Annotated in this window: 54 protein-coding genes and 1 riboswitch (1 of these 55 running past the window's edge); of the genes, 22 read left to right on the forward strand and 32 right to left on the reverse strand. The window is 74.8% G+C overall.

What is annotated here, in order from left to right; genetic code table 11:
* The 11 genes from ACI79I_RS08010 to ACI79I_RS08060 all read right to left on the reverse strand — a co-directional run.
* Positions 1–1,113, reverse strand: a 1,113-nt coding sequence (locus ACI79I_RS08010) for a HAMP domain-containing protein (protein WP_456991784.1), incomplete at its 3' end; no start/stop codon positions are given.
* 273 nt (positions 1,114–1,386) lie between these two features.
* Entirely contained in the window at positions 1,387–1,656 is a 270-nt protein-coding gene (locus ACI79I_RS08015; RefSeq protein WP_456991785.1) for a methyl-accepting chemotaxis protein, read from the reverse strand.
* 338 nt (positions 1,657–1,994) lie between these two features.
* Positions 1,995–3,635 carry a methyl-accepting chemotaxis protein gene (locus ACI79I_RS08020; protein WP_456991786.1) on the reverse strand — a complete coding sequence of 547 codons (1,641 nt, stop codon included), beginning with the start codon at positions 3,633–3,635 and terminating at the stop codon, positions 1,995–1,997.
* Positions 3,636–3,719: 84 nt separating this feature from the next.
* Positions 3,720–4,307 (reverse strand): methyl-accepting chemotaxis protein, encoded by a 588-nt coding sequence (locus ACI79I_RS08025; RefSeq protein ID WP_456991787.1) that lies wholly within the window; start codon positions 4,305–4,307, stop codon positions 3,720–3,722.
* A gap of 265 nt (positions 4,308–4,572) precedes the next feature.
* A complete protein-coding gene (locus ACI79I_RS08030) occupies positions 4,573–6,192 on the reverse strand; it encodes a methyl-accepting chemotaxis protein (protein WP_456991788.1) in 1,620 nt (539 codons plus the stop codon).
* A gap of 309 nt (positions 6,193–6,501) precedes the next feature.
* Entirely contained in the window at positions 6,502–7,245 is a 744-nt protein-coding gene (otsB, locus tag ACI79I_RS08035; protein WP_456991789.1) for a trehalose-phosphatase, read from the reverse strand.
* The gene (locus tag ACI79I_RS08040) at positions 7,242–8,657 is read right to left on the reverse strand and encodes an alpha,alpha-trehalose-phosphate synthase (UDP-forming) (RefSeq protein ID WP_456991790.1); all 1,416 of its coding nucleotides are present in this window, start codon (positions 8,655–8,657) and stop codon (positions 7,242–7,244) included. The genes otsB and ACI79I_RS08040 overlap by 4 nt, the downstream gene beginning before the upstream one ends.
* A gap of 48 nt (positions 8,658–8,705) precedes the next feature.
* On the reverse strand, positions 8,706–9,062 hold the full coding sequence (locus ACI79I_RS08045; RefSeq protein ID WP_456991791.1) for a fluoride efflux transporter FluC: 357 nt from the start codon (positions 9,060–9,062) through the stop codon (positions 8,706–8,708).
* Positions 9,059–9,481 carry a fluoride efflux transporter CrcB gene (gene crcB, locus ACI79I_RS08050; RefSeq protein WP_456991792.1) on the reverse strand — a complete coding sequence of 141 codons (423 nt, stop codon included), beginning with the start codon at positions 9,479–9,481 and terminating at the stop codon, positions 9,059–9,061. The genes ACI79I_RS08045 and crcB overlap by 4 nt, the downstream gene beginning before the upstream one ends.
* Before the next feature lie 55 nt (positions 9,482–9,536).
* Positions 9,537–11,294: an N-acetylglutaminylglutamine synthetase gene (ngg, locus tag ACI79I_RS08055; RefSeq protein WP_456991793.1), complete on the reverse strand. Its 1,758-nt coding sequence runs from the start codon at positions 11,292–11,294 to the stop codon at positions 9,537–9,539.
* A 10-nt stretch (positions 11,295–11,304) separates the two neighbouring features.
* Complete coding sequence (locus ACI79I_RS08060; protein WP_456991794.1) at positions 11,305–13,086, reverse strand: N-acetylglutaminylglutamine amidotransferase; 1,782 nt, start codon at positions 13,084–13,086, stop codon at positions 11,305–11,307.
* Positions 13,087–13,168: 82 nt separating this feature from the next.
* Here ACI79I_RS08060 and ACI79I_RS08065 point away from each other — a divergent pair, with 82 nt between their 5' ends.
* Positions 13,169–13,492 (forward strand): hypothetical protein, encoded by a 324-nt coding sequence (locus ACI79I_RS08065; RefSeq protein WP_456991795.1) that lies wholly within the window; start codon positions 13,169–13,171, stop codon positions 13,490–13,492.
* A gap of 10 nt (positions 13,493–13,502) precedes the next feature.
* Here the strand turns inward: ACI79I_RS08065 and ACI79I_RS08070 are convergent, their stop codons facing one another.
* The 4 genes from ACI79I_RS08070 to ACI79I_RS08085 all read right to left on the reverse strand — a co-directional run bounded on the left by ACI79I_RS08070 (position 13,503) and on the right by ACI79I_RS08085 (position 17,334).
* Entirely contained in the window at positions 13,503–14,261 is a 759-nt protein-coding gene (locus tag ACI79I_RS08070) for an iron ABC transporter ATP-binding protein (RefSeq protein ID WP_456991796.1), read from the reverse strand.
* Positions 14,258–15,274 (reverse strand): iron chelate uptake ABC transporter family permease subunit, encoded by a 1,017-nt coding sequence (locus ACI79I_RS08075; RefSeq protein ID WP_456991797.1) that lies wholly within the window; start codon positions 15,272–15,274, stop codon positions 14,258–14,260. Before ACI79I_RS08075 ends, ACI79I_RS08070 begins: the two co-directional genes overlap by 4 nt.
* A complete protein-coding gene (locus ACI79I_RS08080; protein ID WP_456991798.1) occupies positions 15,264–16,241 on the reverse strand; it encodes an ABC transporter permease in 978 nt (325 codons plus the stop codon). The genes ACI79I_RS08075 and ACI79I_RS08080 overlap by 11 nt, the downstream gene beginning before the upstream one ends.
* A gap of 79 nt (positions 16,242–16,320) precedes the next feature.
* A complete protein-coding gene (locus ACI79I_RS08085; RefSeq protein WP_456991800.1) occupies positions 16,321–17,334 on the reverse strand; it encodes a siderophore ABC transporter substrate-binding protein in 1,014 nt (337 codons plus the stop codon).
* Positions 17,335–17,457: 123 nt separating this feature from the next.
* On the opposite strand from ACI79I_RS08085, the gene ACI79I_RS08090 reads away from it, so the two are divergent.
* Complete coding sequence (locus ACI79I_RS08090) at positions 17,458–18,450, forward strand: aldo/keto reductase (protein ID WP_456991801.1); 993 nt, start codon at positions 17,458–17,460, stop codon at positions 18,448–18,450.
* On the opposite strand, the gene ACI79I_RS08095 is transcribed toward ACI79I_RS08090, so the two are convergent.
* Positions 18,420–19,283 carry a PaaX family transcriptional regulator gene (locus ACI79I_RS08095; protein WP_456991802.1) on the reverse strand — a complete coding sequence of 288 codons (864 nt, stop codon included), beginning with the start codon at positions 19,281–19,283 and terminating at the stop codon, positions 18,420–18,422. The genes ACI79I_RS08090 and ACI79I_RS08095 overlap by 31 nt on opposite strands.
* Before the next feature lie 135 nt (positions 19,284–19,418).
* Between ACI79I_RS08095 and ACI79I_RS08100 the strand changes: the two genes are divergently transcribed.
* Positions 19,419–19,784, forward strand: a complete 366-nt coding sequence (locus ACI79I_RS08100) for a hypothetical protein (RefSeq protein WP_456944785.1) — start codon at positions 19,419–19,421, stop codon at positions 19,782–19,784.
* Positions 19,777–20,226: a hypothetical protein gene (locus ACI79I_RS08105; protein ID WP_456991803.1), complete on the forward strand. Its 450-nt coding sequence runs from the start codon at positions 19,777–19,779 to the stop codon at positions 20,224–20,226. The genes ACI79I_RS08100 and ACI79I_RS08105 overlap by 8 nt, the downstream gene beginning before the upstream one ends.
* A 22-nt stretch (positions 20,227–20,248) precedes the next feature.
* On the opposite strand, the gene ACI79I_RS08110 is transcribed toward ACI79I_RS08105, so the two are convergent.
* On the reverse strand, positions 20,249–20,977 hold the full coding sequence (locus ACI79I_RS08110) for a hypothetical protein (protein ID WP_456991804.1): 729 nt from the start codon (positions 20,975–20,977) through the stop codon (positions 20,249–20,251).
* Between the two features lie 146 nt (positions 20,978–21,123).
* Here ACI79I_RS08110 and ACI79I_RS08115 point away from each other — a divergent pair, with 146 nt between their 5' ends.
* Positions 21,124–23,424: a SpoIIE family protein phosphatase gene (locus tag ACI79I_RS08115; protein ID WP_456991805.1), complete on the forward strand. Its 2,301-nt coding sequence runs from the start codon at positions 21,124–21,126 to the stop codon at positions 23,422–23,424.
* A gap of 33 nt (positions 23,425–23,457) precedes the next feature.
* Here the strand turns inward: ACI79I_RS08115 and ACI79I_RS08120 are convergent, their stop codons facing one another.
* Together ACI79I_RS08120 and ACI79I_RS08125 are read right to left on the reverse strand one after the other, a co-directional pair.
* A complete protein-coding gene (locus ACI79I_RS08120) occupies positions 23,458–23,979 on the reverse strand; it encodes a flavin reductase family protein (RefSeq protein WP_456991806.1) in 522 nt (173 codons plus the stop codon).
* A 64-nt stretch (positions 23,980–24,043) separates the two neighbouring features.
* Complete coding sequence (locus tag ACI79I_RS08125; protein ID WP_456991807.1) at positions 24,044–24,982, reverse strand: hydroxymethylglutaryl-CoA lyase; 939 nt, start codon at positions 24,980–24,982, stop codon at positions 24,044–24,046.
* 151 nt (positions 24,983–25,133) lie between these two features.
* On the opposite strand from ACI79I_RS08125, the gene ACI79I_RS08130 reads away from it, so the two are divergent.
* Positions 25,134–26,018, forward strand: a complete 885-nt coding sequence (locus ACI79I_RS08130) for a diguanylate cyclase domain-containing protein (protein WP_456991808.1) — start codon at positions 25,134–25,136, stop codon at positions 26,016–26,018.
* 28 nt (positions 26,019–26,046) lie between these two features.
* Here ACI79I_RS08130 and ACI79I_RS08135 read toward each other — a convergent pair whose 3' ends face one another.
* Positions 26,047–27,132, reverse strand: a complete 1,086-nt coding sequence (locus tag ACI79I_RS08135) for a M20 family metallopeptidase (protein WP_456991809.1) — start codon at positions 27,130–27,132, stop codon at positions 26,047–26,049.
* A gap of 115 nt (positions 27,133–27,247) precedes the next feature.
* Between ACI79I_RS08135 and ACI79I_RS08140 the strand changes: the two genes are divergently transcribed.
* Both ACI79I_RS08140 and ACI79I_RS08145 read left to right on the forward strand, forming a co-directional pair.
* A complete protein-coding gene (locus tag ACI79I_RS08140) occupies positions 27,248–27,592 on the forward strand; it encodes a PadR family transcriptional regulator (protein WP_456991810.1) in 345 nt (114 codons plus the stop codon).
* A gap of 10 nt (positions 27,593–27,602) precedes the next feature.
* The gene (locus tag ACI79I_RS08145) at positions 27,603–28,172 is read left to right on the forward strand and encodes an HAAS signaling domain-containing protein (RefSeq protein ID WP_456991811.1); all 570 of its coding nucleotides are present in this window, start codon (positions 27,603–27,605) and stop codon (positions 28,170–28,172) included.
* Between the two features lie 91 nt (positions 28,173–28,263).
* Here the strand turns inward: ACI79I_RS08145 and pgm are convergent, their stop codons facing one another.
* Complete coding sequence (pgm, locus tag ACI79I_RS08150) at positions 28,264–29,898, reverse strand: phosphoglucomutase (alpha-D-glucose-1,6-bisphosphate-dependent) (protein WP_456991812.1); 1,635 nt, start codon at positions 29,896–29,898, stop codon at positions 28,264–28,266.
* A 404-nt stretch (positions 29,899–30,302) separates the two neighbouring features.
* Positions 30,303–31,148: an alpha/beta fold hydrolase gene (locus ACI79I_RS08155; RefSeq protein ID WP_456991813.1), complete on the reverse strand. Its 846-nt coding sequence runs from the start codon at positions 31,146–31,148 to the stop codon at positions 30,303–30,305.
* A gap of 141 nt (positions 31,149–31,289) precedes the next feature.
* On the opposite strand from ACI79I_RS08155, the gene ACI79I_RS08160 reads away from it, so the two are divergent.
* From ACI79I_RS08160 to ACI79I_RS08195, 8 genes are all read left to right on the forward strand, one after another.
* Positions 31,290–33,059, forward strand: coding sequence for a helicase (locus ACI79I_RS08160; protein ID WP_456991814.1), 1,770 nt, complete (start codon positions 31,290–31,292; stop codon positions 33,057–33,059).
* A 136-nt stretch (positions 33,060–33,195) separates the two neighbouring features.
* A complete protein-coding gene (locus ACI79I_RS08165; protein WP_456991815.1) occupies positions 33,196–35,919 on the forward strand; it encodes an ATP-binding protein in 2,724 nt (907 codons plus the stop codon).
* 1 nt (position 35,920) lies between these two features.
* Positions 35,921–36,253, forward strand: coding sequence for a response regulator transcription factor (locus ACI79I_RS08170; protein ID WP_456991816.1), 333 nt, complete (start codon positions 35,921–35,923; stop codon positions 36,251–36,253).
* A gap of 10 nt (positions 36,254–36,263) precedes the next feature.
* Positions 36,264–37,628 carry a phenylacetate--CoA ligase family protein gene (locus ACI79I_RS08175; protein WP_456991817.1) on the forward strand — a complete coding sequence of 455 codons (1,365 nt, stop codon included), beginning with the start codon at positions 36,264–36,266 and terminating at the stop codon, positions 37,626–37,628.
* Positions 37,629–37,666: 38 nt separating this feature from the next.
* Positions 37,667–37,760: riboswitch (TPP riboswitch) on the forward strand.
* Position 37,761: 1 nt separating this feature from the next.
* The gene (gene thiM, locus ACI79I_RS08180) at positions 37,762–38,550 is read left to right on the forward strand and encodes a hydroxyethylthiazole kinase (protein WP_456991995.1); all 789 of its coding nucleotides are present in this window, start codon (positions 37,762–37,764) and stop codon (positions 38,548–38,550) included.
* Entirely contained in the window at positions 38,547–39,215 is a 669-nt protein-coding gene (gene thiE, locus ACI79I_RS08185) for a thiamine phosphate synthase (protein ID WP_456991818.1), read from the forward strand. Before thiM ends, thiE begins: the two co-directional genes overlap by 4 nt.
* Positions 39,212–40,030 (forward strand): bifunctional hydroxymethylpyrimidine kinase/phosphomethylpyrimidine kinase, encoded by an 819-nt coding sequence (thiD, locus tag ACI79I_RS08190; protein WP_456991819.1) that lies wholly within the window; start codon positions 39,212–39,214, stop codon positions 40,028–40,030. Before thiE ends, thiD begins: the two co-directional genes overlap by 4 nt.
* Positions 40,027–40,755, forward strand: a complete 729-nt coding sequence (locus ACI79I_RS08195; RefSeq protein WP_456991820.1) for a TenA family protein — start codon at positions 40,027–40,029, stop codon at positions 40,753–40,755. The genes thiD and ACI79I_RS08195 overlap by 4 nt, the downstream gene beginning before the upstream one ends.
* A 7-nt stretch (positions 40,756–40,762) precedes the next feature.
* Here the strand turns inward: ACI79I_RS08195 and ACI79I_RS08200 are convergent, their stop codons facing one another.
* Positions 40,763–41,416, reverse strand: a complete 654-nt coding sequence (locus ACI79I_RS08200) for a flotillin domain-containing protein (protein WP_456991821.1) — start codon at positions 41,414–41,416, stop codon at positions 40,763–40,765.
* Positions 41,417–41,518: 102 nt separating this feature from the next.
* Here ACI79I_RS08200 and ACI79I_RS08205 point away from each other — a divergent pair, with 102 nt between their 5' ends.
* A complete protein-coding gene (locus ACI79I_RS08205; protein WP_456991822.1) occupies positions 41,519–42,889 on the forward strand; it encodes a DNA polymerase IV in 1,371 nt (456 codons plus the stop codon).
* On the opposite strand, the gene ACI79I_RS08210 is transcribed toward ACI79I_RS08205, so the two are convergent.
* Positions 42,855–43,085, reverse strand: coding sequence for a hypothetical protein (locus tag ACI79I_RS08210; RefSeq protein ID WP_456991823.1), 231 nt, complete (start codon positions 43,083–43,085; stop codon positions 42,855–42,857). The two genes, ACI79I_RS08205 and ACI79I_RS08210, sit on opposite strands and share 35 nt — an antisense overlap.
* Positions 43,086–43,240: 155 nt before the next feature.
* Between ACI79I_RS08210 and ACI79I_RS08215 the strand changes: the two genes are divergently transcribed.
* On the forward strand, positions 43,241–43,843 hold the full coding sequence (locus ACI79I_RS08215; RefSeq protein WP_456991824.1) for a class I SAM-dependent methyltransferase: 603 nt from the start codon (positions 43,241–43,243) through the stop codon (positions 43,841–43,843).
* Positions 43,844–44,135: 292 nt separating this feature from the next.
* Here the strand turns inward: ACI79I_RS08215 and ACI79I_RS08220 are convergent, their stop codons facing one another.
* Together ACI79I_RS08220 and ACI79I_RS08225 are read right to left on the reverse strand one after the other, a co-directional pair.
* Entirely contained in the window at positions 44,136–45,419 is a 1,284-nt protein-coding gene (locus ACI79I_RS08220; protein ID WP_456991825.1) for a CoA transferase, read from the reverse strand.
* Positions 45,420–45,438: 19 nt separating this feature from the next.
* A complete protein-coding gene (locus tag ACI79I_RS08225; RefSeq protein WP_456991826.1) occupies positions 45,439–46,626 on the reverse strand; it encodes a PucR family transcriptional regulator in 1,188 nt (395 codons plus the stop codon).
* Positions 46,627–46,733: 107 nt separating this feature from the next.
* On the opposite strand from ACI79I_RS08225, the gene ACI79I_RS08230 reads away from it, so the two are divergent.
* The 3 genes from ACI79I_RS08230 to ACI79I_RS08240 all read left to right on the forward strand — a co-directional run bounded on the left by ACI79I_RS08230 (position 46,734) and on the right by ACI79I_RS08240 (position 49,743).
* On the forward strand, positions 46,734–47,834 hold the full coding sequence (locus ACI79I_RS08230) for a ferredoxin reductase (RefSeq protein ID WP_456991827.1): 1,101 nt from the start codon (positions 46,734–46,736) through the stop codon (positions 47,832–47,834).
* 32 nt (positions 47,835–47,866) lie between these two features.
* Entirely contained in the window at positions 47,867–49,078 is a 1,212-nt protein-coding gene (locus ACI79I_RS08235; protein ID WP_456991828.1) for a fatty acid desaturase family protein, read from the forward strand.
* 200 nt (positions 49,079–49,278) lie between these two features.
* The gene (locus ACI79I_RS08240) at positions 49,279–49,743 is read left to right on the forward strand and encodes a DUF3237 family protein (protein ID WP_456991829.1); all 465 of its coding nucleotides are present in this window, start codon (positions 49,279–49,281) and stop codon (positions 49,741–49,743) included.
* Positions 49,744–49,832: 89 nt separating this feature from the next.
* On the opposite strand, the gene dnaB is transcribed toward ACI79I_RS08240, so the two are convergent.
* The 5 genes from dnaB to rpsF all read right to left on the reverse strand — a co-directional run bounded on the left by dnaB (position 49,833) and on the right by rpsF (position 54,797).
* Positions 49,833–52,448 (reverse strand): replicative DNA helicase, encoded by a 2,616-nt coding sequence (gene dnaB / locus ACI79I_RS08245; protein ID WP_456991830.1) that lies wholly within the window; start codon positions 52,446–52,448, stop codon positions 49,833–49,835.
* 784 nt (positions 52,449–53,232) lie between these two features.
* Complete coding sequence (gene rplI, locus ACI79I_RS08250; protein ID WP_456991831.1) at positions 53,233–53,688, reverse strand: 50S ribosomal protein L9; 456 nt, start codon at positions 53,686–53,688, stop codon at positions 53,233–53,235.
* Positions 53,689–53,690: 2 nt separating this feature from the next.
* Positions 53,691–53,927: a 30S ribosomal protein S18 gene (gene rpsR, locus ACI79I_RS08255; RefSeq protein ID WP_091377883.1), complete on the reverse strand. Its 237-nt coding sequence runs from the start codon at positions 53,925–53,927 to the stop codon at positions 53,691–53,693.
* 100 nt (positions 53,928–54,027) lie between these two features.
* Positions 54,028–54,507: a single-stranded DNA-binding protein gene (locus tag ACI79I_RS08260; protein WP_456944814.1), complete on the reverse strand. Its 480-nt coding sequence runs from the start codon at positions 54,505–54,507 to the stop codon at positions 54,028–54,030.
* 2 nt (positions 54,508–54,509) lie between these two features.
* Positions 54,510–54,797 (reverse strand): 30S ribosomal protein S6, encoded by a 288-nt coding sequence (gene rpsF, locus ACI79I_RS08265; RefSeq protein WP_456944815.1) that lies wholly within the window; start codon positions 54,795–54,797, stop codon positions 54,510–54,512.
* A gap of 241 nt (positions 54,798–55,038) precedes the next feature.
* On the opposite strand from rpsF, the gene ACI79I_RS08270 reads away from it, so the two are divergent.
* The gene (locus ACI79I_RS08270) at positions 55,039–55,854 is read left to right on the forward strand and encodes a deoxyribonuclease IV (RefSeq protein WP_456991832.1); all 816 of its coding nucleotides are present in this window, start codon (positions 55,039–55,041) and stop codon (positions 55,852–55,854) included.
* 22 nt (positions 55,855–55,876) lie between these two features.
* On the opposite strand, the gene ACI79I_RS08275 is transcribed toward ACI79I_RS08270, so the two are convergent.
* On the reverse strand, positions 55,877–56,897 hold the 3' portion of the coding sequence (locus ACI79I_RS08275) for a glycosyltransferase family 87 protein (protein ID WP_456991833.1). It continues 443 nt past the right edge of the window; 1,021 of the gene's 1,464 nt are visible here — the last part of the coding sequence; its start codon lies beyond the right edge, outside the window; the stop codon is at positions 55,877–55,879.

A 56,897-nucleotide genomic window follows, 5' to 3' on the forward strand; every position in this document is an offset into this window, starting at 1 on the left:
CGAGGACTCCCCCAGCTTGGCCACCGTCGCCGTGGTCGTCTCCGCCGCGGTCACCGCCCGCGCGGCCACGTCGGAGGCCTCCGCGGCGTTCGTGGCGATCTCCCGGATGCTGGCGCCCATCTGCTCGGCGCCGGCGGCCACGGTCTGCACGTTCCGGCTGACCTCCTCCGCCGCCGAGGCCACCACACCCGACTGCGCGGAGGTCTCCTCCGCCGAGGCCGAGATCTGCGCCGACGAGGCGCTCAACTCCTCCGAACTGGCCGCCACCGCGTCCGCCGACGCCGCCACCGACCCCAGCACCCCGCGGAGGTTGCCCTGTGCGACGGTGAGCGCGCCGGCCATCCGGCCCAGCTCGTCCCGGCCGCGCACCTCCGGCGCGACCGTCAGGTCCCCCTCGGCGAGGGCCTCCACCGACCGCTGCACCGACGTGACGGTGGACACGATGCGGCGGACGACGAACACGGTCAGCGCACCGGCGACGGCGACACCCGCGGCCAGGGCGACCCACAGGGTGAGGACGGCGGACGAGGCGATGGCGCTGGCGTCGTCGGTGTCGGCCTGGCCGGCCGCCACCCGCCGCTCCTGCATGGCGTTGTACTCGTCCATCAGCACGTCCGAGGTGTCCTGCAGCGGTCCGGTGATCAGCGCGGCGGCGGCCCGCAGGTCGCCGGCATCCGCGGCCGGGACCAGCTGGCCCTCGGCGATCTCGTAGTAGTCCGTCACGTGGCCGCGGAAGACCTCGAACGCCTCCCGGTTGACGGTCACCTCGGCATAGGCGTCCAGCTGGCCGTCGATCGTCGTCCGCCGCTCGGCCAGGTCGGCTCGCAGCGCGGCGCGGGTCTGCGCGTCAGCCAGCGGGTAGGAGTTGTAGCGGGACCGGTCGCCCTGCCAGGAGCGCTGGATGTTGGACAGGTCCGCCAGGGTGACGACGTTCTCGTTGATCCGGGTCGACGCCGCGTCGAGGGCGTTGATCCGACTGACCGCGAGGACGGTCATGCCGATCGCGACCGCGGCGAGCACGGCCAGGGCCGCACCGATCTTCACGCCGAGGGGGCGGTCGGCGAACCAGCCGCCGGACCGGCGGTCGGCGACGGGCGGTGCGGTGGTGCTCATGTGGCGTCTCCTGGACTGGTGGGTGGTCGACGGGATCGGGTCTCCGTCGACCCGCTCAGTTCTCTTCGGCAACACCCACAGCCATTTCAGGGACCTTGGTCCTGAATTTACTGAGTTCCTGGTCGCACTCTCACAGGTGGACCTCCGGCACCATTCCGAGGAACACGGACACATGTCGACGGCCGCAGTTCGGTGCCGTTCCCGCCATTGTCGACACGGGACGCCGAGAGGCCGCACGGACGTCGTCCGTGCGGCCTCTCGGTGAGCGGTGGGTCAGTAGGTGGAGCGGCCCGCGCTGGTGCGGAGGTCGGCGGCCATCCGGGAGAGCTCGTCCCCGGCCGTGCGGGTCTGGGTGGTCGACTCGGCCGCACCGGAGACGCCGGTGGTGTTCGCGGCGATCTCCCCGGAGCCGGCCGCCGCCTCGTTGACCGAGCGGGACATCTCGTTGGTCGTGGCGGTCTGCTCCTCCACCGCCGAGGCGATGGCGGTCTGCCGGTCGCTGATCTGCGCGACGATCGCGGAGATCTCCCCGATCGCGGTCACCGCAACGGTCGTCGGGTGGAGCTCCTGCCTGGGCGGGTCGAGCGGTGGTGGGCGGCGGGCCTGGCCGCGAGGCACCCGGTCCCACGGACGGACGGAACGGCGGGACACGCGGGACGGGTGGTGCTGCAGAGGGAACCAGGACGACGGACAACTCCGCCCCTGCCATTTCCGGGGTGTCGGGAGGATGGCTCAGAGATGTCGGCCACCGGCCTCCGTCTGTCGACTTGACGCCATTCCGCACGGACGCTCGGCCCATTCGGCGTCGACCCGGCGGCCCATGTGGAGGAACGACGGAGCGCCCGACCGGTGGACCGGTCGGGCGCTCCGCAGGTGGTTGCTCAGTAGGTGAAGCGGGTGACGCTGGTGCGCAGCTCGGCGGCCATCCGGGACAGCTCGTCCACCGCGGTGCGGGTCTGGGTCAGCGCCTGCGTCGTGGCCCCGGCGGCCTCCGAGACCCCGGTGATGTTCTGCGCGATCTCCCCGGCACAGCCGGCGGCCTCGGTCACCGACCGGGACATCTCGTTGGTGGTGGCCGTCTGCTCCTCCACCGCCGAGGCGATGGTGGTCTGCCGATCGGAGATCTGCGCCACGATCGAGGAGATCTCCCCGATCGCGGTCACCGCCGCGGTCGTGTCGCCCTGGATCGCCTCCACCCGGCGGGCGATGTCCTCGGTCGCCTTGGCCGTCTCCTGCGCCAGCTCCTTGACCTCGTTGGCCACCACCGCGAAGCCCTTGCCCGCCTCCCCGGCCCGGGCGGCCTCGATGGTGGCGTTGAGCGCCAGCAGGTTGGTCTGCTCGGCGATCGAGGTGATCACCTTCACCACGTTGCCGATCTCGATCGAGGACTCCCCCAGCTTGGCCACCGTCGCCGTGGTCGTCTCCGCCGCGGTCACCGCCCGCGCGGCCACGTCGGAGGCCTCCGCGGCGTTCGTGGCGATCTCCCGGATGCTGGCGCCCATCTGCTCGGCGCCGGCGGCCACGGTCTGCACGTTCCGGCTGACCTCCTCCGCCGCCGAGGCCACCACACCCGACTGCGCGGAGGTCTCCTCCGCCGAGGCCGAGATCTGCGCCGACGAGGCGCTCAACTCCTCCGAACTGGCCGCCACCGCGTCCGCCGACGCCGCCACCGACCCCAGCACCTCACGCATGGCACCGACGGCCTCGTCCAGCGCCGCGCCGGCGCGGCCGACCTCGTCGCGGGTGCGCAGGCCGGTGGCCCGGGTCAGGTCACCGCGGGCCAGGGCCTCGGCGGAGTCCTGCATGCGCCGCAGGCCGCCCGCGAACGAGCGCGCGATGGCGAAGCCGATGCCCAGCGCGGCCACCAGGCCCACGACCAGGACCGCGAGCAGCGTCGTCCGCGTGCTCTCGTAGGCGTCGGTCGCCGCGACGGCCTCCGCCGACGCGGTGTCGGCCAGGAGGTCGGTGAGCCCCTGCAGGTCCTCGACGATCTCCTGACTCAACGGGACGACCTCGTTCTGACGCAGCGCGTTGAACTCCTCCATGCGGCCCTGCGCGGCCAGCGAGTCCAGCTGGTCGCCGAGCTCGATGTAGTCCTCGATCGCGCTGAGCGAGCTCTCGAGCGCCTCGCTGACCTGCGGGTCGGCCGCGACCACGGTGCGCATCCGGTCCCCGGCGTCCGACAGGTCGGCGCGGGCGTCGTCACGCGCGGCCAGGTACTGCTGCTTCAGCTCGGCGTTGGGGGAGTAGGTGCTGTTGGTCGACTGGAAGCGGCTGTTCAGGAACTGGAAGCGGATCTCCTGCGCCAGCTGCGTACCGATGACGTTCCGCTCGTACATCTCCTGGGTGCGGTCGGCCGCGCTGCCGAGGGCGCCGAGGCCCACGACGCCGACCACGAGGGCGGCGAGGGCGGCGACGGCGACGGCGGCCAGGACCTTGGTGCGGACGCCGAGGTCACCCCACCAGGAGCGGTGGGGGGCCCGCACCGGTGCGGTGCGGGACGGGGTGGAGCGGGTGGTCATGACGGGTCCTCGAGGATCAGGGGAGGGGAGGGAGGGGCCGCCGGGCAGGCGCGGCGGGGGAAGACGCCGCGCCGGCCCGGGTGGTCAGTGGGGGAGGCGGCCGACGGCGGTGCGCAGGTCGGCGGCCATCCGGGGCAGCTCGTCGACCGCGGTGTGCGTCTGCGTCACGGCCTGGGTGGTCGAGCCGACGGCGCTGGAGACGCCGGTGGTGTCCACGGCGGTCCCGCCCGAGCCGGTCGCCGCCTCGTGGACCGACCGGGACATCTCGGCGGTGGTGGGGGTCCGGATCGCCTGCACGCGGCGGGTGGTGTCCTCCGTGGCCTCCGCCGTCTCCGGCGCCGCCTCCTCGACCTCGCTGGCCACGACGACGAAGCCCTTCCCGGCCTCCCCGGCCCGGGCGGCCTCGATGGTGGCGTCGAGCGCCGGCAGGCTCGTCTGCTCGGCGGTGCTGACGACCACCTCCACGGCGTCGCCCATCTCCCGGGAGGTGTCGCCGAGCGTGGCCACGTCGGAGGCCTCGGCCGCGGTGATCCCGATCTCCTTGATCGGGGCCCCGATCTCCTCCGAGCTCGCCGCCACCGCGTCCGCAGGTGCCAGCGTGAGGGTGGGGGGCCGATCGGTGGACCCACGACCGCTGCGCCGGTGCGCGGTCGTCGTGAGGGGAACGGCCATGTGGTGCTCCTGGGGTTGTGCGCGGGGACTGTCGATGCGCCCCGAGGCCATTCCACGGATTCTCTGGTACCTGCAGGAGTACTGGGGTGCGGCGCCATCGTCAGGCATTCCGCACGGTTGTGTTGCGCATCGACGTGCGTGTCGCGGGGCTCGACCGAGAATTGTCGGTGACCGCCTCCCCCCGGGTTCTTTGTCGACTTGACGTGCGCTGATCGCGACCATTCCGGGGCGGGGGGAGCTCGCGCTCTCCCCGCCCCGGGGACGGTCAGTAGGTGAAGCGGCCCACCGCCGTCCGCAGCCCCGAGGCCATGCGGGAGAGCTCGTCCACCGCCGTCCGGGTCTGGGCGAGGGCCTGCGTGGTCGAGTCCGCGGCGGTGGAGACGCTACCGATGTTCTCGGCGATCTGGCCCGAGCCGCCGGCGGCCTCGGCGACCGACCGGGACATCTCCGCGGTGGTCGCGGTCTGCTCCTCGACGGCCGAGGCGATGGTGGTCTGCCGATCGGAGATCTGGGCCACGACCTGCGAGATCTCCTCGATGGCGGTCACCGCGGCGGTCGTGTCGCCCTGGATCGCCTGCACGCGCTTGGCGATGTCCTCGGTGGCCTTGGCCGTCTCCTGCGCCAGCTCCTTGACCTCGTTGGCCACCACCGCGAAGCCCTTGCCCGCCTCCCCGGCGCGGGCGGCCTCGATGGTGGCGTTGAGCGCCAGCAGGTTGGTCTGCTCGGCGATCGAGGTGATCACCTTCACCACGTTGCCGATCTCGGCCGAGGACTCCCCCAGCTTGGCCACCGTCGCCGTGGTCGTCTCCGCCGCGGTCACCGCCCGCGCGGCCACGTCGGAGGCCTCCGCGGCGTTCGTGGCGATCTCCCGGATGCTGGCGCCCATCTGCTCGGCACCGGCGGCCACCGTCGCCACGCTGCGCGAGACCTCCTCGGCAGCGCCGGCCACCACGCCCGACTGGGCCGAGGTCTCCTCCGCCGAGACGGCGATCTGCGCCGACGACGCCGACAGCTCCTCCGACGACGCCGCGACCGCGTCGGCCGACGAGGCCACCTCGGCCAGCACCGCGCGCAGGCTCTCCTGGGCCGTGTCCAGCGAGGCCGCCATCTGCCCGAGCTCGTCACGGGAGTGCACGCCGGTGCTCCGGCGCAGGTCGCCGGAGGCCATGGCCTCGGCCACCCCCTGCACCGCGCGCACGGTCCGGGTGATCCGGCGGACGACGACCACGGTCAGCGCGCCGGCGAGCGCGGTCGCGACCAGGGCGCTCACGACGAGCGTGGTGACGGCCGAGTCGGCCCGGTCAGCGGCGTCCACGTTCCGGGTGGCGGCCTGCGCGGACTGGGCGACGCCCTCCTCCTCGAGGCCGTCGGCGATGTCGGTGAGCAGCGGGCTGGAGACCTCCCGGTAGATCGCCGCGTAGGCCGCGAGGTCCCCGCGGTCGGCGGCGGGGAACAGCTGGGTCTCGTTCGTGCTGAGGAACTCCTCGCGGGCGCCGAGGTACTTGTCCATCGCCGCCTGGTCGATGACGTAGGGCTGGTACTCGGCGAGCGCCGCGTCGACGTCGGCCTGCTTCTCGTCCATCTCGCCGCGCAGCTCCACGCGCCGCGCCGGGTCGGAGACGGCGTACTCGAGCACGCGGGCCCGGTGCGCGGCGGTCGCCCGCTGGACGGCCGAGAGGGCGTTGAGCGGCTCGAGGTTCTCGGTGTAGATCGTCTCCTGGTGCGTCCGCATCTCGGAGATCCGGAGCACCGCGAGGGCGTTGGTCGCGAGGACGACGACGGCGAGCAGCGCGACGACCGCGCCGATCCGGACACCGACCGGCCGGTCGTCGAACCAGCGGGCACGGCCGCCGGAGGGTGGAGCGGGAATGGTGGGGGAGAACACGGGACCCCTCCTGGGAGGCCGATGGCGAGGAGCGCCGGATGTGCGCCGGGCCATAGTGTGGAGCCATTCCAGGAGTTCGCCCCGACGCCGGATGCAGCGGGTGCGGAATCGTGCAGGATCGTTTTCCGGACCTGCGGTCACCGCCGCCCGGGAAGTCCTTTGTCGACAGGATCGGAACGGTCACCGGCGCGATCCCGGGTGCCTTTCGCTCCGATGGCGCGGAGGAGGCGGGGAGTTGTAGACGACGAGTGGCCGGTCGCCGCCCGCGCGGGCAGCGGCGACCCCAGCCGGTTCCGCGCCACGCCGGGGTCAGGCCAGCAGGTCGGCCAGGTCCTCGAGGAGGCGGACGACGACGTCGAGGCCGGCGACGCGGAAACGGGCCGCGGTCTCCCCCTCCCCGACCTTCACCGAGACGTCGCCCGGAAGCAGGGCGCGGAAGGCGTCCTCGTCGGTGCGGTCGTCCCCGAGGTAGACCGCCGCGGCGGCACCGACCTCGTCGCGCAACCGACGGAGGGCCCGGCCCTTGTCGGCGTCGGTGACGGCGAGCTCGAGCACCTCCTTGCCGGGCTTCTTCGTCAGTGACGGATCTGCTGCGGCATCGGCCTCGGTCAGCAGGGTGGCGGCCGCGGCGCGGTCCGCCACCTGGCGCACGTGCACCGCCACGCTGGCCGGCTTGACCTCCAGTCGGGCCCCGGGGACGGCGGCGACGAGGGGCGCCAGCCGCTCGGCGAGGGCGTCGCGCCGGCCGGCGAGCTCGCCGGTCAGCGGGCCGTCGAACTCCGCACCGTGGCTGCCCACCCAGCGGTAGGGGCCGGTCAGCCCGCTGACCTCCCGCAGGTCGGCGACACCGCGGCCGCTGACCAGGGCGAGGACGACGCCGGGCCGGGCGGCCACGCGGGCCAGTGCCTCGGCGACACCGGGGGAGGGGACCGCCTCCGAGGGGTCGCCCACCAGCGGGGCGAGCACGCCGTCGTAGTCGCTGGCCACCAGCAGCGGCCGCCGTCCGGCGAGCTCGCGGAGTGCGGCGGTCAGGTCCGCGGGGACGGCGGTCACGCCTGGGCGCGCAGCGCGTCGAAGAAGGACGTGGCCCAGTGCTCGAGGTCGTTCTTGGCCAGGTGGCGGCGCATGGCGCGCATCCGCTTGGCCAGCTCGTCGGGCTCCGCGCGCAACGCCCGCACCAGCTGGTTCTTCACGCCGGCGATGTCGTGCGGGTTCACCAGGAACGCCTGCTTGAGCTCGGCCGCCGCGCCGGCGAACTCCGACAGGACCAGCGCTCCGCCCAGGTCGCTGCGGGCGGCGACGTACTCCTTGGCGACCAGGTTCATGCCGTCCCGGTACGGGGTGACCAGCATGACGTCGGCGGCACGGTAGAGGGCGGCCAGCTCCTCGCGGGGCACCGACTGGTTGATGTAGTGCACGGCCGGGCCGCCGAGCGTGCCGAAGACGCCGTTGATGTGCCCGACCTGCTGCTCGATCGTCTCGCGCATGTGCACGTAGTGCTCGACGCGCTCCCGGCTCGGCGTGGCCACCTGGACCATCACCGTCTGCGGGGCTTCCAGCACGCCGTCCTCGAGCAGCTCCTGGAAGGCGTTGAGCCGGACGGCGATGCCCTTGGTGTAGTCCAGCCGGTCGACCCCGAGGATGATCTTGTCGGGGTTGCCGAGCTCGGCCCGGATCTCCTTGGCCCGCTGGACCACCTCGGGGGAGCCGGCGAGCTCGTCGAAGGCGGCGACGTCGATGGAGATGGGGAACGCCCGCGCGGTGACCGTCCGGCCGTCGTACTCGATGGTCTGTCCCCGCGCCGGGAGCTCGTGCAGCCGGCGGGCCAGCTGGACGAAGTTGGCCGCCGCACTGGGCCGCTGGAACCCGACCAGGTCGGCCCCGAGCAGGCCCTCCACGATCGCCGAGCGCCACGGCAGCTGGGTGAACAGCTCGTAGGGCGGGAACGGGATGTGCAGGAAGAAGCCGATGGTCAGGTCCGGCCGCCGCTGCCGCAGCATCGCCGGGACCAGCTGAAGCTGGTAGTCGTGGACCCACACGATCGCGCCCTCGGCGGCGACCTCGGCGGCCCGATCGGCGAAGCGCTTGTTGACCTGCACGTAGGTGTCCCACCACGTGCGGTGGTACTCGGGCTTCTCGACGACGTCGTGGTAGAGCGGCCACAAGGAGGCGTTGGACATGCCCTCGTAGTAGCGGTCGACCTCCTCCTCGGAGAGCTCGACCGGGATCAGCGACATGCCCCCGGACTCGAACGGCTCCGGCGCCTCACCGGCCGACCCCGACCAGCCCACCCAGGCGCCCCCGCGGCCGGCGACGAACGGCTCCAGGGCGGTCACCAGCCCGCCGGGGCTGCGCTGCCAGCGCGTCGTCCCGTCCGCATCGGTCACCTGGTCGACCGGCAGCCGGTTGGCCACCACGACGACCGGGCTGTCCGCCCGCTCGCTGCCTGCCGCTGTGTCCGCCATACCGCCCCCGACCCTACTGACCGCCGTCCCCGGCGGCAGCCGCAACCCTCATCCCCGGGCCAGGGCGTAGGCGCCCGCGGCCGCGCCCAGCCCCAGCACGACGCTGCCGGCCGCGTAGGCCAGCGCCCGGGCCAGGGCCCGCTCCTCGACCAGCCGGACGACGTCGTTGCCGTACGTGGAGAAGGTCGTCAGGGTGCCGCAGAAGCCGGTGCCGACCAGCACGACGACGGCCGGGGGAACCGACCGCAGCCCGAGCAGGACGCCCAGGACCGCGCTGCCGGCGACGTTGACCGCCAGGGTCCCCGCGACACTGCCCCGGCCGCGCCGGCCGACGGCGAGCCGTTCGGCGAGCAGCCGCAGCGGCGCACCCACGAGGGCGCCGGCGGCCACCAGCAACGCGGTCACGCGACCTCCTCCTCGACAGCGACCTCGGCGCTCCTCGGCACCGGCCGCGGGGCCAGGGCCCTGCCGAGCACCACCCCGGTGGCCGCGGTGAGCACCCCGCCGAGGACCGACGCCGCCACGTAGGCCGCCGCGGTGCCCCACGCGCCGACGTCGACCAGCTCGACGGTCTCCACGGCGAAGGTCGAGAACGTCGTGTAGCCGCCGAGGACGCCGGTGCCCAGGAAGGGGCGCAGCCAGGGGTGGTCGGGGTGGACGGCGAACACCGCGCCCAGCAGGACGCCGAGCACCAGGCAGCCGGTGAGGTTGACCAGCAGCGTGGCCCACGGCCAGGTCCCCGGGCGGGAGGGGAGGGCCTCGGTGACCCCCCATCGCGCCAGGGCACCCAGGACACCCCCGAGAGCCGCCATCACGTACGCCACGCGCCCATCCTCACCCCCGACGGCCGCCCGGCGGGGACCTCCCCGGGGTCCTCCCTCAGCGGCGGCGGGTCTCCGGGAACAGCAGGTCCACGAAGCGCTCGACGGTCGGCTGCGGCTCGTGGTTGGCCAGCCCGGGCCGCTCGTTGGCCTCGATGAACACGTGCTCGGCTCCCTCGACGTCGGGCACGAGGAAGTCCAGCCCGGTCACCGGGATGCCGATCGCCCGGCTGGCCCGGACCGCCGCCTGCGCGATCGCGGGGTGCAGCCGGTCGGTGACGTCCTCGATCGTGCCGCCGGTGTGCAGGTTCGCCGTCCGGCGGACCCGGATGCGCTCGCCGGTGGGCGGGACGTCGTCCATCCCGTACCCGGCCTCGGCGACCACCTCGGCGGTCGTGTCGTCGAGCGGGATCCGGGACTCCCCGCCGGTGGCCCGCTCCCGGCGCCGGCTGGTCGCCTCCACCAGCTGCGTCACCGGGCTGCGGCCGTCACCGATCACCTCGGCCGGACGGCGGACGGCGGCGGCCACCACCTCGTGGTCGATCACCACCACCCGCAGGTCGTCGCCCTCGACCAGCTCCTCGACGAGCACGTCGGGGCAGAACTGCAGCGCGACCCCGACCGCGCGCTCCAGCGCCTCGGGGGAGGTCACACCGACGGTGATCCCACGGCCCTGCTCGCCGCGGGCGGGCTTGACGACGACCTCACCGCATTCGTCGAGCAGCCGCCGGGCGTCGTCCAGGGCACCCTCGGCGGCCCGCACGCCGCGGGGCACCCGGACGCCGGCCCGCTCCATGATCCGGCGGGTGACCCGTTTGTCGTCGCAGCGGCTCATGGCGACCGCGGTCGTGAACTCCGACAGGGACTCCCGGGTGAGCACGGTCCGGCCGCCCAGCGACAACCGCATCTCACCCCACTCGGCGTCGGTGACCTCGACCCGCACCCCGCGCCGCAGCGCCTCCTCGGCGATGATCCGCCCGTAGGGGTTGAGGTCCTCCAGGCCCTCGGGGCGGGAGGCGAACAGCGGCGTGTTGATCGGGTTCTTCCGCTTGAGGCAGACGGCGGGGGTCCGCTGGAAGCCGAGCTTGCGGTACAGCGCGATCGCCCCGGCGTTGTCGTGCAGCACCGAGAGGTCCAGGTAGGCCCGCCCGCGGCCGACGTAGCGCTCGGCCAGCACCCGCACCAGCGCCTCCCCGGTGCCCGGCGGCGCGTCCTGGGCGTGCACGGCCAGGCACCACAGGCTCGCCCCGCCCTCGGGGTCGTCGAAGGCGAGCACGTGGTCGACGCCGGTGACCGTGCCGACGATCCGGCCGGTGCGCCGGTCCTCGGCCACCAGGTAGGTGAACGTGCGGGTGCGGTGGTTGGCCCACATCGTCTCCGGGTCGCCGGTGACCATGGCGTTGCGGGCGTAGATGTCGTTGACCGCGTCCATCTCCGCGAGCGCGGTCACCGTCCGGACGAAGACGCCCCGGATCAGCTCGGGCCGCGGCCGGTACCGGTGCAGGTCGAGCCGGTAGGTGTAGCTCGGGTCGATGAACAGCTCGTCGGGGGCCAGCCCGACCAGCACGTGCGGGTCGCGCGGGTAGATGCAGATGTCGCGGCGGCCGCTCTCCTCGGCACGGAGGGCGTCGACGATGCCGCGCATGTCGGCGAAGGTCTGGCCGAAGACCAGCCGCCCCCAGCCCATGTCGAGCACGACGTCGGTGCCCATGCCCTGCCGCTGGTGCTCCGAGGGCTGCTGCCACGAGCGGCTGGTGAACGAGGGGGTGTCGGCGACGGCGGTGCGGCGCCGGTGGCCGGCGATGCGGGGACTCATCCGCGCCCCCTCACACCCCGTGGGTCTGCAGCCAGAGCTCGAGCAGGCCCAGCTGCCACAGCTTGTTGCCCCGCAGCGGCGTCAGCTCGCCGTTCGGGTCGGCCAGCAGCGCGTCGACGTACTCGCGGCGGAACAGGCCCCGCTCGCGGGCCGCCTCGCCGGTGAGCGCGTCGCGCACCAGGTCGAGCACCTTGCCCTGGAGGTGGGTGATCGCCGGGACCGGGAAGTAGCCCTTCGGGCGGTCGATGACCTCCGGCGGGATGATCCGCCGCCCGATCGCCTTGAGCACGCCCTTGCCGCCGTCGGCCAGCTTGAGCTCCGGCGGGCACATCGCGGCCAGCTCGACCAGGTCGTGGTCGAGGAAGGGCACCCGGGCCTCCAGGCCCCAGGCCATGGACATGTTGTCGACCCGCTTGACCGGGTCGTCGACCAGCATGACCTCGCTGTCGAGGCGCAGTGCGGCGTCCACCGCCGTCTGGGCGCCGGACATGGACATGTGCCGCCGGACGAACTCCAGGCTGGGGTCCCCGTCGCAGGTGTAGCGGTCGGCCACCAGCCGCGCCATGTCCGCGGCGTCGCGGTCGAAGAAGGCCGCGGCGTACCGCTCCACGGCCTCCCCACGTCCGACGTCGGCCAGCGGCGGGTACCAGTGGTAGCCGGCGAAGACCTCGTCGGCGCCCTGGCCGGACTGCACGACCCGGATCGACTGGCTGACCCGCTCCGACAGCAGGTCGAAGGCGACGACGTCGTGGCTGACCATCGGCTCGGCCATGGCGCCGATCGCGTGCCCGAGGGCGGCCGCGAGCTCGTCGGAGGCGACCCGGATGCGGTGGTGGTCGGTGGCGAACCGCTCGGCGATGACGTCGGAGTACTGGAACTCGTCGCCCTCGCGGCCCCCGACTGCCTCGAAGCCGATCGAGTACGTGGCCAGCCCGGTCTGCCCCTCCTGCGCGAGCAGGCCGACGATCAGGCTCGAGTCCAGCCCGCCGGAGAGCAGCACGCCGACCGGGATGTCGGCGACCAGCCGCCGCCGGACGGCGACCCGCAGCGCCTCCTCGATCGCGTCCTCCCAGTCCCGGTTCGACCAGGAGGCGTGCTCGGGGCGGCGCTCGTAGGTCGCGTTCCAGTAGCGCTCCTCCCGGGAGGTGCCGTCGGCCTCGACCACGCGCACGGTGGCCGGCGGGAGCTTCCGGACGCCGTTGACGATCGTCCGCGGCGCCGGCACGACGGCGTGCCAGGTCAGGTAGTGGTGCAGGGCCACCGGGTCGATCGAGGTGTCGACGTCCCCGGCCTTCAGCAGCGCCGGCAGCGACGAGGCGAACCGCAGCCGGCCGGGCGTCTCGGCGAGGTAGAGCGGCTTGATGCCCAGCCGGTCGCGGGCGAGCACGACCCGGCCGGTGTCCCGCTCGTGGATGACGAAGACGAACATCCCGTGCAGGTGCGAGACCACGTCGGTGCCCCAGTGGTGGTAGCCCTTGAGGATCACCTCGGTGTCGCTGGTGGAGAAGAAGCGGTACCCGTGCCCCTCCAGCTCGGCGCGCAGCTCCTTGTAGTCGTAGATGCACCCGTTGAAGACCGCGGTGAGGCCGAGCTCGCTGTCCACCATCGGCTGGGAGCCGTGCGGGGACAGGTCGATGACCGACAGCCGGCGGTGCCCGAAGGCCACCCGCCCGTTGCTCCACGAGCCCTGGCCGTCGGGGCCGCGGGGGACGAGGGCGTCGACCATCCGCGCCACGGCGGTGGTGTCGGCCAGGGAGCCGTCGAACCGGATCTCACCGGAGAGGCCGCACATGTCGTTGATCCAACCCCAGGTTCCCGGACCCCGCGACGGGGCCGGGAGAACGTCACACCGCCGCAACACGGGCCGGTTCCACGTGGAACAGACACCGCGGGCACGGCGGCGGGTCCACCGGGCCTGCGGCGGGCTGCTGCAGACTCGGGAGGGTGACCGCCCCCGCGAGGTCTGCGGTGCTGGCCGTCGCTGGGTACGGGGCAGCGGCGGCGGCCTCGCCGGCCACGGCGCGCTGCTCGTGCTCGTCGGCGCGGCCGCGCTGCTCGGCGCGTTCGGGCTCCCGCCGGCCGACAGCCGGGCGCTGCGCTGGCACGTCCTCCTGTGGGACCCGTGGTTCCTCGGCTGGGGCGTGCTCCTGGCCGTCGGGGCGGTGGCGCACCGGCGCCGGGCCCGGGGGAGGGGCTGACCAGCGGCGCTCAGCTGTAGTACAGGGCCACGGGCCGGCCGTCGATCTCCCGGACGTCGACGGTGGTGTCGTAGACCGCCGCGAGCACCTCGGGGCGCATGACGTCGCGGGCGGGGGCGTCCGCGACGACGCTCCCGTCGCGCATGGCCACGATGCGGTCGGCGTAGGTCGCCGCGAAGTTGACGTCGTGCAGCACGGTGACGACCCGCTTGCCCAGCTCGTCGGCCATCCTCCGGACCAGCCGCATGATCTCGGTCATGTGCCGCAGGTCCAGGTTGTTGAGCGGCTCGTCGAGCAGGACGTACTTGGTGTCCTGCGCGAGCACCATCGCGATGAAGGCCCGCTGGCGCTGCCCGCCCGAGAGCTCGTCGAGGAACCGGTTCCGGTACGGGTCCAGGTCGAGGTAGGCGATCGCGCGCTCGATGTGCTCCCGGTCGACCACCGTGAGCCGCCCCCGGGAGTGCGGGAAGCGCCCGAACTCCACGAGGTCGTGCACGGTCAGGCGCGCGGCGACGTGGTTGTCCTGGCGCAGCACCGCGAGGACCTTGGCCAGCTCGGAGGACGGCGTCGTCGCGACGTCCATCCCGTCCACCGTGACCCGGCCGGCATCGGGCCGGACGAGGCGGCTCACCAGCCCGAACAGGGTCGACTTGCCGGCGCCGTTCGGCCCGATGAGCGCCGTCACGCCCTCCGCGCCGAACCCGATCGAGAGGTCGTCGACCACCGCCTGGCCGTTGTAGCGCTTCGTGGCGCCCTCGAGCGCGATCACCGCGCCCCCTTCCGCAGGACGAGGTACAGGAAGAACAGCCCACCGGCGAAGTCGATGACCGTCGAGAGGGTGCCGCCGAAGCCGAACGCCCGCTCGAGGACCAGCTGGCCGCCCAGCAGGCAGACCATGCCGATGAGCACGGCGGTGGGCACCGTCCACACGTGGCGGAAGGAACCCGCGTAGGAGTAGGCCAGGTTCGCGACGATCAGGCCGAAGAACAGGATGGGACCGACCAGCGCCGTCGACGCGGCGATCATCACCGAGACGATCGTGAAGAGGGTCATCACGACCCGCCGGTGGTCGACGCCCAGACCCACGGCCGTCGGCTCGCCCAGCGTGAGCACGTCCAGGGTGCGCAGCAGCGGCACGACCGCGACGCAACCGAGGGCGACGAGCAGCGCGGTGAGCGCCAGCAGCACCTCGTCGGGGCGCGTGAGCGAGGCGAACACCGCGTCGGTGAGCACCTGGAAGTCCAGCGGGTCCAGCATCCGCTGCATCCACTCGGTGAAGCTGCGGAAGAACGTGCCCAGCACGATGCCGACCAGCAGCATGAGGTGGATCGACCGTCGCTTGCCGCCGAACAACCAGGTGAACAGGACGACGCTGGAGGCCACCATGACGACGACCTGGACGATCCACAGGGTGAACGGGTCGGCAGCCAGGAACGACGCCGACCCGGCGGAGAAGACGATGACCGTCGAGACCAGCACGTAGAACGCGTCGAACCCCATGATCGACGGGGTCAGGATGCGGTTCTGCGTGATCGTGTGGAACACCACCGTCGAGACGCCGACCGCCGCCGCGACGACGAGCATCGCGAGCACCGTGAGGCTGCGGATCTCCAGCGCGAAGGCGAGCGAGCCGGGGACGTCGGTGAAGCAGTAGGCGGCGGCCAGACCCAGGACCGCGACGCCGAGCACGGCCAGGCGGACCCGGGGTTGCGCCCAGCGCGCGGCGAACCGGGCACGGGGGGCGGCGGGACGGGCCGCCGGGGGAGCGGGGTCAGTGAGCACGGCTCCCCCGTCTCAGCAGCAGCCAGAGGAACAGCGCCGCGCCGATGACGCCGACGATGACCGACAGCGGGATCTCGTAGGGGAACCGCACGACCCGAGCCAGGATGTCGCAGGCCAGGACGAACACCGCCCCCAGCCCGGCGACCCACGGGATCGCGCGGCGCACGTTGTCGCCGATGAGCAGGCTCACGACGTTCGGCACGACCAGCCCCAGGAAGGGGATCAGGCCCGCCGTGACGAGCACCGCCGCCGTGATCACCGCGATGAGCACCATGCCGACGGCCACCCACCGGCGGTGGTCGAGCCCCAGGTTGGTCGCGAACTCCTCACCGAGCCCGATCACGCTGAAGCGGTCGGCGGCGAACCACGCGACCGCGACCATGGCCGCTGCGATCCACACGAACTCATAGCGGCCCTGCATGACCGTGGCGAAGCTGCCCTGCGACCACTGCCCGAGGGACTGCAGCAGGTCCAGGCGGTAGGCGAAGAAGGTGGTCGCCGCGCCCACGACGCCGCCGAGCATGATGCCGACCAGCGGCACGAGCACGAGCTGGCGCACGGGCACGACCCGCACCACGCGGAGGAACACCCAGGTGCCGACGAGGCCGAAGACGGCGGCGACACCCATCTTCCCGACGACGGCCATGCCCGGGAAGAACACGATCGTGACCAGCATGCCGAGGGTGGCGAACTCGCTGACGCCGGTCGTGCCGGGCTCCACGAACTTGTTGCGGACGAGCATCTGCATGATCAGCCCGGCGATGCCCAGGGAGGCGCCGACGAGGACCACGGCGACGGTGCGGGGGATGCGGCTGGCCACGAGCAGGAAGGCCGCGTTGCTCTCCGGCCCGCCGGCGAGGACCGACCCGAGGGACACGTCGGAGACACCGACGAACAGGCTCGCGAGCGCCAGGACCGCGAGGAGGACGCCGACGAGCACCCCCACCCAGGTGCGGCCGGGCCGCACGCGGGCAGGGGTGCTCGTCGGGGTCGTGTCGAGCGCCGTCACAGGGGACGGGAGGGGTGCTCGGGCAGGTGCGACCTGGTCACGCAGCGATCTGCAGCACGTCGTCGATCATGATCTTCGTGGTGTCGATGCCGCCGAAGACGATGTACCAGGCCACCGGGTCGAGGTAGTGGATCTGGTCGTTCTGGAACGCGGTCGTCTGCTCGACGATGTCGTTGTCGAGGACCGCCGCGGCCGCCTGCGCACCCTCCTCGCCGGTGGCGGCGTCGCGGTCGACGACCCACAGGTGGTCGGGGTTGGTCTCGAGCAGGAACTCGAAGGAGACCGGCTCGCCGTGCGTGGCGGCCTGGATGTCCTCGACCACGGGCTGCACGCCGAACGCGTCGTAGATCAGCCCGCCGCGCGCGCCGCGCCCGGACGCGTCCTCGCCCGCCGGGGCCATCGCGCTGAGCTCGCCACCGGAGACCATGATGCCCAGGCCCGTGCCCGCCTGGGCCGTGGCGGCCTTCGCCTCCTCGATGCCCGCCTCGATCTCGTCGATCGCGGCGGCCGCCTCGTCCTCGGCACCGAGCACCTCGCCGAGGAAGGTGGCGTTCCGCTCGAGGGTCTCGGTGTACGAGCCGCGCAGGCTCAGGTCGACGGTCGGGGCGATCTCGCTGAGGTCCTCGTACAGCGCCGAGGAGCGGCCACCGACCACGATCAGGTCGGGCTGCTGCGACTCGATCTCGACCAGGTCGGCCTCGAACAGGGTGCCGGCGTTGAAGGCGTCGTCGGCCAGGTACTGCTCGAGGTAGCCCGGCACCGAGTCGAGCGGGGCGCCGGCGATCTCGCCGCCGAGCGCGCCGATGGTGTCGAGGCTGGCCATGTCGAAGACGACGATCCGCTCGGGGTCCTTCGGGACGTCGACCGTAGTCTCCTCGAGGACGGGCTCCTCGTCCTCGGCGGCGGTGTTCCGGTCCCACGTGAAGGGGACGGTCTCGGCTGCGGCGGTCCCGGCTTCGGCAGTGTCCTCGCCCTCGCCGCACGCGCTCAGCGACAGGGCGGTGGCCACGGTGAGGGAGAGGGCGGCCAGCGGCCGGGCGGCGGTGCGCATCGTGCTCCTGAGGGAAGGCTTGGCTAACTGAGGGCGCCCTAACTTCGCACACCACCCGTCACGGCTGTCAACCGGGTCACCACCACCCGGTTGTCGGGTGGGCAGCAGGGGCAGGGGAGGGGCATGGAGACGCGCACCATCGGAGACCTGACCGTGTCCGCCCAGGGGCTGGGCTGCATGGGGATGAGCGAGTTCTACGGCACCGGTGACCAGGCCGAGGCCGAGCGGACCATCCGCCGCGCACTGGACCTCGGCGTCACGTTCCTCGACACGGCCGACATGTACGGCCCGTTCACCAACGAGCGACTGGTGGGCGCGGCGATCGCCGGTCGCCGCGACGAGGTCGTCCTCGCCACCAAGTTCGGCAACGAGCGCGGCGAGGACGGCTCCTTCCGCGGGATCAACGGCCGGCCGGACTACGTCCGCCGGGCCTGCGACGCCTCCCTGCAGCGGCTCGGCGTCGACGTCATCGACCTCTACTACCAGCACCGGGTCGACACCACCGTGCCCGTCGAGGACACCTGGGGCGCCCTGCGCGAGCTGGTCGAGGCGGGGAAGGTCCGTCACCTCGGCATCTCGGAGGCCGCGCCGGAGACCATCCGCCGCGCGCACGCCGTCACGCCGGTGACGGCCGTGCAGACCGAGTACTCGCTGTGGACCCGCGACCCCGAGGACGACGGCGTCCTGGCCACCTGCGCCGAGCTCGGCATCGGCTTCGTCGCCTACTCGCCGATCGGCCGCGGCTTCCTCTCGGGGCAGATCCGCAGCATCGACGACCTGGCCCCCGACGACTTCCGCCGACGCAACCCGCGCTTCCAGGGCGAGAACTTCGTGCGCAACCTCGAGCTGGTCGACCGGGTCCGCGAGATCGCCGACGAGAAGGGCGTCACCGCCACCCAGCTCGCCCTGGCGTGGGTGATGGCGCAGAGCGACCGCGGGGGGAACCCGACGGTCGTCCCGATCCCGGGCACGAAGCGGGTGGCCTACCTGGAGGAGAACGCTGCCGCCGCCGACGTCCGGCTCACCGACGACGACCTGCGCCGGCTGGACGAGGCCGCCCCGGCGGGCGCCACCGCCGGGGACCGCTACCCGGACATGTCCACCGTGCACCGCTGAGCCGGCCAGGGCTGCTCGTCGCCCGGCCCGTCCCACCGTCCGGTGACGAGCGTGGCCACGTGCTCGCGCGCCGGGCCGTGCAGCCGGGCGCAGAGCTCCTGCCAGGCCTCCCACAGCTCCGCACCGGGCCAGCCCGGCGGCCGCAGGGCGTCGGGGAGCATCGGGTCGCTCACGCCCACCCGGCGGATCTCGGCGAGGACCCGCAGGTGGGTTACCAGTGCCGAGACCCCGTCGGGCGCGGGGCCGGCCAGCACGGCGCGGATGCCGTCGATCACCCGGCGGTAGGCCGCGGCGACCCCCTGCAGGTCCCAGCACCGGGCGGCCAGCTCGGTGTCCGAGCCGCCGGTCTCCTGGGTCACCTGGGCGGTGAGCAGGTCCAGCCGGCTCAGCGGCTCCCGGGCCAGCTCGGTGCGGACGTCGTCGAGCGCGACCTTGTGCGGGGACAGCCAGGTGGCCGGGGCCAGCGGGCCGAACCCGTGGCGGGTGAGCGTGCGCCGCACCCGTTCCCGGGCCGACCGGTCGGTCTCGGGCACCGTGTAGATGACCATCCGCCAGCGGCCGTCCCAGGGTCCCAGCCGCTCGTCGAGCCGGGCCCACCGGGCACGGACGGCGGCCCGCAGGTCGTCGGTCGGTGTGTAGAGCGTCTCGCGGCCGCGGCGGGAGGCGGCCAGCCACCCGGACCGGCGCAGGGCGGCCGTCGTCATGCGGGTGGTGGGCTCCGCGACCTCGAACGCCTCGAGCAGTGTCACCAGGGCCCGGAGGCGCACGGGCTGGTCGGTCACGGCGTCCAGGTGCTCGGAGAAGAGGTCGACGACCAGATCGCGGACGGTCATGGCGGTCCTTTCGGCACGCCCGTCACCGGGCGCGCCCCCGTGGTGTCCGTCCCGGCCGAGGGCGGTGCCCGAGACGTTCCCCCTGGGCGCGAGGATGGCATCCGTGCCCAGCGCCGTTCCCGCGAGGTCCCCCCGGTGACACCGGTGCTGGTCGTGGCGGTCACCGTGCTCGCCGCCGCGGTGGCCCTCGCGGGCCTCGCCTCGACCCTCGCGCGCCGGCGGATCGGCCTGCTGCACCTGTGGGCGACCGCGCTGCTGGAGGTGGTCCTGCTGGTGCAGGTGGTGCTCGCCGTCGTCCTGCTGGTGCGCGGTGAGCGCCCGGCCGACACGCCCACCTTCCTGAGCTACCTGGCCGGCGTCGCGCTGCTGCCGGTGGCCGGCGGGCTCTGGGCGCGCTCGGAGCCCACCCGCTGGGCCGGGACGGTGCTGGCGGTCGCCGCCGCCGCGGTGGGGGTCATGATCTGGCGGTTGCTGCAGCTGTGGGAGGCGACGGGTGGCTGATCCGGGACGACGGGGCGTCGACGACGCGGGGCAGGACGCGGCGACCTCGACCGGAGGGGGCCCGGGGCGGGTGCTGGTCGCCGTCTACGGCGTGTTCACCCTCGCCGCCGGGGCGCGGGCCGCCGTCCAGCTGTCGACGCGGTTCGCCGAGGCGCCGGTGGCCTACCTGCTGTCGGCCCTGGCCGCGGTCGTCTACCTCGTCGCCACGGTGGCGCTGGCCCGCGGCGGCCGGCGCACCGCCCTGACCGCCATCTCGATCGAGCTGGCCGGTGTGCTGGTGGTGGGCACGCTGTCCCTGCTGGACCCGGCGGCCTTCCCCGACGAGACGGTCTGGTCGGCCTACGGCCGGGGTTACCTGTTCATCCCGCTGGTGCTGCCGGTGGTCGGCCTGCTGTGGCTGCGGCGGCGGGCGGCGGCCGCGCGCGAGGGCACCCCCCGCTGACCGGCCGCCGCCTCGCCGGGGCTCAGAAGTCCCCGCCGCCGCCGAAGTCCCCGCCGAAGTCGCCGCCGCCGAAGTCCCCGCCGCCCATGTCGCCGCCGTAGTCGCCCTGCGCGCCGCCGGCGAAGTCACCACCCGGGTCGCCGCCGTAGTCGCCGTCGGCCCCGTCGGCGTACCCCGCGGCGTAGGCCTCCTCGTCCCCGCCGCCGAACAGGCCGCCGTCGCCCAGCCCGGTGTCGAACAGGGCATCGGCCACCGCGGTCCCGACGACCAGGCCGCCCACGGTCCCCAGCAGGCTGGCGCCCATCATGCTGCCGAAGCTGGGCCCGCCGAACCCGCCGCCGTAGCCCCCGCCGTACGCCGGCCCGTACCCCGGGCCCCCGCCGTACCCCGGGCCGTAGCCGCCGAAGGCGCGCTCCAGGGTGCCGGGGTGGCGCATCTCCGCCCGGGTGGCGGCGCGGGCCAGGCTGCGCGGGTCGTCTCCGTGCGCCCGCTCACCGGCCGCGGCGAGCTGGTCGAGGACCTGACGTCGCTGCTCGGGGGTGAGCTGCCCGAACGCCTCGGCGTGCGCTTCCTCGATCTTGTCCGGTGGCGCGGTCCGCAGCAGGTAGCGGTAGCGCTCGATGGCCCGCTCGTCGTCCGAGCGGCCGGCGGGTGGCGGTGGTGGTGGCGCCTCGTAGCCCTCGTACCCGCGGTCGTACCCCTGGTCGTGGGCGGGCCGGCGGCGGCCGAAGAGCCGGTCGAGCAGTCCCATGGCGATCGTCTCCCTCCCCGTGGAGCACGACGTGCCCCGCTGCTGGGTTCCCGCCCGGCGCCCGCCCACACCTGCCGGGTGGAACCGCAGGTCAGCGCCGCCGTGGTGGGTGGTCGCCCCGTGCGGGCCGCGGCTACTGTCGTGTCGTGCCGGCCGACCGGGACGCCCGCCCCCAGGCGCCCACCCTCCCGCCCGACGACGTCAGCGACGCCCGGCAGGCCGGCATCGTGAGCGCCGCCACCGCCGTCGTCTCCGAGCACGAGTCCTCCGGCACCGCCTCGGCGGCGCTGCCCGGCGTCCTGGCCGACGTGCCGGTGGCCGTCCTGGTCATCGACCGGGACGCCGGTGCGGTCATCTACGCCAACACCAAGGCGGTCGAGATGGCCGGCAACGTCTCGCTGCCGGTCGACGTCGACACCTGGGGCGGCTCGGCGGGCCTGACCGATCTCGGCGGCCGGCCGCTGGCCAGCACCACCGGGCCCCTGTCGCTGGTCGCCCAGGGACAGCCGGTCAACGGCGAGGCGATCCGCCTCACGCCGGAGCGCAGCACCGAGACCGAGCGGGCGGCGGTCGAGGGCGGTCGCGAGCACCTGCTGTGGGTGACCGGCTTCCCGCTGTCCCGGCCGGGCAGCGAGCAGCAGCTCTCGCTCGTCGTCTTCCTGGAGGTCGACCCCGGCGGCGCCGAGGCCGACCCCGACCGGTACCTGCAGGCGCTGCGGGAGCGGGCGGTGGTCGCCACCGACATCGCCTTCGCGATCTCCGACCCGCGGGAGCCGGACAACCCGCTGATCTGGGTCAACCCGTCGTTCTCCCGGATCACCGGCTACGGGTACGAGGAGGCGGTGGGCCGCAACTGCCGGTTCCTGCAGGGCCCGGCCAGCGACCCGGAGGCGGTCGCGGAGGTCCGCGCGGCCATCACCGCCCAGCGCACCGTCACCACGACCCTGCTGAACTACCGTGCCGACGGCACCGCGTTCTGGAACCAGCTCTCCATCAGCCCGGTGTTCGACGGCCAGGGGACCCTCGTCAGCTTCGTCGGCGTGCAGACCGACGTCACCGAGCGGGTGCGCGTCGAGCGCCAGCGCGAGGCCGCCTTCGCCGCCGAGCAGGTCGCCCGCCAGGAGGCCGAGCTCGCCCGCGCCACGGCCGAGCAGTCCCGGGCCGACGCGGAGAAGGCGCGCGCCGAGGCCGAGCGGGCGCAGACCCGGCTGGCGCTCATGGCCGAGGCGACCAGCACGCTGATCGCCACGCTCGACCTCACCGACCTGCTCGACCGGCTGGCCCGGCTGTGCGTGCCCCTGGTGGCCGACTGGGTGTTCATCACGCTCGTCGACGACACGGGGGCCGTCGTCCGCACCGCGTTCCGGCACCGGGAGGGCCGCGAGGAGGAGCTGCGGCTGCTCAGCACGGTGCACGCCCCGCACCTGCCGCCCGGCTCGCCGACCCGCCACAGCATCACCACCTCCCGGCCCGTCGTCGTGCAGCACGCCGACGAGCAGGTGGAGGAGCTGCTCGCCACCGACGCCGCCCGCGAGGCCTTCGCCCGGATCGGCGGGACGTCCCTGCTGGCGGTGCCGATGGTCGCCCGCCGCCGCACCCGCGGGGCGATCCTGCTCGGCCGCACCGCCGCCGGCCGGCCGTTCAGCCAGGACGACGTCGACCTCGCCGAGGACCTCGCCCGCCGCGCGGCGCTGGCCATGGACAACGTGCGCCTCTACCAGCAGGAGCACACCGTCGCCGACACCCTGCAGCGCTCCCTGCTGCCGCAGCTGCCGGACATCCCGGGCATCGAGGCCGCCGCGCACTACGTCAGCGCCTCCGAGGCGGCGGACGTGGGCGGGGACTTCTACGACCTGCTGCACCTGCCCGACGGCTCGGTCGGCGTGGTGATCGGCGACGTCGTCGGGCACGACATCGCCGCGGCGGCCGCGATGGGCCACCTGCGCGGGCTCATCCGGGCCTGCGTCTGGGAGGCGCCCGACCCCGACCCGGGCATCGTCCTGGCCCGGGTCGACCGGCTGGTGCAGGGGCTGGGCGTGGCCTCGATGGCCACGCTGGTCTACGCACGGGCGGTCCCGCCGGCCGAGCCCGGCGGGACGTGGCGGGTGCACCTGGCCAGCGCCGGCCACCCACCGCCGCTCCTGCGCGGGACGGACGGCACGGTGCGGGTGCTGGAGGAGGTGGCCGGGCTGCTGGTCGGTGTGGACGGCGGTGCACGGCGGCCGTCGACGGTGCTCGACGTCCTCCCGGGGACCACCCTCCTCGGCTACACCGACGGGCTGATCGAGCGGCCGGGGGAGGACCTCGACCGCGGCGTCGCCGAGCTGGTCACCCGGCTGGCCGGTACCCCGCCCGAGGCGACGCCCCGCGAGCTGTGCGACGCCGCGGTGGCCGCGGGCCTCGACGGCCGCGACGACGTCGCGCTGATCGCCGTCCGGTTCGGCTGACGGCACTCGGCCGTCGGGTCCGGCTGACGGCGCTCAGCCGTCGGTGCCCGCGAGCAACCCGTAGGCCCCGCGGTGGAACAGCAGCGGGCGCCGCCGCCCGTCGGCGCCGAGGTCCAGCACGCGGGCGGCGACCAAGGTGTGGTCGCCGCCGTCGTACTCCGCCCACAGCTCGCAGTCGATCCAGGCCACGACGTCGTCGAGCACCGGCTGCCCCTGCCGGCTCGGACGCCAGTGCACCCCGGCGAACTTGTCCACCCCCGAGCGGGCGAAGGTGCCCGAGAGGTCGTGCTGGTCCTCGGCGAGGACGTTGACGCAGAAGCGGCCGATGTCCCGCAGCCGCGGCCAGGTGCGGGACGTGCGGGCGGGGGCGAACACCACCAGCGGCGGGTCCAGCGACAGCGAGCTGAACGACTGGCAGGTGAAGCCGACCGGTCCGTCCTCGGCCAGGGCGGTGACCACGGTGACCCCGGAGGCGAAGTGCCCGAGCACCTCGCGCATGACCTTCGGGTCGACGACCTCGACCGCGCCGTCCGTGCCGGGGTCGACCTCGCTCATGACCCCACCCAACCACGGGTCGGGCGAGCCGGCCCGCGTGTCCTCCGACCGGCCCGGGCCGGCCTCAGGCGACGGTCGCGGCGTTGCGGGGGACCGAACGGCCGCCCGCCCGGTAGAGCGAGCTGGGCAGCTCGTGCCCGACGGCGTCCTCGGTCACCCGCGCGGCGGCCAGGACCGCGTCGAGGTCCATCCCGGTGTGCACGCCGGACTCCTCGAGCATGTAGACCAGCTCCTCGGTGGCGATGTTGCCGCTCGCGCCGGGCGCGAACGGGCAGCCGCCGAGGCCGCCGACCGACGAGTCGAGCTGGGTGACCCCGGCCTGGACGGCGGCCAGCGCGTTGGCCTGTCCGGTGCCCCGGGTGTCGTGGAAGTGGACGCCGACCGCGATGCCGGGACACGCCCGGCGGACGGCGTCGAGGAGCTGGACCACCCGCAGCGGCGTCGTCGTCCCGATGGTGTCGCCCAGGCAGAGCTGGTCGGCCCCGGCGGTGACCGCGGCCCGGGCGACGTCGACCGTCCGGCCGATCGGGGTGCGACCGTCGAACGGGCAGTCCCAGGCGGTGGCGATGACGACCTCGAGCGAGCCCCCTGCGCCGTGGGCGAGGCCGGCGATCTCCGCCACCGCCCCCACCGCCTCGGCGGTGGAGCGCCCCGCGTTGGCCCGGCTGTGGCCGTCGGAGGCCGAGACGACGTACTCCAGGTTCGACACGCCCGAGTCCACCGCCCGGGTCGCGCCGCGCGGGTTGGCCACGAGGGCCGACCAGAGGACGTCGCCCCACCGGGAGAGCTCGGCGGCGACCGCGTCGGCGTCGGCGAGCGCCGGGACGGCCTTCGGCGAGACGAACGACGTCGCCTCGATGCGCCGCACCCCGGTCGCCACCAGGGCCTCCAGCATGCGCAGCTTGGCCTCCAGCGGCACCGGCGCCTCCAACTGGAGCCCGTCGCGCATGCCGACCTCGCGGACGTCCACGGCGGCCGGCAGCACCAGGTCGAACTCGTTCACGGGAGCTCCCCTCGTCGGAACACGCCACACTGGGACGCCCCATCCTCCCCCGCCGGGAGGTTCCACGTGGAACCGTCCGGGGCACTCCAGGTCGAGAACCTGCAGCAACTGGCCCCTGTTCTGCGCAGAATGTCCGGCACGGAGGTGGGATGTGACGAACGCCGGCACGTTGCCACCGGCGGACCGCCGGAGCGCGTTCGCCAACGCCCCCATGGGCATCGTCCTCGCCACGCCGTCCGGGCTCCTGGTCGACGCCAACCCGGCCTTCGGCGCCATGCTCGGCCGCAGCACCGACGACCTCTACGGCCGCTCGGTGCTCGAGCTGATCCACCCGGAGGACGCGCTGTCCACGGCCGAGGCCTACACCGAGCTGGTCGAGCGGCGCCGGACGATGCGGCACGAGACCAGGCTGGTCCGCCAGGACGGCAGCGTGGTGCCGGTCCAGGTCACCTCGTCGTGGGTGGCCGAGACGCCGGAGGGCGACCCGCCGCACGTGGTCGCGATCGTCGAGGACATCACCGAGCGCAAGGCGCTGGAGGCCGCGCTGGTCCACCGCTCGCTGCACGACCCCCTCACCGGCCTGCCCAACCGCATCCTCTTCAGCGACCGGCTGCGGCACGCCCTGGAGCGCGGGTACCGCGAGCGCACACCCACCTGCCTGCTCGGCATCGACCTCGACGGCTTCAAGGAGATCAACGACGAGTACGGCCACCCGGTCGGCGACGCGGTGCTGGTCGCGTTCGCCGAGCGGCTGACGTCGGTCCTGCGGGCGAGCGACACCGCGGCCCGCGTGGGCGGGGACGAGTTCAGCATCGTGTGCGAGAACAGCGAGCGTGCCGACGCCGAGGCGCTGGCCGAGCGGCTGCGGCACCGCGTCACCGAGCCCCTGCGGGTCGAGGCGGTGACCATCCCGCTGAGCATGAGCATCGGGATCGGCACGGTGGCCGGCGGGACCGACCCGGAGCTGGCGTTCGAGCTGCTGGTACGCGAGGCCGACGAGGCCATGTACGCGGACAAGGCCGCGCGCCGGCGCTGAGGGCCCCTGCCCTCGGCGGGGTCCTCCCTCAGCCGCGCCAGCGGCCGACGACGCCAGTGAACGCGGCCGCCGCCTGCTCGAGCTCGGCGAGCTCCACGTACTCGTCGACGGCGTGCATCACCGCCGGGGTCCCCGGTCCCCACACCACGATGGGCGCGCCGCCCACCACCTGCCCGAGCACCGACGCGTCGGTGAAGTAGGTGGCCGGCGTGGGGAGCACGGGGGCGGGCAGGGAGGCCACCCACGGGTCGTCGGCGGGGGTGCCGACGGGTGGCAGGTCCACGCGGACGTCGACGTCGGCCACCTCCGGCTGGTCCCGCCACCAGGCGAGCAGCGGCGCCCCGTCGGCGACCGTGCGCATGTCGACGACGACCTCGGCGCGGTCGGGGACGACGTTCGGCACCGTGCCCCCGGCGACCACGCCCGGGTTCCACGTCTCGGTGCCGAGGAAGGGGTCGCCGCGCAGCGGCAGCGCACCGCCGGCCCGCCCGAGGACCGCCACGAGGTCCAGGACGGCGTTGTGACCGCGCTCGGGCGTGCTGCCGTGCGCCGCCCGCCCCGCCGTCCGGACGGCGAGCCAGAGCGCTCCCTTGTGCCCGAGGACGACCTGGTTGCCGGTGGCCTCCGGGACGATGACCGCCCCGACGGACTGGTCGGCGACCGCGGCGGCCGCGGCAGCGGCTCCCTTCGAGCCGATCTCCTCGTCGCTGGTGAGCAGCAGCGCGACGGGGACCTCGGGGTCGGCGGCCGCCAGCGCCGCGGCCGCCGCGACCACGCCGGCCTTCATGTCGCTCCCGCCGCGGCCCCACACCCGGCCCTCCTCGAGGTCCGCGCCGAAGGGGTCGCGCTGCCAGGCGCCGGGGGCGGGCACCGGCACGGTGTCGACGTGACAGGCCAGCAGGAGCTGGCGGCGGTCGGGGTCGGCCGGGGTCCGCAGCAGCGTCCAGGGGTGGTCGGGGTCGCGGCCCTCGGTCACCTCCAGGTGCGGAGCACGCTGGCGGAGCACGTCGGTGAGGACGCCCAGGGCGTCGCGCTGGGCGACGGCGTCCCCCGAGACCGTCGTCCGGCCCACCAGCTCGCGCACCAGCCTCACGACGTCCAGACCCTCGGCCATCCCCCGATCGTCGTCGGTCGCCGGGGAATCCGCCGCTCGTCGCTCGTGCTCGGTCGGAAGGATCCCCGCCGGAGTAGCTGGTGTCGCTGACTAGTCAGCCGTACTGTCCTCCGCCATGGCGGAGGAGCGGTGGCCGGGGGAGTGGCTGCGCGGCGTCCTGTCCCTGTGCGTCCTGCGCGTCGTCGCCGACGGCCCCACCTACGGCTACGCGATCGCCGCCCGCCTGCAGGAGTCCGGGCTGGGCGTGGTCAAGGGCGGCACGCTCTACCCGATCCTGACCCGCCTGGAGGGCGAGGGGCTGGTGACCTCGGCCTGGGCGGCCGGCGAGCACGGCCCCGGTCGCAAGTTCTTCACCCTCACGCCCCAGGGTGCCGACGCGCTGCGCAGCCGCACCGAGCAGTGGCAGGTCTTCACCGAGCGGGCCACTGGCCTGCTGCTCACCCCGTCCCACCGCCCCTGAGGAGCCCGACGTGCAGCGTTCGACGACGAGCGGCGTGCAGTCCTACTGCGACGCCCTGCTGCTGGCCATGCGGGCGCGGGTCGTCCCCGGCCGGCGGATCGGCGAGGTGCTGGCGGAGGTGGAGAGCCACGTCGCCGAGACCGGGGAGGACCCTCACCAGGCGTTCGGCCCGCCGCAGGAGTACGCCGACCGGGTCGCCGAGGCCCTCGGCATCCCCCGCTCCGGCACCTGGGCGGGGCTCGCCCGCGGCCTGGGCTGGGCGGACCTGGTCGGCGCCGTCGTGATCGGCGTGTGCTGCTTCCTGCTGGCCGACGGGTCGTGGTCCCTGGGCGCCGGCACGGACGGCGTGCTGGGCCTGCCGGCTGGGGTGGTCACCGTGGCCGCGGCCCTCGTGCTGGGCGCCTCCGTCGTCCGCACCGTGCGCTCCGTCCGCCGGGACCGGGACGACGACGCCGTGGTCGACCCCCGCACGGGCAGGGACATGGTGCCCTTCGGCGGCTGGCGGCTGGCGCTGCTGACCGCCGTCCCGGTCGTCTCGCTGGCCGCGGTGTTCGTGGGCGGGCTGGTCACCGGCTCCTGACCGGCCGTCACCCGCGTCCGCCCACTGCCCGCCGGCCGGCCGCTCACCGGCGGTCCCGCCCGCCGCCCGACCGCCGGCCGCCTGCCGCTGCTCAGCCGCCGAGGGCGGCGGTGACGACGGCGCGGGCCTCCTCCTGCACACGGGCGAGGTGGTCGGGGCCCTTGAAGGACTCCGCGTAGACCTTGTAGACGTCCTCGGTGCCCGAGGGCCGGGCGGCGAACCAGGCGTTCTCGGTGACCACCTTGAGCCCGCCGATCGCGGCGTCGTTGCCCGGTGCGCGCGTGAGCTTGGCGGTGATCGGCTCACCGGCCAGCTCGGTGGCGGTGACGTCCTCCGGCGACAGCTTGCCGAGCTGGGCCTTCTGCTCGCGGGTGGCGGGGGCGTCGATGCGGGCGTAGCTGGACTCCCCGTACTGCGCGGTCAGGTCGGCGTGCAGCTGGGACGGCGAGCGGCCGGTCACCGCCTGGATCTCGCTGGCCAGCAGCGCGAGGAGGATGCCGTCCTTGTCCGTCGTCCACACCCGGCCGTCCCGGCGCAGGAACGACGCGCCGGCCGACTCCTCACCGCCGAAGCCGACCGACCCGTCGAGCAGTCCGGGCACGAACCACTTGAACCCGACCGGCACCTCCACCAGCCGCCGGCCCAGGCCACCGACGACCCGGTCGATGAGGGACGACGACACCAGCGTCTTGCCGACGGCGGTGCCCGCGCCCCAGTCGGGCCGGTGCGAGAACAGGTAGGAGATCGCGACGGCGAGGAAGTGGTTGGGGTTCATCAGCCCGCCGTCGGGGGTGACGATGCCGTGCCGGTCGGCGTCGGCGTCGTTGCCCGTGGCGACCTGGAACTGCTCGCGCTTGCCGATCAGCGAGGCCATGGCGCTCGGCGAGGAGCAGTCCATCCGGATCTTGCCGTCCCAGTCCAGGGTCATGAACCGCCAGGTCGGATCGACCAGGGGGTTCACCACGGTCAGGTCGAGCCGGTGCCGCTCGGCGATCGCCCCCCAGTAGTCGACGCTGGCCCCGCCGAGCGGGTCGGCACCGATGCGCACCCCGGCATCCCGGACGGCGTCGAGGTCCAGCACCGACGGCAGGTCGTCGACGTAGGCGCCGAGGAAGTCGTGGCTGCGCGCCGCCGCCCGCGCCCGGGTGAACGGGATCCGCGCGACGCCGTCCAGGCCGGCGCGGAGGAGCTCGTTGGCCCGGTCGGCGATGGTCCTGGTCGCGTCGGTGTCCGCCGGGCCACCGGACGGAGGGTTGTACTTGAAGCCGCCGTCGCGGGGCGGGTTGTGCGACGGGGTGACGACGATGCCGTCGGCGAGACCGGAGGTCCGCCCGGCGTTGGCCGTGAGGATGGCGTGGCTGAGTGCCGGCGTGGGCGTGTACCGGTCAGCGGCGTCGACGAGGACCGGGACGTCGTTGGCGACGAGCACCTCCAGCGCGCTGGCCCAGGCCGGCTCGGACAGCGCGTGGGTGTCCCGGCCGAGGAACAGCGGACCGTCGTAGCCCTGGGCCACCCGGTACTCGCAGATCGCCTGGGTGGTGGCGAGGATGTGCGCCTCGTTGAACGCACCGTCGAAGGCGGAGCCGCGGTGGCCGGAGGTGCCGAAGGCGACCTGCTGCGCCGGGTCGGCCGGGTCCGGTTCCCGCGTGTAGTACGCGGTGACCAGCGAGGCCACGTCGATGAGGTCGCTCGGCCGGGCCGGCTGTCCGGCGCGGGGGTCGGTCATGCGCTGATCTTGGCCCGCGGGCCGCACCGGGCGCGACCGGTGCCCGGTCGTCGGTCCCACCAGGAGTGCTCCTCGCACGGTGTCGCACCATCCCTTCCCCAGGTCGTCTCGGCTCCTCCCGCCGTGCCCATCCCACCAGGCGGAGCACCTCCCACGAGGTCGCCGTCCACAGGCGCGCCCTCCGTCCACAACCTCCTGACCTGCACTTTCCCGTCTCGCCGCGGTCCTACCCTCGACCCGTCGATCCGGTGCGTGGCCAGGGAGGAGGGCGAGGTGTCCGAACTCCGCTCCGCCCTCGACGGGCTGCCCGAGGCCGACCTCGACGGCCTGTCCGCCACGCTGCTCGACCTCGGCCCCGAGCGGTGGCCGGTCGGGGACCCGGGGCTCTCGAGGGCCGGCGGTGCTCAGGCCTCCACGCGCTCCAGGAAGCGCTTGAGCGTCTCGAGGAACACCTGCGGCTGCTCCGAGTGCACCCAGTGACCGGCGTTCTTGACCCGCACGAGTCGGGTGGTGGGGAAGAGCTGCTCCATGCGCGGGCGGTCCTCGGGCAGCACGTAGTGCGAGTTGGCCCCCGCGATCCACAGCACCGGGCCGTCGTAGCGCGCGCCCGGGGGCGGCTCGGGGAAGCCGCGCAGCTCACCCAGGTCGCGCTCCAGCAGCTCCAGGTTCAGCCGCCAGCGCCAGCCACCGTCGGCACCCAGCCCCTCGCGGACCAGGCTCTGCAGCAGGAACGAGCGCACCATCCGGCTCGGGACGGCGGCACGCAGCGCGGCGTCGGCCTCCTCACGGCTCCGCAGCGAGCCGAGGTCCACCTCCCGCATCGCGGCGATGTACGCGGCGAACGGGGAGGCCTCCTCGTCGGGGTCGTCGGTGCGCCCGCCGGACACCGGGTACTCGCTGGGGGCGATGTCGACGACGACCAGCGCGCGCAGCAGCTCCGGGTGCCGCAGGGCGACCTGCATCGAGACCTTGCCGCCCATCGAGTGCCCGACGAGGGTGACCGGCTCCCCGAACGACCGCAGCTCCTCGGCGACCATGCGCGCCATGTCCAGGTAGCCGACCCGCTCGGTCCACGGCGAGTGCCCGTGGTTGGGCAGGTCGAGGAGGGTGACGCGGTGGTCGCCGGCGAGACCCTTGGCGATCGTCGTCCAGTTCTTGCCCTGGCCGAACAGCCCGTGCACGAAGACGACCCGGGGGCCGGCCTCGCCCAGCGTCCGGGCGTGCAGCCGCTCCTCGGCGTTCTCGGTCACCGGGGGATTCCACCAGAGGCCCGGCACCGGCTGCACACGGCCGGAGGCGGACCCGCGATCCGGGGACGACGTGCCGGGCGGCCTGACGGGCGAGGCGGCAGCGGCGCTCTAGCGTGCCGGGGACGAAGGGGGAGCACACCCATGCCCGGACGGCGCCGCCGGACGACGAGCCGCTCAGCCAGCACCACCCGCAGCACCACGAGCCGCAGCAGCACCACCGGCAGCAGCACCCGCCGCACCGGTACCCGCCGCGCCGCGCCGGCGCGCCGCCCCGCCAAGCCCGCGCCGGAGCGCCCGGTCGCCGGCCCGGGGGAGCGGGTGTGGGTGCTCGCCGTCCCGTTCCGCGCACCGGCGCCCGGAGCCCAGTGGCGCCCGGACCTGCAGGCCCACGTGTACGTCGGCCGGGAACTGCCGCCGGAGCTGGCGCCCTACGACCCGCCGCCGTACACCTTCGAGCGCTTCCTCGAGGACGAGCTCAACGCCACACCGCGTCCGGTCCCCGCGAGCCGCCCCGTGCAGCCCCGGGACGAGCAGCTCTCCGGCGCCGCCGCGATCGCCGCGTCGGCGAAGGCGGGCCACCGGGTGTTCCTGCTGGGCGACGACCCCGGGGTGGGCAAGACCGGCACCGCCGTCCTGGCCGCTCGGGAGGTCGCGGCGCAGCGCGGCGGCCGCACCGTCCTCGTGGTCGCCGACCGCCCAGCCGCCATCACCATCCCGCACTGGACCCGGTCCATCGCCGGTTTCGGCGACGGCGGGCTGCGCTGGTGCGTGACCACCTGGGACCGGCTGGGGAAGGTCAGCCGGCTCCGGTTCGACGTCGTCATCGCCGACGAGGCGCACATGGTCCGGCACACGACCACGCAGCGGTGGAAGCACTGGAAGGCGGTCTCCGGCGCCGGCCGGGTGAAGGACGCGCCGTTCGTCATCGCGGCCACCGCCACCCCGGCCCACACGCCGCTGGAGCTCCCGTACCTGGCGCCGCAGTTCGCCCAGCGGCACGGCGAGCCGCTGCGCGCGTGGGCCGACCTGCCCGCGAAGCTCGCCGAGCACGGGTTCCACGTGGAACGTGGCCGGTACGGCTGGGCCTGGACCGAGGACGCCGACCGCCGCCGCGCCGACCTCGCCCGGTTGCAGGGCTGGCTCGCCGAGGGCACCCCACCGGCGACGCTGCACCGCCCCGCGCCGTGGGGCCCGGTGTCGGTCACCGGGACGCCGGTGGCGCTGACGCCGGCCGAGCAGGCCGCCTACGAGTCCGAGTGGCAGGAGTTCCGCGCCGAGATGCAACTGGCCCGCCGCGGTCGGCAGACCGCGCGTGGCCGCGCCGCGCTGCTGCGGTTCCGGCAGAAGGCCGGCCTCATCCGCGCCCAGGCGACCGTCGACTGGGTCACGGCACAGCTGGAGGCCGAGCGGCAGGTCGCCGTGTCGGTGGAGTTCGTGGAGACCGCGGCCGACCCGATCCGCGAGGCGCTGCTGGACTCGGGGATCGCCGTGGCCGCCATCTACGGCCGCGACCGGTTCGACGTCGAGGCCGAGCGGCTGCGCTTCCAGACCGGGGCCGCGCCGGTGTGCGTGTTCACGGTGACCGCCTCGATCAGCCTGCACGCGGGAGAGCTGCTGCCGAACGGGTCCACCGCCGCGGCCACCCCGCGGGTCGGGCTGTTCCACCAGCCGCGGTTCTCCGGCATCCAGGCCCGGCAGGTCACCGGCCGCACCCACCGGGACGGACAGGTCTCGCCGTGGCGGGTCGCGTTCGCCGAGGACACCGTCGAGGAGCAGGTCGCCCGTGTGATGGTGGAGCGGCTGGCGGTCAGCGGCTCCACCGCGGGGGCGGACACGTCGTCCCTGCAGGGGATCGCCGAGCTGCTCGATGCCGACTGGCTGCCCTCGACCGCGCTCACCGGCAGCGACTGAGCCCGCCGACCGCGACCGCCGACCGCGACCGCCGACCGCGACCCGCCGTCCCCGACCCGGAGCGCGCCGAGGGGCTGACACGGACCCGCCGGGGGAGAACCCTGGACGCCGAGCGACACCGGCGGAGGGGGCCGGGATGGGGGTGCGACGGTCTGCCCGCGGTCCGCGACTGGTCGGCCGCGCCGACGAGCTCGCGCTGCTGACCCGCGAGCTGGACCGCGCCGCCCGCGGTGAGTGGCGGGGACTGCTGCTCACCGGCGAGGCCGGCGTGGGCAAGAGCCGGCTCGCCGCCGAGCTGGTGGTCCGCCGTCCGGACGTCGTCGACCTGGCCGCGCGGGCGTTCCCCCTGGGGTCGACCGCGCCGTTCGGGCTCTGGACCGAGGCGCTGGAGCGCCACCTGCGCGGACTGCCCGCCGAGGACGTCGCCCGGCACTGCGCCGGCTCGGAGGCCGACCTCGCCCCGGTGCTGCGCAGCGTCGCCGCGGCCACGGGCGCCCGGTCCGCGGGGGCGCCATCCCGCGCGCGGCTGATGACGGCACTCCCCGCGGTGCTGCGCAGCCTGGCCGCCGAGCGTCCCGTCGTCCTCCGCTTCGACGACCTGCACCTGGCCGACGCCTCGTCGCTGGAGGCCCTGCACTCGGTGGCCTACGGCTGCGCCGGCGCCGCGGTCCTGGCGCTGGCGACCGCCCGGCCGGCCCCGCTGCGCGCGGAGCCGGCCCTGGGGCGGGTGCTGCTGGGACTGGAGCAGGAGGGGTCGCTGCGCCGGCTGCCGGTGGCGCCGCTCCCGGCCGCGGCGCTCGCCGACCTCGCGGCGGCGGTCCTCGGCCCGGGGACGCCGGTGCCGGCGGCCCTGCCCGACTGGCTGGCCCGGCGCTCGGGCGGCAACCCGTTCGCGGCGATCGAGCTGCTGCGGGCGCTGTGCGCCGAGGGCGCCGACCTGGCCGCACCGGAGCTGCCGCGGCTGCCGGCGTCCCTGGCCGAGCGGGTGGAGCTCGACCTCGCCCGGCTGACCCCGGACGCCGTCGCGCTGCTGGAGCTGCTGGCGGTCCTCGGCCGGCGCACCGACCTGCGCAGCCTGGTCGCGCTCGCCGGGTCCGAGCCGGCGACGCTGGCCGGCACGCTGGAGTCGCTGGTGCGGGCCGACCTGGTCGCCGAGGAGGAGCGGGGCCTGCGGTTGTCCTACGAGCCGGCCCACCCCCTGCTGGGTGAGGCCGTCTACCGGCGGATCGGCGCGGCCCGCCGCCGCCTGCTGCACCGCCAGGTGGGCCGGGTGCTGCTCGACGCCGGCCGCGTGGGGGAGGCGGCACCGCACTTCGCCCGCTCGACGGGGGCGGACGACGACGAGGCCGTCGGCGTCCTCATCGAGGCCGAGCGGCGCGCGGAGGCGGCCGGCGCGTTCCCCGAGGCCCTGGCCGTCCTCGGGGCACTCGTCGGGCTCCTCCCCGCCGGGGACCCCCGCTGGGTGGCCGTCGTCGACGCGCTGCGGTGGGACGCCGAGTGGGTGCTCGACCACCGCGCCGACGAGCACGCACCCGCCGGCATCGGCGCGCTCCAGGCCATGGACGCCGCGCTCGCCGACGTGCCCGACCCGCGCCCTCGCGCCCAGGTGCGGTTCCGGCTGGCCAGCTTCCTGGCGTGGGGGGACGGCGACCTCACGAGAGCGGAGCGGCTGTGCGCGGAGGCGGCCGAGCTGTTCACCGCCGCGGGCGACACCCGCGGCTCGCTGCTGGCCGGACACGAGCTGGCCTGGATCCGTCACCTCGCGGGCAGCTCCGCGCCGGCGATCCGGGACTCCTCGGCCCGGGTGGTGGACCGTGCCCGCGCGCTGGGGGACCGGGTCGTCCTCGGCCGGGCCCTGCGCACGCTGGGGCTGACCGCCACGATCTCCGGCGCGCTCGACGTGGGCCGGGCCGCGCTGCGGGAGAGCAACGCCATGGCCCGCGCGGACGGGAGCCGCTACCGGCTCTCCATGGCCCTGCACAACGAGGCCCAGCTGCTCGTGATCGCCGGCCGGGTCGACGAGGCGCTGCCGCGGGTGGAGGAGGCCCGGGAGCTCGCCCCCGACGAGCCGCCGCTGCCCCTGGAGGTCTTCGTCCGCTGGCTGGCCGGTGACTTCCCCGGCGCCGTGGCGGCGGCCCGCCGGACCGCCGACGCGCACCCGGTCGGCCCGGGCCGCCGGACCGCCTGGGCCTCGGCCACCGCGGCGGCCGCGGCGGCCGAGCTGGGGCAGCACGCCGAGTCGGCCCGGTTCCTGGCCGTGGCCCGCGCCCCGTACGCGGGCACCCGCGGGGTCTACGGCGAGATCGTGGCCTACGCGGCGACGGTGTGCGCGACCCTCGCCGGACGGCGGGACGACGTGCTGCCCGAGCTGCACCGGCTGGCCGGGCGACTCGACGAGCTGGGCATCCTGCTCACCCTGCCCTGTCTGGTGGACCTGGCCGAGGCCGGCGCCCGGCTCGGCCGGCCCACCCCCTCCGCGGCGCCGGCCCTGGACCGGGTCGCGGAGCGGACCGGGGTCCCCGCGCACGCCGCCCTGGCCGACCTCGCCCGCGGCTGGTCCGCCCACGGCGAAGGGCGGGACCGCGCGGCGGAGCGCTGGGCGGCCCGGTGCGGTGCAGACCCTGGACGCGGCGAGCTGGCCGATCCACCGAGCCCGCGCCCACCACCTGCTGGGGCTCACCGCCGGCGACCGCGAGCGGTCCACCGCCGAGCTGGCCGCCGCGGCCGAGGGCTACGCCGCCTGCGGCGCGCTGGTCCGGCGGGACGACGCCCTCGACGCGCTGGCTCGCCGGGGCTCACGGGGCCGCCGGGAGGCCGCGGCCGCCCGCGGCCCGGGCTCGTTGACCGCCCGCGAGTGTGAGGTGGCGGAGTTGGCGGCCACCGGCCTGTCCGCGCGGGAGATCGGCGCCCGGCTGTTCATCGGCGAGCGGACCGTGGAGGGACACCTGGCCCGGACCTACGCCCGGCTGGGCGTGCGGTCCCGGGTCGAGCTGGCCCGGTACGTGGCGGCCGAGGGGCTCAGCGGTCCGGGAGCAACAGCGGGGGCGGGTCCGGGCACAGCGGGGGCGGGTCCGGGCACAGCGGGGGCGGGTCCGGGGGCAGCAGGGAGGGCGCGTTCGGGGACCCCGGCGGGCGTGGATTCGGGTACCCGGGCACGTACCGGTACGCCGGACCGCCGTCCCGCCCGTTCCTAGCGTCGCGGCCATGACCACCTACGAGACACTCCGCCGGCGGCACCTGGCCGACGCCACCGCCCTCGCCCCGCGGCTGTTCGCGCCCCTCGAGTGGCCTCCGGACCGGCTCGCCGAGCACCGCCGCGACGCCCTGCGCCGCCTGGTCCGCGTGGCCCGGGACCTCTCCCCGTGGCACCGCCACCGGCTGGCCGGCGTCGACCCGGACGAGCTCACCGAGGACACCCTCCCCGAGCTGCCGGTGATGACCAAGGACGACCTCATGGCGCACTTCGACGAGATCGTCACCGACGACCGGCTGACCCTCGACGTCGTGGAGGCCCACCTCGACCGGCTCACCTCCGACGCCTACCTGTTCGACCGCTACCACGCGTGCGCCTCCGGCGGCTCGTCCGGACGGCGAGGGGTCTTCGTCTACGACTGGGAGGGCTGGGCGACCGTCTACTGGAGCCTGATGCGCCACCCGGTGCGGGCGCTGCGCACCGACCCGGCGCTCGCCGGGATCCGGCCGAAGCTGGGCATGGTCGCCGCCGCGGCGCCGACGCACATGACCAGCGCCGCGCCGCAGACGTTCACCAACCCGCAGGTGGAGATCGTCCGGTTCCCGGTCACCCTCCCGATGGCCGAGATCGTGGCCGGCCTCAACACCGCCCAGCCGACGCTGCTCTGCGGCTACTCCTCGGCGATGCACGAGCTGGCCGCCGAGGCGCTGGCCGGCCGGCTGCGGATCTCCCCGGCCTGGGTGATGGGCACCAGCGAGCCGCTGCTGCCCGAGACCCGGGCGGCGCTGGAGGAGGCCTTCGGCGTCCCGGTCGGCAACTGGTACGGCACCTCCGAGGCGGGCGGCAACGGCTGCCCCTGCCGGTTCGGCACCCACCTGGCCGACGACCTGATGGTCAACGAGCTGGTGACCACCGACGGGCGTCCGGTGCCGCCCGGCACGCGGTCGGACACGGTGCTGCTCACCAACCTCTACAACACCGCGCTGCCGCTGATCCGGTACGAGCTCACCGACCAGTTGACGCTGGTCGACGGCCCCTGCCCCTGCGGCTGCACCCACCGGCGGATCGAGGACCCGTACGGGCGGCTGGACGACGTCTTCACCTACGGCGCGGTGCGGGTGCACCCCCACGTCTTCCGCTCCCCGCTGGCCCGCCGGCGGGAGGTCGTGGAGTACCAGGTGCGCCAGACGCCCCTGGGTGCGGCGGTCGTCGTCCACGCCACCGCGCCGGTCGACACCGGCGCCCTGGCCGCGACGATCGCCGACGAGCTGGCGGGGGTCGGCGTCCCCGACCCGGAGGTCACCGTCACGCCGGTCGCCCGGATCGCGCGGCCGCCCTCGGGGAAGCTGAAGCGCTTCGTCCCGCTCGCCGCCTGAGCGCCCCCGGCCGGGACGACGTTGCTAGGTTCGAGGGCGTAAGTGGCACGGGGTGCCCCGCCCGGGGCTGAGAGAACACCCGTCGAACCTGCTCCAGTTCGTACTGGCGAAGGGATGTCACGGCGTGGGAGCCATGGACCTGCGCGCGGCCCGCGAGGCGCTGCGCACCGCTGCACCGCTGGTGCACTGCCTGACCAACACCGTCGTCCAGACGACGACGGCCAACGCCCTGCTCGCCGCGGGCGCCGCGCCGGCCATGGTCGACGCACCCCAGGAGGCCGGGGACTTCGCCGCGGTCGCCTCCGCGGTGCTGGTCAACGTCGGGACGGTGCACGAGCGCACCGCCGAGGCGATGCGCCTGGCGGCCCGGTCGGCCGGCACGGCCGGCACACCGTGGGTGCTCGACCCGGTCGCCGTCGGCGGGCTGGCCTACCGCACGGCGCTGGCCGCCGAGCTGGTCGAGCTGCGCCCGACCGCCGTCCGGGGGAACGCCTCGGAGGTCATGGCGCTGGCCGGGGCGGGCGCCGGCGGTCGGGGGGTGGACAGCACCCACAGCACCGACGCCGCCGCGCAGGCCGCCGCGGACCTGGCCCGGCGCACCGGCGGCGTCGTGGCGGTCAGCGGCGAGGTCGACCTGCTCACCGACGGACGGCGGACGGTGCGGGTGGGCGGCGGCTCGGTCCTGCTCACCCGCACGACCGGGGCCGGGTGCGCGCTGGGTGCCCTCGTCGCCGCCTACCTCGCCGTCTGCGACGACCCGCTGACCGCCGCCGTCGCCGCGCACGCGCACGTGGCGCTCGCCGCCGAGGTGGCCGCCGACGTGGCCGACGGGCCCGGCACCTTCGCGCCGGCCTGGCTCGACGCCCTGGACGCCCTCGACGGGGACTCCCTGGCCGGGGCCGACGTGCGGGCGGAGCCGTGAGGTTCGACCCGACCCTCTACCTGGTCACCGACACCGCGCTGTCCCGGCCGCGGCCGGTGGCCGACGTCGTCCGGGCCGCGGTGGCCGGTGGAGTGACCGCCGTCCAGGTGCGCGACAAGACCGCCTCCCGGCGGGAGCTGCTCGAGCTGACCCGGTCGGTCCAGGCGGCGCTGGCCGACCGGCGCGACGTGCCGGTCGTGGTGAACGACGCGGTGGACGTCGCGCTGCTGGCCGGCGCCGACGGCGTCCACGTCGGCCAGGACGACCTGCCCCCGGCCGAGGTGCGGCGGCTGCTCGGGCCCGGCGTGGTGCTGGGCCTGAGCGTCACCTCCGCCGCCGACCTCGACGCCGCGCTGGCCCTGCCGCCGGGCACCGTGGACCTGGTCGGCATCGGCCCGGTGTGGGCGACGCCGACCAAGCCCGACGCCGCACCCGGCCTCGGCCTGGAGGGCACCGGCGCGCTGACGTCCGCCGCCCGGGCCGCGGGGCTGGTCGCGGTCGCGATCGGCGGCATCGACGCCGCCCGCGCGGCGGAGGTGGCCGCCACCGGGGTGGACGGGATCTGCGTCGTCTCCGCCGTCTGCGGGGCGGCCGACCCCGCGGCGGCGGCCCGCGGGCTGCGGGCGGAGATCGCCCGCGGGCGGCTGGCCGGGGTGGGCCGGTGAGCGCCGGGGTGCCGGTCGCCCTCACCGTGGCCGGCAGCGACCCCAGCGGCGGCGCCGGCATCCAGGCCGACCTCAAGACCTTCAGCGCCCTGCGCGTCTACGGGACGGCGGTGCTGACCGCCCTCACCGCGCAGAACACCCGCGGGGTCACCGGCGTCCACCCGGTGCCGGCGGAGTTCGTCGTCGCGCAGCTGGAGACGCTCCTGGACGACGTCGAGGTGCACGCCACCAAGCTCGGCATGCTGGGCACCGCGGAGGTGGTCCGGGCGGTGGCCGGGGTGCTGGCCGGCCGCCGGGCCGGCCCCGTCGTCTGCGACCCGGTGATGGTCGCGACCAGCGGTGACCGGCTCATCGACGAGGCCGCGGTCGACGCCGTCCGCACCGACCTGCTGCCGGTCTGCGACCTGGTCACGCCGAACGTGCCCGAGGCGGCCGCCCTCCTCGACGCCGCCCCGGCCGGCGGTGTGGACGACCTCCCCGGCCAGGCCACGGCGCTGCTCGCGCTCGGCCCGCGGGCGGTGCTGCTCAAGGGCGGCCACCTCGGCGGGGAGGAGAGCGTCGACGTGCTGGCCACCACGGCCGGCGTCACCGTGACCCGCCGTCCGCGGGTGCGGACGACGGCGACGCACGGCACCGGCTGCACGCTCTCGTCGGCCCTCGCCGCGCTCGCCGCCCGCGGCCGCACCGACGAGTGGGCGGTGCTGGTCGACCCGGCGCGCGACTACCTCCAGGCCGCGCTGGTCGCCGGGAGCGGCCTGGGCGTCGGGTCCGGGCACGGCCCGGTGCACCACTTCGCCGGCGTCTGGCCCTCGTGAGCGCCGTCGTGGGCGACGCCGGGAGCGCGGTCGCGGGCACCGCCGGGGGCTCGTTCAGCGCACGGGCCTGGACGGCGACCGCCGGCCTCCGGGCGGCGATCGAGGACCTGCCGTTCCTGGCCGAGCTCGGCTCCGGCGCCCTGGACCCGTTGACCTTCCGGCACTACCTCGAGCAGGACAGCCTCTACCTGGCCGACTACGCGCGGGCGCTCACGCTGCTGGGCGCCCGCGCCCCGGACTCCGCCGCCGCGTCCTTCTGGGCGACGTCGGCGGCCGTGACCGCGACGGTCGAGCGCCGACTGCACGCCGACCTGCTGTCGGCGGAGCTGCCCCCGGCGGACCGCCCGGCGGGGGAGCCGGTGCCCTCGCCGACCTGCCGGGCCTACGTCTCCTACCTGGTGGCCACGGCGGCGACCGCGCCGTACGCGGTCGGCGTCGCGGCGGCGCTGCCCTGTTACTGGGTGTACGCCGACGTCGGCGCGCGGCTGGCGCGCACCACCGCCGCCGTGCCCGGGCACCCGTACCGGCGCTGGGTGGCCGCCTACGACTCCCCGGAGTTCCAGGAGTCCGCGGAGCAGGCGCGGACGCTGGTGGACGCGGCCGCCCGGCAGGACCCCGGCGCGCAGCCGGCCATGCTGCGCGCGTTCGCCGTCGCGACCCGGTACGAGCTGGACTTCTGGCGGGCCGCGCACGCGCGGGAGACCTGGCCCGACCCGCTGCCCTGACCGCGGCTCAGCGCGCCGGGGGCTCGCCGTCCGCCGGGACGACGGGGACGCGGGTGGCCGCCCCGTCAGCGGTGGCCGTGCCCGCGACCGCGCCGGCGCCGCCGAGGCGACGCAGCAGCGCCGCGACGTCGACACCGGTGAGGTCGCCGGACAGCTGCAGCCCCTGGGCCACGTTGGCCGCGACCGACCGGCCCAGCGACCCGGCCCCGTCGGCGGAGATGACCGTCATCTTGTCCACGCCGGCCAGTGGCGCGGCCGCGGCCTGCACGACCTCCGGCAGCACCTTCACCAGCATCTCCAGGACCGCCGCCTCGCCGTACTCGGCGAACGCCTCCGAGCGGGCGTCGAGCGCCTCGGCCTCGGCCTGGCCGCGGGCCAGGATGGCCGCCGCCTCGGCCGCACCCTCCCGCTCGACGGCGTCGGCGATCGCCTGCCGGTGTCTGGGAGGCCCTCGGGCAGCACCGAGGCGGCCGCGGCACCGCCGACCAGCGCCGCGAGGGCGGGGACGGAGAAGGCGCCGTCCGCGTCGCCCGCGAGGTCGCCGATCTCGCCGACGAGCAGGGACAGCAGCAGGACGCCGAGGCCGATCGCGCCCACGACGAGGAGGACTCCCGCCACGCTGCCCCTCTCCGTCGGTGTGCCACCGGACACTCGCAGCCACGCGGGACGGTGATCAACCGGTTCCGGCCCCGGGAGGTCCGCTCTCACCCGGTCGGAGGACGGGCGACCATGGGGGAGGCCGGCGACGACGAGGAGGTGGGGCGTGCGGCGGGAGGCGAGCATCCTCCACCTGGACCTCGACGCCTTCTTCGCCGCGGTGGAGCAGCGCGACAAGCCGTCCCTGCGCGGTCGGCCGGTGGTGGTCGGCGGCGTGGGCGGGCGCGGCGTGGTGGCGACGGCGTCCTACGAGGCGCGCGCCTACGGTGCCCGGTCGGCGATGTCGACCGCCGAGGCCCGGCGTCGCTGCCCGCCTGGCACGGCGTTCCTCGGCGGGCGGTTCGCGGCCTACCGCCGCACCTCCGACGTCGTCATGGGGCTGCTGCGGGAACTGTCGCCTCTGGCCGAGCCGGTGTCGATCGACGAGGCCTACGTCGACCTGGCGGCCGGGCCCGGGCACGACCTGTCGGTGGACGGCGTCACCGAGCTGGCCCGCGGGCTCAAGGAGCGGATCGCCGCGGCCACCGGCGGGGTCACCGGATCGGTCGGCATCGGCTCGTCGAAGCTGATGGCCAAGATCGGCTCGGACCTGGACAAGCCCGACGGGCTGGTCGTCGTCCCGCCGGGCAGCGAGCTGGACGTGCTGCACCCGCTGCCGGTGACCCGGCTGGGCGGGGTGGGTCCCGCGACCGCCGAGCGGCTGCGGCAGGTCGGGGTGCGCACCGTGGGCGACCTCGCCGCGAAGTCGCTGCCCGACCTGGTGGCGCTGGCCGGCCGGGCGCACGGGGCCGGCCTGTACGCGCTGGCCCGCGCCGAGGACGACCGGCCGGTGGTCGCCGAGCGGGAGGCCAAGTCGGTGTCGCAGGAGGAGACCTTCGAGCGGGACCTCACCGACCTCGCCGTCCTGGGCCGGGAGATCGATGCCATGGCCGCGCGGGTGGCCGCCCGGCTGCGCGCGTCGGACTACTCCGGCCGGACGGTGACGCTGAAGATGCGCCGCTACGACTTCACGACACAGACCCGGTCGCAGACGCTGCCGCAGCCCACCGACGACGTCCGGGTGATCGCCTCCATCGCGCGCCGGCTGCTCACCGAGGCGGGGACCGGCGGCGGGCTGCGACTGCTCGGCGTGGGGGTCTCGGGGCTGTCGCTCTACGCCCAGGGGGACCTGTTCGCGTCGGACGACGAGCCGTCGTCCCCCGACGAGACCGCCCTCGCCGACGAGCCGGGAGCCGCCGAGGTCCCCCCGGCCCCGACGGAGGCGCGGTGGTGGCCGGGGCAGGACGTGCGGCACGACGAGCTGGGCGCCGGCTGGGTGTGGGGGAGGGGGCTGGGGCGGGTGACGGTCCGCTTCGAGGGCCCGCTCACCCCTCCCGGGCCCGTGCGGACCCTCGCCGCCGACGACCCCGCTCTGCACCCGGCGGACCCGCCGGACTGGCGGGTCAGCGAGCCAGTGCCACCCAGCCGAGCACCGTGAGGTCGCGGTCGACCGGGACGACGACCCGCTGCCCGGAGCAGGTGACGAGGTGGGCGGTGTAGAGGCCCTCGCCGTCCACCTCGACCCGGTCGATGGTGGCGCCGGGGTGTTCGCCCAGCGCCGCGGCGGCCACGGCCACGGCCCGGTCCGCCGGCAGGTCGACGTCCGGCGGCGGGGTCAGCGTGCGGATCCGCATGCGCCGCCGGATCCTGCCCTCGCTCGTCCTCGTACCCATGGTGTCCTCCCGTCGTCGCCACGGCCCCTCGTGGGCCGTTCGGTCCCCGAGACTCGGGCGCGCACCTGTGGGGAGCCTGGGGGCCGGGTGGGGGTTCGGTCGGGATCGGGGCGATCATGGGCCGCGTGGCCGAGCAGAGCGCGTGGGTGCGGATGACCCAGGAGGACCCCGGTCACTCCGCGAACTACGTGCAGCGGTTCCGCACCCTCGCCGCCCAGGGGTTCGACCTGGCGGGCGAGGCGCGGCTGGTCGACGCGATGCTGTCCCGCGGCTCGCGGGTGCTCGACGCCGGCTGCGGTCCCGGCCGGGTGGGCGGCTGGCTGGCGCGGGCCGGGCACGACGTCGTCGGGGTGGACGTCGACCCGGTCCTGATCGCCGCCGCCGAGGAGGACCACCCCGGGCCGCGGTGGCTCGTCGGCGACCTCGCCGAGCTGGACCTGGGCGGGGAGCCCTTCGACGCGATCGTCTGCGCGGGCAACGTGATGACCTTCCTCGCGCCGTCGACCCGCACCGCGGTGCTGCGCCGGCTGCGCGCGCACGTCGCGGGCGACGGCCGCGCGGTCATCGGGTTCGGAGCCGGGCGGGGCTACGGCTTCGACGCGTTCCTGGACGACGCCCGCACCGCCGGCTGGGCGCATGACCTGCTGCTGTCCACGTGGGACCTGCGGCCGTTCACGCCCGCGTCGGACTTCCTGGTCGCCGTCCTCGGCCCGGCCTGAGGCGGGCCAACCGTCCCCCCACGCCGCGCTCCCTCGGCGCGGGACCTGCGAGGGGAGCCGCCGGGGACGGCGGTCCGAGCGGTGTTCCACGTGGCACGTCGGCCCGGGGGGGGAACGCGGAGCCCGGCACCACGGGGACGTGCCGGGCTCCGCGTTCCCGGCGGGGTCGGCGCCCTCGAGCCGGCCTCCGCTCGCCGGGGTCGTGGTGACGGGTGCTCCTGCCCGCTTACCCCAGCGCCCTCCAGCGTGGGCCTGCTGCCTGGGAGGGAGCTGTCCGGCGGCTGCCAGTCCGCTAGGTCCGCCAGCCCGGGTGCGCGTCGTGCTCGGCCGCTGCGCGCCAGGGCGGTGACCCGGGCGGCGCCACCACGGTCACGGCGCCCTCGGCCGACGGCAGCGTCAGCAGGTACGGCGCCGGGTCGGCCGGGTCGCCGCCCTCCGGTGCCCGCCGCGGCGCGCCGAGCAGCCAGTGCGCCGTCCGCGCGAGGGAGAGCTCCCCGTGCCAGCCGCCGCCCTCCTCCCGCCGGCGGGCCACGGCGGCCAGCACGGTCGCCGCGGCCAGGTGACCGGTCGCGTGGTCCAGCGCCTGGGCCGGCAGCACGCCCGGCGCCTCGGCGCTCCCGTACACGAGCGCGATGCCGGTCGCGGCCTGCACCAGCGAGTCGAAGCCCCGCCGTCCCGACCACGACCCCCGCGTCCCCCACGCCGAGAGGCTGACCACCACCAGGTGCGGGTGCCGCTCGGCCAGCGCGGCGGGGTCCAGCCCGAAGCCGGCCAGCGCACCGGGCCGGTAGCCCTGCACGACGACGTCGGCCGCCGCGAGGAGCTCCTCGACGGTCCGGCGGTCTGTGCCGGTCGCGAGGTCCAGCAGCGCGTGCCGCTTGCCCGGCCCGGTGTCGACCAGCGAGCCGGGGTCGTCGGGCAGCCGGGGGCTGTCGACCCGCAGCACGTCGGCGCCGTGCGAGGCCAGCGTCCGGGTGGCGACCGGACCGGCGATCACCCGGGTCAGGTCGAGGACCCGCAACCCGTGCGGCGACACCGCGCGGGGCGGCCCGGGAGCCGTCCGGCGCAGGTCGACCAGGGGCGTGGCCGCGACGGCACGCCCCGGCGGCGACCCGGCCCACGCCGCCGCGGAACGGACCGCGCCCGCCGCACCGCCGGCCGCGACCACGGCCGTCTCCAGCTCCTCGGCGGTCCACCGCAGGGCGGCCGACCCGACGTCCTCCCCGAGGACCCGCAGCGCCGCGGCCCGGTGGTGCGGGTGGTTGGCGTGCAGGCGCAGCCAGCCGTCGGCGGTGCGCCAGAACCGGGACAGCGGGTGGAACCCCGGACCCACCGGCCGGCCGTCGACCGCGGCGTACCGCTCGCTGCGGAAGGCGACCCCGACGTGCGCGGCGTCCACGCGCACCGGGTCGCCGGGCGTCAACAGCCGGGCGGCGAGCAGCTGCGCGGCGACCGCGCCCACGGCGAGGTCGGGCACGGGCAGCGGCCCGTCCAGGCCGGTCCCGCCGGTGACCGGCACGTCCGGGGCGGGGACGCCGGCCAGCAGCGGCCACACCTCCGCCAGCAGGGGGTTCACGACGGCCACCGACCAGGGCTCACGACCGCTGGGTGCCCAGCGCGAGGGTCAGCTCCAGGACGCTCTGCGGGTCCTCGAGGCGGGCGCCGAAGAGCTCGCGCAGCTGGCCCATCCGGTAGCGGACCGTCTGCGGGTGGACGAACAGCTCCGCGGCGATCTTCTCCCGCCGGCCGTGGTGCAGCAGCCAGGAGCGCAGGGTCTCGACCAGCTTCTCGCGCGGGCCGGGGCCCAGGTCGTCCAGTGGCGCGAGGACCTGCGCCCGCAGGTCGCCCAGCGCCTCGCCGTCCGCCCGGAGGACCAGCTCGACCAGCCGCTGCTCGGTGTCCACCGGGGCGTCGCCCTCCGGCCGCAGCCCCAGCTGCAGCGCCCGCAGCGCCCGCGAGTAGGAGGAGCGGGCCTCCTGCCACGGCCGCGCCGGCCCGACGACGGCCTCCCGCCCGCGCAGGGCCTTGAGCAACCCGGCCCGGGCGAACCCCTCGGCGTCCGGGACGAGCAGCACCGCGCGCTCGGTCTCCGGCTCGGCGCCGGGCAGGTCCTCTCCGGCCTGCAGCGTGCGGGCGTCGAGGACCGCCAGGGCGCCGCGGGCCCGCACCTCGGGGAGCAGCACCGCGGTCAGGGTGCGCGGCGGTGACCAGTCGGCGCGTTCGGCCGCGGCGGCCAGGTCGTAGGGCGGGCCACCGGTCAGCAGCAGCTCGGCCAGCCGCTCCAGGTGGCGACGGCGGACCCGGCCGCTGGTGGCCAGGTGGTCGGCGTGCCCCGCGACGCTGGAGGCCGACAGCTGGTCGATGTAGGCGAACACCAGCTCGGCGAAGCGCGCCAGCGAGTCCGCCGGCATCCCGGCGGCCACGGCCGTCTCGCTCATGTGCCGCCACGCCACCCGCGCGCCCACCCGGTAGGCGGCCAGCAGCGCGTCCATGGTGCGGCCGCCCTTCGCCTCCCCGCGGCCCAGCGCGTAGGCACCCTCCAGGGCGGGCCCGATCGGCCGGCTGGGGTCGGCCCCGCCGGCCGCCGTCGCGAGCTCGAGGAACCCGCCGAGGGCCAGCTGGACGGCGTTCTCGATGGCCCGGCCCATGTCGCCCTGGAACGCCTCGGCATAGCTGGGCACCTCGACGACGATCGCGGCCACCGTCGACTCGGCCACCGCCGGCAGTTCCGCGTGCATGGCGGCGGCCACCTCCGGGGTGAAGGTCTCGGTCTCCGGGGCCACGTCCACCTCTCCGTTCCCGCGCCGTTGTTCGCAGCGAACAGTATCCGGGCGGAGGTTCACGTCTGGGGCACAGGTGAATTCGCACCCCGCTGGGAACGATCAGAAGCATGACCGCGACCGTCCCGCGCCCGGCCCCGGCCCGGCCGGCCCTGGCCGCCCTGCGCGCCCGTGCCCTCCGCCTCGCCGAGCTGGTGACCACCCCGCTGCTGCCCGACGACTACCTCGACATGGTGAACCCCCTGCGGGCCGGCACCGACCTGCGCGGACGCGTCGTCGCCGTCCAGGAGGAGACCCGGGACGCCGCCACGCTGGTCATCCGACCCGGGGCCGACTGGCGGCGCCACGTGCCGGGCCAGTGGGTGCGCATCGGGATCGACGTCGACGGCGTCCGGATGTGGCGGGCCTACTCGCTCACCTCGCACCTGGACCGGCCCGACGGCTGCATCAGCATCACCGTCAAGGCCATCCCGGGCGGCAAGGTGAGCAACCACCTGGTGCACCGCACGACGCCGGGGACGCTGGTACACCTCGACCAGGCCACCGGGGAGTTCGTGCTGCCGCCGGAGGCCCCCGCCAAGGTCCTGTTCGTGACCGCGGGCTCGGGCATCACCCCGGTCATCGGCATCCTGCGCAACCACGACGAGCTCCGTGACGTCGTCGTCGTGCACTCGGCCCCGACGGCGGAGGACGTCGTGTTCGGCCCGGACCTGCGCGAGCTCGCCGCGGCCGGCCGGATCCGGCTGGTCGAGCAGCACACCGACTCCGCCGGGATGCTCGACCCCGCCGCGATCGCCGAGCTGGTCCCCGACCTCGCCGAGCGTGCCACCTGGGCCTGCGGGCCGGTCGGCATGCTCGAGGCGCTGGAGGAGCACTGGAGCGCCGCCGGCATCGCCGACCGGCTGTTCACCGAGCGGTTCCGGCCGACGGTGATCGTCGCCGGCGAAGGGGGCACGGTCTCCTTCACCCGGGCCGGCACGACCCTCGAGGCCGACGGCGCGACGCCGATCCTGGACGCCGCCGAGGAGGCCGGCGTCCTCATGCCCAGCGGCTGTCGCATGGGCATCTGCTACGGCTGCGTGCTCCCGCTGCGCGAGGGCGCCGTCCGGGACCTGCGCACCGGCGAGGTCACCACGGCCGCCCCCGGGGACGGCGTCCTCGTCCAGACCTGCATCAGCGCCGCCGCCGGCGCCTGCTCCATCGACCACTGACCCCGTTCCCCAGAGATCCCGGAGGACAACGCGTGACCGTTCTGCAGAAGAAGCCCGTCAACCCCATCGCCCACCTGACGGCCGGTGACATCGAGCTGATCGGCAAGGAGCTCGACGAGATCCGCCAGGAGGTCGTCGACACCCGTGGCGAGAGGGACGCCCGCTACATCCGCAAGGTCATCGACGTCCACCGCAAGATCGAGCTGGGCAGCCGCGCCGTGCTCCTGGCCTCCGGGTTCCCGCCGGCCTGGATCGTCGGGACGATCGGCCTCTCGGTGGCCAAGATCCTCGACAACATGGAGATCGGGCACAACATCCTGCACGGCCAGTGGGACTGGATGCGGGACCCGAAGATCCACTCCACGACGTGGGAGTGGGACATGGCCAGCCCGGCCGACCAGTGGAAGCACTCGCACAACGAGCTGCACCACACGTACACGAACGTGATCGGCAAGGACAACGACCTCGGCTACGGCATCATGCGCGTCGACGAGGACCAGAAGTGGGTGCCGATGTACCTCGGGCAGCCGCTGTGGAGCTTCATCAACGCCTGCTTCTTCGAGTACGGCATCGCGGCCTACGACCTCGAGCTCGGTGCCGTCGTCGCGAAGAAGCAGACCAAGGACCCCGAGTTCCGCGCCCGGGCCAAGGCCGTGCTGCGCAAGATCGGCCGGCAGGCACGCAAGGACTACCTCGTCCACCCGCTGCTGTCCGGGCCCAACTTCCTGGCGACGCTGACGGCCAACTTCGTGGCCAACCTGGTGCGCAACCTGTGGTCGAACTCCGTCATCCTCTGCGGGCACTTCCCCGAGGGCGTGGAGACCTTCGAGAAGAAGTCGATCGACGGCGAGACCCGCGGTGAGTGGTACCTGCGGCAGATGCTCGGCTCGGCCAACATCTCCGGCAGCAAGGCCATGCACATCATGACCGGCAACCTGTCGCACCAGATCGAGCACCACCTGTTCCCCGACCTGCCGAGCAACCGGTACGCCGAGATCGCCCCGAAGGTGAAGGCCCTGTTCGACCGCTACGGGCTCAACTACCACTCGGCCCCGCTGCCCAAGCAGGTGGCGTCGGCCTGGCACAAGATCATCCGACTGTCGCTGCCGAACGGCTGGCTGGACCAGACCACCCTCCGGAACCTGCCCGCGCAGCTGGTGAAGCTCTACAAGATGAGCACCGCCGACCCGAAGACGCGCCGTCGCCTGCTCGCGCAGACCCAGGCGGCCGCCGCGGCCGCCTGATCGGCGACACGGACACCGCGGAGGGCGGGGGAGGCGGCAGCGGCCGTCGCCCCCGCCCTCCGTCGTTCTCCGAGCGCACGCTGTGCCGACACCACGCTCCGCGACACCGGAGATCCGGTGCCGGGACCCACGCCCCTGCCCCTCCCGGTCCGCACGCGTTGACATGGCCGCCTGACCACCCACCGCAGGGGAGGACGACGATGGACGGCTACGTGTTGGAGGCCCGGCTCCCGAGCACGATCCAGATCGGCCTCGTTCCCGAGGGACTGCGCCTGGACGTCGGGGTCGAGGGCACGATCACCGAAGGGCCGATGACCGGCGGGCGGGTGACCGGCGTCGACTACCTGCTGATCCGCCGGGACGGCAACGCCGTGCTCGACGTCCACGAGACGATCACGTTGCCGGGCGGAGGCATCGTGTCCCTCCAGGTCCGTGGCTTCGCCACGCCGCCCGTCGAGATGCCACCCCTGGAGACGCTGGCCGCACCGGGCTTCGAGTGGCCCGACGTCGAGGTGCCGATCCACGGGGCCGTGACGATGCAGACCGCCGAGCCGTCCCTCGCGGCCCTGAACCACACCGTGTACGGCATGACCGGGACGGTGAACATGGCACGCGGTGAGGTGCGGGCCAGCGCCCGCAGCATCGCCGCGGTACCCGTGAGCTGACCCGCACCCGTAGCCCGTGGCGGGCGGCGGACACGCGAGAGGCCCGGAGCGGGATCGCTCCGGGCCTCTCGGGGTGCTGGGTGGTCCCGTCAGTTCGCCATGTCCACGAAGCGGCTGTAGTGGCCCTGGAAGGCGACGGTGACGTTCGCGGTCGGACCGTTGCGGTGCTTGACCAGCATGATGTCGGCCTCGCCGGCCCGCGGGCTCTCCTTCTCGTACATGTCCTCGCGGTGGATCATCATCACCATGTCGGCGTCCTGCTCGATCGAGCCGGACTCACGGAGGTCGGACAGCATCGGCTTCTTGTCCTGACGCTGCTCGGAGCCACGGTTGAGCTGGCTCATCGCGATGACCGGGACCTCGAGCTCCTTGGCCAGCAGCTTCAGCGCCCGGGAGAACTCCGAGACCTCCTGCTGGCGGCTCTCGACCTTCTTGCCCGACGTCATCAGCTGGAGGTAGTCGATGACGACGAGCTTGAGGTCGTTGCGCTGCTTGAGCCGCCGCGCCTTCGCCCGGATCTCCATCATCGTCATGTTCGGCGAGTCGTCGATGTAGAGCGGGGCGTCGGCGATCTCGCCCATCCGGCGCGCGAGCTTCGACCAGTCCTCGTCGGACAGCGTGCCGGCGCGCATGTGGTGCAGCGGCACCTTCGCCTCGGCCGACAGCAGACGCATGGTGATCTCGTGCTTGCTCATCTCGAGGGAGAAGATGACCGCCGGCATGTGGTGCTTCACCGTGGCCGACCGCGCGATGTCCAGCCCCAGGGTCGAGTTGTGCGTCGGGACGAGACTGCGCCCGGCGAGGAACAGGTGGTCGTCAGCGTCGACCTGGATGCAACGGACCGGCACGCTCGGGACCGGCCGGACGTCGGTGATGAAGCGGACCCCCCGCGCCGTGAACGTCCGGGCCCCCCGCTCCTTGTGCATCAGCTTCTTGCGCTCCAGACGGAAGACCTCGTCGTCCGTGCCGAACGTGAGCGTGTAGCAGGTGGAGGACGCGTCGGAGCGGCCGTTGACCCGCTTCCGGGTCATCCGCACCCGGTGGCCCAGGCTGGCGATCAGCTCACGGGCGCCCTCGGCCAGCCGCTGGTTCGTGACGGCGAACTGGACGGCGCCACTCGGCGTCACGGTGCCGTCGGTGTCCAGGAGACCGGCCAGCAGCGCCCGCCGCTGGGCCACAGAGGCCCGCAGGTAGGTGATGGGGATGTGCTTGTCCCCGAAGACGCCCAGTGAGCGCAGGATGCCCGGAACCGTGCCGTGGTGGTCCCGGCAGGCCTGGCACTGCGCGAGCCCCGAGGACGGGCCACCGCAGTCGGGGCAGGTCGCCTGGCGGCCCGCGCCCCCGCTCGCGCGCAGGCGGCCGCCGCACGTCTTGCCGCAGGTCTGCACCTGCGAGGTCCTCGGGACGAAGTGCTCGCCGCACATCGGGCACGGTCCCGCCTCGGGCGCCGGCCTGGCCGGCAGACGCAGGGCGTACCGCCGGTCGACGCCGGTGGGCTCCACGACGAGGCCGTCGCCCTCGATGTACGCGGCGATCTCCGGGTCGTCGCTGGTGAAGTGGGCGGCCCGGGAGGTCCCGTCGCCGAGCCAGACGCCGAGCGCGTACGGCGGCAAGGGGAGGTCGGCCTCCGGCAGCTCCAGCGGGGCGGCGTTGGCGACCGAGTGGTTGAGCCGGGCGTCCTTCGTCGTGCACCGGACGGTGCGGGCGATCTCCTCCGTCGTCCGGACCTGCGCGAACGTCCGCTGGTTGCGGTACCGGTTGGAGCCCGTGCGCGCCGCCTGCGCGGACCTCCGGCTGGCCCGGGTCTCCGTCAGCCACTGGTGCAGGGCGTCGGCGACGATCACCGAGCCATCGGAGAAGTGCACCTCGTAGCAGGGACGCCCGGTCATCACCTCGGTGGCGGCCACCACCGTCGTCGGCCGGCCGTCGGAGCCCATGACCTGCTCCCCGACACGGATGTCACCCATCGTCGTCCAGCCCGTGGGCGTCGCGATCGGCGTGTCCAGGGCCAGGGCCTTGCCCACACCGGGCCGCGCGGCGATGACGACCATCTGGCCGGCCTGCAGGCCGTTGGTGAGCTCGTCGAGGTCGCGGATGCCGGTGGGCACGCCGCGGGCGGTGCCGCCGCGAGAGGCGATGGCGTCCAGCTCGTCCATCGTCGGCTGCAGGACGTCCTCGAGGCGCGCGTAGTCCTCGCTCATCCGCTTCTCGGTGACCTCGTAGATCTCCTGCTGGGCACGGTCGACGATGTCGTCGACGTCGCCCTTGCCGCCGGCCGCGCCGTACCCCAGCTGCACGACGCGGGTGCCGGCCTCGACCAGCCGGCGCAGCGTGGCCTGCTCGGCGACGATCGCGGCGTAGTAGCCGGCGTTGGCGGCGGTGGGTGTCGACTGGATCAGCGTGTGCAGGTAGACCGCACCCCCCATCTTCGACAGCTGGTCGGTGCGGTTGAGCTCGGCGGCCACGGTGATCGCGTCGGCCGGCTCACCCCGCCCGTACAGGTCGAGGATGCAGTCGAAGATCACCTGGTGCGCCGGGCGGTAGAAGTCGTTGCCGGCCAGCACCTCGACGACGTCGGCGATCGCGTCCTTGCTCAGCAGCATGCCGCCGAGCACCGACTGCTCCGCCGCGACGTCCTGCGGCGGCTGCCGGTCGTACTGCGGAGCCGTCGGGGTCGGTCGGCTGAAGTCGTCGGCCACCGCCACGGTGGTTCCTCCATCCACTCACCAGCGCACCCGCGAACAGACCCCGGCCGGAGGACCGGGGCCTGGTGGGGGAAGCACCAGAAACGACGTACGCCTGACTCGAACGTCTGTTCGGGTCATTGCTACCCCGGGACACCGACAGTTCGTGCCTGCCGGGGGAGCCGGAGAGGACGTTAGGAACACCGGACGGACCCGTCCAACACCGGTGTGCACCCCGTTCTGCACAACTTGTGGACAAGTCGGTGGACACAGACGTGTCGACATGTGGAGACAGCGGGGGACGGCCGCGGGGACACCCGCGTATCCCGCGTCTGACCTGCGCAGAGACGACCCACGGGGTGTGGACGGGAAAAAGCCGCGTGAAATCCGGGTGTCGCGCCCCGGCGTGTCGCCACCCCCGCACAGCAGCCCCACGGGTCACACGTCCACAGGTCGACCGGACAGGCCACCGTGGCTGCGCGACGCCGACCGTCGCAGCCCGCGACGGCGGCCGTGGAGGGGAGGTCCCACGGCAGTCGGCCGCACGCTGGTCGACCCGTGGTCCTGGGGGGAGGCCGTCGCCTTCGACCAGGCACAGCTCGTCGAGGGCGCGCGCCGGGTGCTCGTGTGCTCGGGGCAGGGGGCGAGCTCGCCGGAGGGGGAGATCCGGCACGTCGGGGACCTGCCCGGCCAGGTCTCGCTGGCCCTGCGGTCGGCCGACCGGCCCCGCAACGCCGCGAGGGGCGCCGGACCGGAGTCCGACGCCCCTCGCGGGCACTGTGACCCCTCCGGGAGGGGTCCGCTGTCAACCGGGGACGACCTCGATCGCCAGCTGGGTGGTCACCTCGGGGTGCACCCGCACGGTCACGGTGTGCTGTCCGGTGGTCTTGATGCTGCTGGGCAGCTCCACCCGGCGACGGTCGAGCTCGGGGCCGCCCGCGGCGGTCACGGCGTTCACGACGTCGGCGGTGGTGACCCGGCCGAACAGGCGGCCACCCTCACCGGCGCGGGCCGGCACCCGCACGGTCAGACCCGACAGGCGCCCGGCGACGGCCTGGGCCTCCTCGAGCGTCCGGACCTCGCGGGCGGCCCGCGCCCGGCGCAGGGAGTCGACCTGCTTCTCGGCACCGCGGGTGGCGACGATGGCCAGGCCGCGGGGCAGGAGGTAGTTGCGGGCGTACCCGCCCTTGACCTCCACGGTGTCACCGGAGGACCCGAGACCGGTGACCTCCTGCGTCAGGATCAGCTTCTGGGTGCTCATGGTCAGCGCGCCGTGGAGGTGTAGGGCAGCAGGGCCATCTCGCGGCTGTTCTTCACGGCCACGGCGACGTCCCGCTGGTGCTGGCTGCAGTTGCCGCTGACGCGGCGGGCACGGATCTTGCCGCGGTCGGAGATGAACTTCCGCAGCAGGGTCGTGTCCTTGTAGTCGATGTAGGTCGCCTTGTCCTTGCAGAACTGGCAGACCTTTTTCTTGGGCTTGCGGACGGGGGGCTTGGCCACCGGGGTTCTCCAGTACGAAGAGGTTCAGGGAACGGACGGCCCTCTCGCAGGGGCCCTCCGCCTGCGCGGAGCGAGGCGTGGGGGGCGAGAGGGTCCTCTCTCAGAAGGGCGGTTCGTCCGACGGGGGAGCGGGGGTCGACCACGGGTCGCTGGACCCGCCGCCGAAGCCACCACCGCCGCCACCGCCGCCGAAGCCGCCGCCACCGCCCTCGCCGCGGGAGGCCTTGGTGACCTTCGCGGTGGCGTAGCGGAGCGACGGGCCGACCTCGTCGACCTCGAGCTCGACGACGGTGCGCTTCTCGCCTTCCTTGGTCTCGAACGACCGCTGCTTGAGCCGGCCGGAGACGATCACCCGCGAACCGCGGGTGAGCGACTCGGCGACGTTCTCCGCCGCCTGCCGCCACACGTTGCAGCGCAGGAAGAGCGCCTCGCCGTCCTTCCACTCCTGGGACTGACGGTCGAAGGTCCGCGGCGTCGAGGCCACGGTGAAGTTGGCGACCGCGGCGCCGGACGGCGTGAACCGCAGCTCCGGGTCCGACGTCAGGTTGCCGATGACGGTGATGACGGTCTCGCCGGCCATGGTCAGTGGACCTCGGGCCGCATCAGCTTCGTGCGCAGGACCGACTCGTTGAGGTTCAGCTGCCGGTCGAGCTCGGCCACCGCGGCCGGGTCGGCCTGGATGTCGATGACGGCGTAGATGCCCTCGACCTGCTTCTTGATCTCGTAGGCCAGCCGGCGGCGGCCCCAGATCTCGGTCGAGAACGTGCCACCGGCGTTGGTGACGACGGTCAGGAACCGGTCGAGCGAGGGCGCGATGGTGCGCTCCTCGAGATCGGGGTCGAGGATGACCATCAGTTCGTAGTGACGCACGGAGAACCCCACCTCCTCTGGTCTCGGCGGCTGCAGTGCATCTGCAGCAGGAGGGTCGTACACGCGTCGCGCGCCCCGACCGGTGTCGGGCACCGGGGAACGCGCTCCTCCCAGGCTACCAGCGCCCGGCAGGGAGCCCGCCGCCGTCGTCCGCAGGCTCGACCGGGCCGCTGGCCCCCTGCAGGGTCCCTCCGCGAGCCTGCGAGCGACGAGGGGCGAGGGGTCCTCCTAGGGTCGGCGCGTGGCAGTTCACCCGATCGGCGTACACGTCGGCCCTGGCCTGACCGAGGACAACGAGCTCGACGCCGGCGGCCCGCTCGCCCGAGCCGCGGAGATGGACGCCGACGGCGTGCAGGTCTTCCTCGCCGACCCGCAGGGGTGGACCGCCCCCAAGCCGCGCCCGGACACCGCCGACCTGCTCGCCAGCGACGTCGTGGTCGTCGTCCACGCGCCCTACGTGCTGAACGTCGCGACGACGAACAACCGCATCCGGATCCCCAGCCGCAAGCTGCTCGACAAGCACGCGCAGGCGGCCGCGGCGATCGGCGCGCTGGGCATGGTCGTGCACGGCGGTCACGTGCTGGCCAAGGACGATCCCGCGGTCGGCGTCGACAACTGGCGCAAGACGTTCGCGCGGCAGGCCGAGGACGGCGGGTTCCCCCTGCCGCTGCTCATCGAGAACACCGCCGGGGGCGGCAACGCCATGGCCCGCGACCTCGACGCCATCGCCCGGCTGTGGGAGGCGGTCGGCGAGTTCGGCGCCGGGTTCGTGCTCGACACCTGCCACGCGTGGGCGGCCGGCTGGGACCTCGCCACGGCCGTGGACGACGTCCGCGCCATCACCGGCCGCATCGACCTGGTGCACCTGAACAACAGCCGCGACCCGGCCGGCTCGAGCCGCGACCGGCACGCCCCGCTGACGTCCGGCGAGATCCCCTTCGAGCTGCTGGCCGAGGTGGCACGGGCGGCGGACTGCCCGGTCGTCCTCGAGACACCCGGGGACGCCGCCGAGCACGCTGCGGAGATCCAGGCCCTGCGGGCGGCCCTCGCCGGCTGACCCCCAGGCACAGCAGCTCCGTCTACGTCGCGGCACCTCGGGACGTGTGCACTGCCTGCTGTGCCTCTGGCGTGCCCGGGGTGCGGTGCAGGCGACCACCCGTCAGGCGCACCCGGTCAGGGGAGTGGTCGAGCACGCCTCCGGCGGGGTCGTCGACGCCCGGCCAGCCGGCCCGGACCACGTCCCCGTCCGGGTGCCAGACGTCGCGCACGACCAGCGCGACGAGGACGAGGACGGCCACGTCGCGGATGGTGACCGCGAGGAAGAACCACTCCACCTCGACGCCGCGGTCACCGGTGCCGAGGTACCAGAGCATCCGGGGCACCCACAGGAGCGCCTCGGTGGCCTGCCACAGCAGCAGCGAGCGCCACCGCGGGCGGGCCAGCACCGCGAGGGGCAGCAACCACAGCGAGTACTGCGGGCTCCACACCTTGTTGAGCAGCAGGAACCCGGCCAGCAGCAGGAAGGCCACCTGGGCCACCCGCGGACGCACGGGCGCGGCCAGGGTCAGCCAGGCCACCGCGGCCACCAGCGCCAGCAGGGCGACGGCGACGACGGCGTTGAGCACCGCCGGGGCCTCGCCCTCGGCCGGGACACCGCCGAACAACCGGCCGCCGGAGACGGTGATCGCGATGTTCCAGAGCGTGTCCGGGTCGGCGGGCCGCTCGCTGTTGAGCCGGAAGAACCGCGACCAGTTCTCCGGCGCCAGGACGGCGACCGGGACGTCGACCAGCAGCCAGGCGACGCCGGCCGCGATCGCCGTCCGCAGCCAGGTGCCCAGCCGACCGGCCCGCAGGCACAGCAGGAACAGCGCGCCCAGCACCATGACCGGGTAGAGCTTGGCCGCGACGCCCAGCCCCAGCAGCGCTCCGGCCAGCACCGGACGTCGCCGCGCCCACGCCCACAGGCCGAGGGCGGCCAGCGCGACGGCGAGCAGGTCCCAGTTGGTGAAGGCGTGCACGAACAGCAGCGGGGACAGGCCCACCATCGCCGCGTCCCAGGGCCGCCGTCCCGACGTCGCCAGGACGGCGCGGGTCACCAGC

It is taken from the genome of Geodermatophilus sp. SYSU D01105 (genome assembly GCF_054050095.1).

Coding starts and splice junctions, on each gene's coding strand:
- ACI79I_RS08230 (WP_456991827.1), top strand. CDS start 46,734: ATGACCGCGACCGTCCCGCGCCCGGCCCCGGCCCGGCCGGCCCTGGCC.
- ACI79I_RS08210 (WP_456991823.1), bottom strand. CDS start 43,085: ATGCGGATCCGCACGCTGACCCCGCCGCCGGACGTCGACCTGCCGGCG.
- ACI79I_RS08140 (WP_456991810.1), top strand. CDS start 27,248: ATGGCGGAGGAGCGGTGGCCGGGGGAGTGGCTGCGCGGCGTCCTGTCC.
- ACI79I_RS08040 (WP_456991790.1), bottom strand. CDS start 8,657: ATGGCGGACACAGCGGCAGGCAGCGAGCGGGCGGACAGCCCGGTCGTC.
- ACI79I_RS08240 (WP_456991829.1), top strand. CDS start 49,279: ATGGACGGCTACGTGTTGGAGGCCCGGCTCCCGAGCACGATCCAGATC.
- ACI79I_RS08215 (WP_456991824.1), top strand. CDS start 43,241: ATGGGCCGCGTGGCCGAGCAGAGCGCGTGGGTGCGGATGACCCAGGAG.
- thiM (WP_456991995.1), top strand. CDS start 37,762: ATGGACCTGCGCGCGGCCCGCGAGGCGCTGCGCACCGCTGCACCGCTG.
- ACI79I_RS08260 (WP_456944814.1), bottom strand. CDS start 54,507: ATGGCCGGCGAGACCGTCATCACCGTCATCGGCAACCTGACGTCGGAC.
- ACI79I_RS08160 (WP_456991814.1), top strand. CDS start 31,290: ATGCCCGGACGGCGCCGCCGGACGACGAGCCGCTCAGCCAGCACCACC.
- ACI79I_RS08175 (WP_456991817.1), top strand. CDS start 36,264: ATGACCACCTACGAGACACTCCGCCGGCGGCACCTGGCCGACGCCACC.
- ACI79I_RS08020 (WP_456991786.1), bottom strand. CDS start 3,635: ATGACCACCCGCTCCACCCCGTCCCGCACCGCACCGGTGCGGGCCCCC.
- ngg (WP_456991793.1), bottom strand. CDS start 11,294: ATGAGTCCCCGCATCGCCGGCCACCGGCGCCGCACCGCCGTCGCCGAC.
- ACI79I_RS08060 (WP_456991794.1), bottom strand. CDS start 13,086: ATGTGCGGCCTCTCCGGTGAGATCCGGTTCGACGGCTCCCTGGCCGAC.
- ACI79I_RS08120 (WP_456991806.1), bottom strand. CDS start 23,979: ATGAGCGAGGTCGACCCCGGCACGGACGGCGCGGTCGAGGTCGTCGAC.
- ACI79I_RS08135 (WP_456991809.1), bottom strand. CDS start 27,132: ATGGCCGAGGGTCTGGACGTCGTGAGGCTGGTGCGCGAGCTGGTGGGC.
- ACI79I_RS08095 (WP_456991802.1), bottom strand. CDS start 19,283: ATGACCGTCCGCGATCTGGTCGTCGACCTCTTCTCCGAGCACCTGGAC.
- ACI79I_RS08090 (WP_456991801.1), top strand. CDS start 17,458: ATGGAGACGCGCACCATCGGAGACCTGACCGTGTCCGCCCAGGGGCTG.
- ACI79I_RS08165 (WP_456991815.1), top strand. CDS start 33,196: ATGGGGGTGCGACGGTCTGCCCGCGGTCCGCGACTGGTCGGCCGCGCC.
- ACI79I_RS08085 (WP_456991800.1), bottom strand. CDS start 17,334: ATGCGCACCGCCGCCCGGCCGCTGGCCGCCCTCTCCCTCACCGTGGCC.
- pgm (WP_456991812.1), bottom strand. CDS start 29,898: ATGACCGACCCCCGCGCCGGACAGCCGGCCCGGCCGAGCGACCTCATC.
- ACI79I_RS08110 (WP_456991804.1), bottom strand. CDS start 20,977: ATGGGACTGCTCGACCGGCTCTTCGGCCGCCGCCGGCCCGCCCACGAC.
- ACI79I_RS08025 (WP_456991787.1), bottom strand. CDS start 4,307: ATGGCCGTTCCCCTCACGACGACCGCGCACCGGCGCAGCGGTCGTGGG.
- rplI (WP_456991831.1), bottom strand. CDS start 53,688: ATGAGCACCCAGAAGCTGATCCTGACGCAGGAGGTCACCGGTCTCGGG.